The organism is Brevibacillus sp. NRRL NRS-603 (genome assembly GCF_003013445.1).
Lineage (GTDB): Bacteria > Bacillota > Bacilli > Brevibacillales > Brevibacillaceae > Brevibacillus > Brevibacillus formosus.
The window spans coordinates 57,672-115,084 of the sequence record NZ_PXZN01000004.1; the positions used below are offsets into that span (position 1 = coordinate 57,672).

Genomic DNA, 57,413 nt, shown 5'->3' on the forward strand with positions numbered 1-57,413 from the left:
GGATTCAAACCTTGCGTGCTATAAAAGGAAGAGGAGAACATGAACAAGTACCAGTCCAGCATGCTTCATCGGGTCGAAACAGCTTTTGGCACGGCGTGCTTCTGACACTCGCAAATCCTCTGACTGTTCTGTTTTGGGCGGGAGTTTTTGGCTCACTATTGGCATCTGGCACTTTTGTTCATTCAACGGAGTTGTTCTTGTTTGCTACAGGCTGTCTGTTATCGACTTTCTTGTTTCTGGGGCTAGTAGCTTTGTTGGCCGCGTATTTGGCTCGCTTTTTTCGTCCAGGATGGCTCAACGTTTTTCATGGACTCAGTGGTGTCTTTCTAATTGGGTTTGCGACTGTCCTTTACGCAAAAAGCTGTCTGATGCCTCCATACTGGCCTTTTTAAAGGAGTTCGGAATCACTTTATCGAATTTTAATAGAATACAGGAATTGCGATAGAAAATAGTGTTTTCCTCCCACGTGATTTGGGTAATAGATAGGAAGATAGAACCCTTCTTGTGAGAGTACCATAGTACAGGGTGTGAGGAGAACCAGTGATGACGACGGATACGTGCTTGAAATGCGGCAGTCCGATGGGCCGGGGAGAGTACAGTTGCCGGGTTTGCGGAGAAAACGAAATACAAGACTACCAGATGATTCGCAATTACGTGAGAGCTTATCCGAATTCGAATGCGATGCAAATTGCCAACGCAACAGGGATATCTGTTTCAAAAATATTGCGTTATATTAGAAATGGCTCTTTGTCCGTAGTAGACCATCCGCCCCGCAGAGGGCGATCATAAGAAAAGGAGAAAAGCCCACAGGCAGTCACGAATGCATTTCGTGCAGCTTTGTGGGCTTTTTTTACTTTGAAGAAATCTACAACCAGCGTAGACCCTTTGGATAATGATTTTTGAGTTGCCCCTCTGATTGCTTGCCCCAACCGATGGAGAATCCTTCTGCAGTAACCAGGGTCCAGCCGCTTTTACCATCACGCGTGAGCGCTTCTCCTTTTAAGTACCGCAACAGTTCAGGATCGTCCGCGCCATACGAAGCGACACGGGCTGCCTCCGCAGGGGAGAGAGCGAGCGCCAAGGCGTGTGCAGGTTCAAATCTGTTCTTCTTTACGGTTCCCAGGTGCAGACCGACGCGTGCGACCTTGAGCTTGTCCCAATCGAGCTCGGAAGCAGGGGAGTAGTAGAGCTGCTCGCCAAATAAAAGAAAAGCAGATTCATCTTCGAATGGTTTGGAGAGCGCCGGGAGCGCTTCGGCTGCGAACGTACGCCAGGCTGCCAGGGCTTCTTTTCGACCTGCCGGAGCCGATTTTGCCGCACGCTTTTCTTTACGCTTCCCGGAAGGTTCGTGAACATCAGCGGTCTCACTCTTTTGCAGCTTGGCGAGGTAATGGCCTTCTCCCTGTAGACGATGCGGCCATAATCTGGCTGTCTGGGTGAGCTGCTCGTTTTGCGGCGACGCCCACTCGGGTTGACCAGCAGAAAAGCAATCCGCATGTGGCAGCGAGACGATCTCAAATTCTGGGTGACGGCCCAGGAAGTTAACCAGGGACTGCTCATTTTCCAACGGAGCAAATGTGCAGGTGGAGTAGACCAACGTCCCGCCTGGCTTCAGCATAGCAGCGGCTGCTTCGAGAATATCACCTTGCATGACATGGCACTCCGTTACTTTTTCAGGGCTCCAGTCTTCGATTGCTTCGGGTAGCTTGCGGAACATTCCTTCGCCAGAGCATGGAGCATCTACTAAAATTCGGTCAAAAAACTGAGGGAATCGCTCCTGTAAGCGTTCAGGCGTTTCGTTGGTCACGACGGCATTGGTCACGCCGCAGCGCTCCAGATTTTCTGACAAGGCTTTTGCCCGAACAGGATGGATTTCGTTTGCCACAAGCATTCCTTGTCCACGCAAAAACGCTGCAAGCTGTGTCGATTTCCCCCCTGGCGCTGCACACAGGTCGAGGATTCGCTCGCCAGGCTGTGCACCGAGTGCTTCGGCAGCGGACATTGCGCTTGGCTCCTGCAGATAGTACATGCCGGCGGAGTGAAAAGGATGCTTGCCAGGACGATCTGGCTCTTTGTAGCGAAAACCGTTTTCACACCAAGGGACTGCTTCCAGAGCAAACGGCGAGATTTTCAAAAAATCGTCACGTCCCACCTTTAACGGATTGACCCGCAAGCCGTGTGTCACAGGCTGATCGTACGAGGAAACGAATGCCTCATAATCGTGTCCGAGCAAGGTTTGCATGCGCTCGGTAAAAGATGTTGGTAAATTTTTTGTCATAACAGCCTCCGGTGTCAGATTTTGGCCCCATGTGAAAGGAAAAGATAGAATCATGGCGAATCATAGAGAATGAGGTGAGAGCATTATGGAAGGATCCCGTGCAAAACGCTACCGCTCCCGGCGGAGGAATGACTCTGAAGTAAGCCGGTTTTGGATCATGGGGTTGCTGTTCTCACTGCTGGTGCTCGCTTTTGAATTCTTTATCGAAATACCCGCCGATGCAGATTGGCTGATCGATATGGAGATGGCTTTGTTCTCTGCCAGCTTTACATTGCTTGCCTTTTATCTGCTCGGACTCACCTTTGCCTTTTCGCGCCACCAAAAGGCAGGGAAGATCAATCACCAAATCATCATCTACGTATGGTTGGGTGCGATCTTGTTTCACTTGTTCCTGCTCATCAGCAATTTGTCCAATCAGCATGTGTACAAGGCAGGGATCATTCTGTTTTTAGGACCATTGTTTTTAACTGTCTACCATTTTATCACGTACTTGGCAGCTTTGCGCGAGGAGCGTGAAGAGCAGGAGGCAGCTACGACAGCTACACTCGAGCGTACGGCCTACCAGATGATTCTGGAGGGTGGGCGTGTATACAGCGAGCTGAGTCGCCTGAAAACAGAATATCCAGAAGTGGAGCAAATGCTTCGTGCCAACGATTTTCACGATAAACTGGAGCGCTATGCTTTGGAAATGCAGCAGTATTTGCAGGTGAAGCATTTTGAGCGTAAAGACGTGGAGCTCTTGGAGGGTCACTATTATTTCTTGGAAAACTTGCTGAGCTTGGCGAAACAACATCCGGGAATAATCGAGTCCCGCGTATATAGCCGCCGAGGTGACAATTGATGGGTACAAAGGAGAGGGAAGCGGATGTTTTGGAAAAAAGACAAAGGCCCAGCAGAAAAAGAGACAGCAGCGACGACAGTGGCAACTCCCACAACCACAATGGTAGGACAGCAAGAGGCTTGGAAGCATGAGCTTCGCGGTCTTTACGAACAGATGGGTGCGATCCTCGCTTCGAACCAAGCGATGAACGCCGAATCCGATCAAATGGTGCGATTGGTGACGAGGATGAAGCGTGTCGTAGAGAATATCCAGGCTATTAACGAGCGGGATGATGAATCTGCGAGCCAATTGTCGGTTCGAGGAGAGCGCCTGACAGACATCTGTAAACAATCGGTAGCGCGTGCAGATGAAGGCAAGAAGGCCATGACGGACGTTGTGGAAGTCATGAGCCTGCTCGACAAAGAATCGGTCCATACGTCCAAGTCCATGAGCCGCTTGGAAGAGCGTTCTTCGGAAATTACGAGTATCGTCAAGGTGATCAGCGACATTACGAATCAGACCAATCTTCTCGCTCTGAATGCTGCGATAGAAGCGGCACGTGCGGGTGAACAAGGCCGGGGCTTTGCTGTCGTAGCGGATGAAGTACGGAAGCTGGCAGAGATGACAGCGAACTCGACCAAGACGATTGCAGAATTGATTGGCAAGATTCAGGAAGAAATTAAAGAAGCATTGTCCAACAGTGAAAAAAGCAGCAGTGCGATCAAAAATGGACTTTCCATCAGCAAGGATGCCGCACAAAAGACGGATCAGATCGTGAACGCTTTCCAGGTACTGAACGTCGAAGTGGCAGGTGTGTTGGAAATCATCGCGCATCAAAAGCGATTTGCTGACGATGTGTCCCAGCAGGTAAGTGATGCAAAGGGCTTGCTGGACGAGCTGAATGAAGGCATGACCAAGCACGTGAGAGACGCCAACGCGATCGAGCAAATGCTCGCGACGAGCGTAAAGGATGTCAAAAAGTTATTGTGATCATGAGAAAGAAAAATCAGGAGTCCGTATCCAAGCGATGCGGACTTTTTGATATTTGTTACTTCCTTTCACGAAATATTTACATGTTTACGTTTGACTATTCGAAATGGAGTACTATAATCAAAGTAGGTTTCTCCATATCTTTCCTTTTTTCGACAAAATCTTATCAGCATTCGCTATGAATGGGCAAACCCATTGAAAAGTGGGGACGCAAAGCCACGGGCCTAATGTACACGTTACGATGGCAGCCGGGTTGCCAACGAGCAGTGTATGTTGCTGTTTTAGTTTTACGGCTCCTTTCATGCGAAAGGAGCCTATTTACTTAACAAAAGGGAGAGGTTGTAGCATGTCAATCCTGCAAACACTGGACAAGCAGTACATCAATGGGGAGTGGCGCGACGGACTTGGCGCGAAGACATTGCAAGATATCAATCCTTACAACGGGGAAGTCATCGCAGAATTCAAAATGGCAAATCTGGAGGATATCGACGCAGCTTACAAGGCGGCAGCCAACGCGAAAAAAGAGTGGGATGAAGTCAATGCGTATACCAAATCCCGAATGTTGGAGCGTGCTGTTCACTATATCGAAGAGCATGAAGAAGAAATCATTCAGATCATCATTCGTGAACTAGGTGGAACCAGGTTGAAGGCGTTTTTTGAGATCGGGCTCGTGAAGGATATTATTCGGGAGGCGGCTACATTCCCAGTACGCATGGAAGGAAAAATTCTTCCTTCTCCCGTAGACGGAAAGGAAAATCGCTTGTATCGGATTCCTGCAGGAGTTGTCGGCGTCATCAGTCCGTTCAACTTCCCGTTCTATCTGTCGATGAAGTCAGTAGCTCCAGCTCTTGGCGCGGGCAACGGTGTCGTCCTCAAACCGCATGAGCACACGCCAATCACAGGTGGGACTCTCATCGCGAAAATTTTTGAAGAAGTAGGTCTGCCAAAAGGCTTGATCAACGTCGTTGTGACGGATATTGCTGAAATTGGCGATAGTTTTGTCTCCCACCCGATCCCGCGTATCCTTTCGTTTACAGGCTCTAGCCAAGTAGGAAGCCATATCGCGCAAGTGGCAGCGAAGCATTTCAAAAAGGCGATTTTGGAGCTCGGCGGCAATAGTGCCCTGATCGTTTTGGAGGATGCGGATCTCCAGTATGCCGTGAATGCTGCGGTATTCAGCCGCTTTACCCACCAAGGTCAAATTTGCATGTCGGCTAACCGGGTTCTGGTTCACCAGGATGTATACGATAAATTCCTCGAGCTGTATGTGGAAAAAGTATCTGGACTTAAGGTTGGCGACCCGAATGATCCTGACACGGTAATCGGTCCACTCATTAACCAACGGCAAGTCGCCAACCTGATGGCTACGATCGATGAGGCGATACGCGAAGGCGCCGTTCCTGCACTGAAAGGGGAAGTAAAAGGAAACGTGGTCGAGCCGATCGTTTTGACAGGCGTGACCACAGACATGTCGATCGCATCTAAAGAGCTGTTTGGTCCGGCTGTTTGCATTATGTCGTTTGCTTCCGAGGAAGAAGCGATTCGCATGGCGAACGAGACCCCATTTGGATTGTCCGGGGCGATTCATACACGCGATCTGGAGAGAGGTGCCCAGATGGCCAAACGCATTGAGACTGGCATGATTCACATCAACGATGGAACGATCAATGACGAGCCAATTGTGGCTTTTGGCGGTGAAAAGCATTCCGGGTTGGGACGTTTAAACGGTCAATGGAGCTTGGAAGAGTTTACTACGCTGAAATGGATTTCGGTTCAACATAAAAAGCGCCAATTTCCGTACTAATGCCAGCAAATTATAGAGGTGAAGAAGTTATGAACGGATATGAACAATGGAACGAAACAGAAGCTTCCGAAAAGGGGAAAAACGCAGAACTGCTCGAGGCTTTCATGAAGGTTGCACCATACTTGAATGATTTGCTTACCGATGACATTACCATTGGAGTCTACGACACGGAAAAGCTATTGCGCAATGTGCCTGCCCAAACATTTGCCCTGCAAGTCAAGCCTGGTGATCCACTCCAGGAAGGAGATGTGATCACCAACGCGATTCGAAAAAACACCAAGCAGGCGATGATGGTTCCTAAGGAATTATTTGGCTTTCCCCTCGTCGCACGGGCGATTCCCCTGCATGATCACACGGGAAAAGTCATTGGCGGTGTCGGCATTGGTTCGAGTATGGAGCGAGCCAATGAGCTGTATGAAATTGCCGCAAATCTCTCGAGTGTCGTCGAGCAGGTCAGTGCCACCACCCAAGAGATGGCCATGCAGATCGGGAATTTGAACGAGCAAATGAAGGCGATCTCTGAGCAAGCCAATGACGTGAGCCAAAGTACGACTGAGATCGAGCAAATTACGCTTGCCGTGAAAAAAATCGCGGATCAAAGCAACATTTTGGGACTGAATGCGAGCATTGAGGCGGCGCGAGTAGGAGATGCAGGGCGTGGGTTCGCTGTCGTTGCGAATGAGGTTCGCAATATGGCGACAGATTCACGGGCGAATGCGGACAAAATCAAGCAAACCACGGATTCCATCCGGGATTTGATAACCCTGCTGCAAAATTCGATTGAATTGATCAATCAAACGATGGAGAGTCAGGCAGCCGCTACGGAGGAAATTTCTGCGACGATGGTCGAGGTGAGCGGCAATACGCAAAAGCTTGCAGGGCTTGCCCAAGAAGTGTTTGAAATAAAGTAATTCCATACATGTAACGAAAATCCCCTCTCAGGAGTCTAACTTTAGAGAGGGGATTTTTTCCTTTAGTTCTTTTGTTTGGTGGGTAGCGGTTGCTCCAGCATATAGCGATACACCGGGACTTCATCGCCCTTTTCAACGGGCAAGAAGTTAAACGTGACGTAGCTGTCCACTGATTCCGGTTCCAGAGCCAATGCAATGAAGTTCGCGTTTGGCTGGGCCATGCTGAACACGTAACTACCAGCAGGAAAGGTTTTCGTTGTTTCTGTTACATTTGCAGTCACTTGATTGGTGAAATGCCCATTCTCGTAAACCGTATTCACCTGGTTTTCCAAAATGGTGTAGCTCTCTACCGCTATCGTTGTTTCTTTGGATAGCTTGCTTACTGAAACACCAAGCAATTCCAGCTTGGCCGCAACGTCATGGTAGCCTGGAGGCATGAGGTAGGCAGTAGGGCGCTCGCGTTCGAGTATGGGATAGGCATCCGTGGAGCTTACCCAGTCGATGGGGGTAGACACTTTTTTTGCTGTGGCTAGATCGACCACCTCGAGAGACTGACCCGATACTCGCTTATTCTCACTCAGGATGACGAGTTTATCGTTGTCGTTTGCTTTTTTGCCTTTTTCCGTGATTTCTGAGCGTGCCTGGGTCACGGCGGACTTGATAGCTTTGGCGTTGGCCGCTGTTGATTGAATGACAGCAGCGTGAGTCATGGCCTGACTGTATACACGGCGCTCAAAATCGGCGCGTCCGATGCCGATGCCGCGTGTTTCCACCAGAAACGTCAACGTGTTTTTCAATCCTAAGGCATTGCGTCCGATTCTTGTCTCTGTGCTGCCTTCTGTTGCGGTCACTTTTCCGTCCTTGCCTTTTGCCAGCGTATAGTAAGCGTGGTGAGAAAGCTGCTCCTTGTCGAGTGCTTTTTGAACGTCAGGCAAAAGCAGGTTGTCTGACATTTTGCGCAGGCTGGCGGGGATATTCAAGCTTTTCGCAGAGGAGATCAGAACATCGTAGGAAGAGATCGCGCCTTTTTCGCCAACATCGCGAAGCTGGCTGGAAGAGACGCCGTATTCGTGGGCGTCAAGCACCACATCAGGTTGATAGGCATTGATGGCTTGGTGAACCGCTTGCACCTCTGGATATTCTACCTTCATGTAATCGCGGTTGGCATCCAGCTCTGTCGCGATGTAGCGTTTGAACTGGTAGGAGCCATCCGGGTTGATGCGAGGAACAATCGCAACGTTTACTTTATCCAGGAGGTCGGCCCCAAGTTTTCCTTCTGCCAGCCATTTGGCGATTACAAGTGCAGATTCACCAGAGGCGGGTTCATTTCCGTGGATTTGTGCCTGTAGCCAGATGAGAGGCTTCTCTTTGTTTTGTTTGAGCTTGCCGTGGTCTTTGCTGAATAGCAGCAGGGGGATGTCCCGACCTTCCAATGACGTACCGATCGATAGCAGCTGGACGTCCTTGTTGCCTGCAACCAATTTGCTTATGTAAGCCATCATTTCTTCCTGGGACGTAAAAGCCTCTTTTCCTTCTTGGAAGCCGGGTGTCCCAAACTGGATAGTTGGCTTGGGAAACAAGCTCTCAATCTGTGCAGGCTGTACATAGGTTGGCCCTATTCCGTAATAAGGAATGTGGGTCTGTGGTTCAGCTTGGCTGGCATGGATGATTGAGGGGCTGGTGAACAGAGATATTACGAGTGCTGTAGAAACAACGTAGCGTACTTTCTTGTCCATAAATTCCCTCCTGCGAAATAGAAGTAGACACCTATGGTTAATTTATCAGACTATTGTAAAAATAATAATCACTACGAAATGTTCATTTTAAAGTAGGACTTTCGGTTCTCCTTTAATAGAATTGGGGGATGACATGGTCAGAAAAATCAGCAGAATGCTCCTTTTGATGACGGCCATCGCCGTATGTAGCTTCTTTCCGAGCGATATTTCTGCAAATGTATGGGAAAAACCGACAGAAACAGAGAATGTTGAGCAACTGAATGGCGCGATTCACCAAAAACAAGAATTTCGATTCCCAGATGGTGCCACGTATTGGGCCCATAAAATAACAGGTCAGCGCAATATGATGCCCTACATTTTCACCATTCCCATTCAGGGTAACAGCCAGAACATGATGTTCCGCTACCGAGCCTATGATGAGTCGAAGAAACCGTATTGGAAGGTTGTCACGCTTGATCAAGTCCAGACCCTTCCGCTTGCCTCTGGTTTTGTAGAGACGGAGGGCAGGTATATTTGGTTAGGCAAGCCTATTACCTACGTGGATAAAGGCAGAGCAACGATTGAAGAAAAGCCGGCATTGGCGTTGCCAGTCGAAGTAAAACAGACGCCTTCTGGTGTCGAACTCGTGATCAAGTTGCCGATGAAAGCAGGCTTTATCAGCGAAATGTGGGCGCTCGATTCGAGAGATCCGCTCGTTCCTTGGGGAGAAAAAATGTTTGACAGCATCTGGCTTAACTTGGACGTTACGGAAAAGGCAAAATGGCTGTACGATGGGTATTACTATCAAAGTCCTTCTACGTACGAGCCGACTTCGGAGACCTCCTTTTGGCGGATTCCCGAGAATTATGTCCTTCGCTCTTTTTTATATACAGGTGGAAGCAAAGCTGCACGGGATATGGGCTATGTGATGCTGAAAGCGAGCTTGAAGCAGCAGGAGCCTGAGGGATACTGGAAGACGCAGCCGCGCTCCTTGTGGCTAAGTGGCGATTACGGGATACCAGAGGGCTTTTACGATACGAGATTCAACACAGGAGCGGCTGATCTGATGCTGCGGGGCTGTGATCAGTATCAAGAAAAGGACTTTTGCCAATCAGCGAAAAAATATGCTTCTTACTTTCACAATCACGCAGCCAAGAACCGTTTTGTCATCAATGGTGTACAGCAAGGATGGCTGGTTTCTGACTACGCGACAGCAACGAATCCGATGATTCAGACACATGTTTCTTTGAATCATCAGTTGGCGGAGATCAATTTTCTCTACAAAAGCTACATGCAATTTGGCGATCGGACTGACAAAGATTTAGCGGATACGATGCTCTACGGTGTCGTAAACCTCGGATCGCAGTGGATACTCGGAAATGGCGATTTGCATTACGCTTATTTTCCGGACGGGACATTCGGCAGGAAGGATTATCCGTTCTTGACCTACAATGACTTGGTCGAAACACAGCGCTTGTACCGTCAACTGCACGGGATGGATGAGATGACGCTTGCGATGCTGATTGACAGTAAATGGATGTGGATGCAGTTGAATAATGTGCAGTATCGGTAAGTAAAAGAGCTAAATGATAATGAATGTGACCCTCACTAAGATCAAGTTAAAGTGATTTTATTGAGGGTTTTTTGTTTTTGTATACTTTTTGCATTTTGTTGACAACAAAATCCCAAAAATGTGTAATGATGGTGGAGGTGTACGCAGCATGGCATATTCAATATTAATCGCTGAAGATGATCCATCCATATCCGAACTAATCAAAATGACATTAGGCGCCTCGGGCTATGTCTGTAAAGTTTCATCCGACGGTAACACGGCGTTGAACGATCTCGAAGAAAAGGAGTATCACTTGGCGCTCCTTGACATCATGCTGCCTGGAGTTGACGGGTTCACACTGTTGGAATCCTTTAAGAAAAAGAATATCCCGGTCATTTTTGTAACAGCCAAGACAAGCGTTATGGACAAAGTACAAGGTTTGCGTCTTGGTGCTGAGGATTATATTACAAAACCTTTTGATTTGTTGGAGTTGTTGGCACGCGTGGAAGTCGCTCTGAGGAGAAGTCATCAGGTTGTATTGGAGACATTGACCGTAGGCGATGTGACAGTGGATTACCATAGCCGCAAAGTGTACAAAAATAAGCAGCTCGTCACGTTAACCCCGAAGGAATATGAGCTGCTTGAATTTTTGTTGCATAATCCGAATATTGCTTTTTCTCGTGAAAGTTTGCTGAATCAGGTCTGGGGTTATGACTTTTATGGCAGCACCCGAACAATTGATACACATATCTTGAATCTGCGCACAAAATTAGGTTTGTCCGATCATATTCATACGGTGCACAAAATTGGTTATCGAATGGAGCTGTAAGATGCGTGAGAGGATGAAGAAAACTCCTCTGTGGATGCGAATCTATCTCATGGTGTTTGGATTGGTGACAGTGGTCATCGTCTTTGTTTCCTACCGGATCATCGAGGTTTCCATTGAGTACAATCTTCAAAAGGAAATCAGCAGTTCCCTTGAGAACCATAGCATGATCGGGAACTCGCTGAAAATGTATGAAAGTACGATTGATGATTACTATCCGACGTTGCTGAAAGACATTTTGACGAAATCTTTTCAAAATTATGGGCAGTATTTTACTGATCAGAGAAGCCATCTTGCCATAACGGGTGAATCTGGCGAGAAGCATTTTAGCAGTATATCGAATGAAGAAGAAAAGGTAATGAGTCTTGTCCCGCCCAAAGATGGGAGAAGAAGCTATGTGATTCGAAACATAGATGCGCGCACCGTACTGTTTGTTTCGAGCTGGATGAAAATGGATGATCAACTGCTTCGATTGGATTACGCCCATGACATAACGAGTCTGATTGACGACCAGAAGTCACTCTCCTTACAGATCTCTTTTTGGGTATTGGTTGGTTTGATGGTCTTTGCGGTAGGCTTGTATGTCTTGATCAGACAAGCCTTGCGTCCACTCGGCCTGTTAAGCAAACAGGCTCAAGGGATTGCAAAAGGAAGCTATCAGCATCGCATAACGGTTCAGCATGCCGATGAGATTGGCCAGCTCGCGGTTGACTTCAATTATATGGCGGAGGCGATCCAATCCAACATGGAGCTTCTGCAGAGGGGCGTAACGGAAAGAGAGGCGTTTATCGCAAGTCTCGCCCATGAATTCAAAACACCGCTTACATCCATCATGGGCTATGCCAGCTTGCTTCAGAATTATCACCTGGAAGAAAAAGACGTCGAGCAGGCCCTGCGTTTCATTCACTCGGAGAGCAAGCGGCTTGACGGTATGTCCAAAAAGCTGTTGGAGCTTTTCCGCCTTGGAAATGGGGAGCCACCGAACAAGCAGCAAGTCGATGTTTCTTCCCTCATGCAGCAGTTGAAAATCATTTCCCAGTTTACGTTAGACAGTAGGGGGCAAATGCTGGAAATAGCGTATTCTGTCTCTACCGTTACTGTCGATCCGGAGCTTTTTTTGGTGTTGTTAAGCAATTTGGTGGAAAATGCCTCCAAAGCGTCTGAAAACGATACAGTCATACGACTTGCTGTTTATGCAGAAGACTCTTTTGTTGTTTTTTGCGTGGAGGACCATGGCTATGGGGTGCCGGAAGAGCATTTGGCGAATGTGTTTCAACCATTTTTTATGCTGGATAGCTCGAGGGATCGAAAAAAGAACGGACACGGTTTAGGGCTGTCTCTGTGCAAGGCGATTACCACGGCACACCATGGAAGTATTTATATGAAAAGCCGATTAAACGGGGGAACATCGGTTTACACAAAGGTTCCAGTACAAACTTCGACGTAACGGTGGAGGCATCTATTGCGAAATTTCAAGAAAATAAAGATAAAGTCCCATGGCTTCATGCTTAGTCTTGTTGTTATCGGTATACTAGGTGCGGCTGCCTTCTTTTCTCCGGCTGCTTTCGGCCCGGCTGTTCTGGATAGCAAAAAGGATGTCATCATGACGGAAGCTTCTCCACCAGCAAACGTGGAAAACGAAGAAACCACTCTGAAGCAAAATGATGAGAAGAATAAAAACTTCTTTGATCCGTTGACAAAGGAACAGGCGGCTCCCTTTATTCGGATAGCAAGAGAAGCGTTCGTAGCGCAAGGCATGGCCCCCCCTGAAACTGGTTATTGGATCAGCAGCACTGTGACAAAAGGTAGAAATGATGTTGAAATATCCTGGTATCCCAATGGCGTTGTTTTTGGCCAAGAGACTAAGATCAAGGAAAAAGTTTACTACGCCTTGTTTTACAACGCTGATGTGGACAAAGGCGTAGGGAAAATGGTTGAACTTGGGGTTATTTGGAATTATGGTGAATCCAATTGGTATGGCGAAAACGTAGAATAAGAAGCAGAGAGTGTAAGGAGATAGAATTGTGAAAAAACTGCCCCATACAAAAATGAAACTGGGATTATGGCTAAGTATTGGAGTGTTGGGCGTGTTAGCCCTCGCTTTGAGCTACTCCCCGACGACATTTGGCTTGGCTGAAATCAATAAAAACAAGGATGTTATCCAAACGGAAACAACAGCGTCAAGCGCTTTACAACCGAAAGAGGATGAAGAGCAGCAGGAAAAGAAGAAAAACGATAATCCGAGACCCACCAAAGAAAGTTCAGTGAGTTTAAGTCTTAATGACTTTAGTAAAGAACAGCGAGAGCCCTTCGTCAAGTTGGCAACTGATGCATTTATCGCCAATCATATCGACCTTCCTGATAGTAATTACGAGCTTGATATTTTCGGTGACATAAGCGAGGAAACAACGACCGCTGAGATATGGTGGCATCCAAAAGTAAAGGCAGGAGCCGAACGACCTTTCAAAGGACTTCAGGAAAGCTATTTTGTCAATTTGACCGATGTGGATTTTGAAAAAGGGACGGGCACAATTAAAAAGATCGAGATTTGTATACGCAGGGACATCGCATCGTTCAAACCAAATACGATGTTCGCCCCATATATTGACCAAGCAAAAAAAGTTTGGAAAGACAAAAATATCAAAATTCCGCAAAGCGGCTACGATCTGGCGGGATGCTTGCTCATAAAACCCATCACGGAGAAAGAGACGATAGCGCTTGTCGATCTTTACTGGTACCCAATATATACGAGAAGCAATAATGTTTATCAAGCTGTTCATGACAAGCTTTATTACGTGCAATTTTCAGATGTTGATTTAAAAAAAGGAACAGGTACAGTTGAGAACGTAGAAACAGACGAAGAAGAAACGAGAATCGTGCAAGAAAAAGCACCAGAGCCGATTATCAGGCGTGTAAAACTGACACCATCACAGGTAGCCCCTTATATCCAGATGGCAAAAGACGCTTTTCAAGCGAAGCAGGTAAAACTTCCTGAAAGTGGCTATTGGATTAGCAGCACGATTTCGTACTACGATGATCAACCGAAACGCCCACCAGAGGTGGATATACGCTGGTATCCCGACGGCGTTGCTGAAGGGACTGATCATGCTTCTACAAAGGATAGGGTTTATATTGCTTCGTTTGATGACGTTGATTTGGACAAAGGAATAGGTGAATTAATGTACCTTGAAGTTAGGAGAAAAGATCCTTCGTAACAAGCTCCTCCTAGCATGTGGACGAAGAACATGGAGAGTCGCGTAAAGCGGCTCTTTTGTTTTGACAAAACCTTGACAACCTCCCGATTAAACCATGACAATCAGCAGCTATTCTATGGATGACGAGTAGAAACACTCGATCCAAAGTAAAAACCTTGGAGGTAGTACGATGAAAAAGTCCAAAACGAAAAAAACGGCTGCATGGTTAAATCTCTCTGTTATGAGCGCATTGACAGTGACAGCCATGTTCTCCCCTGTAGCTGCCAGCGCCGCACCCAACGATACGAAGAATAACGTTGCAGCCGAGGCAACAGAGGAGGAATTTGATCTCTTGAAATTGACAGATCAACAGGCGGCTCCGTTTCTTGCAAAAGCAAAAGAAGCATTCCAAGCGAAAAACATTTCTCTCCCAGAAAGTGGTTACAAGGCTCGGAATTATGGTAGCCAAAAGAGCAATACCTTGACTGTCGTATGGCGATCTGAAACCAACGTAAAGGACAAGGCGTATGTCGCCGAATTTGAGGACATTGATGCAGTGAAAGGAACAGGGACGGTTAAAACGGTAAAGGTTATTAATCGTCCAGGTTCCTTCGAAGAGGAGCTGACAGAAAAACAAGCTGCTCCGTTTATTGAACAAGCAAAAGAGGCTTTGAAAGCAAAAAATATAACTCTGCCAGCGAGCGGGTACAAGATGTTAAGCAGCAGCCGTACTTATGACGATGTGCTGGAAAGCGTTCAAATTACCTGGCGTCCTGATGCGGGGCAAAAGGAAGGAAAATATTACTCTGTGCAATTTGCAGATGTCGATCTGGAGAAAGGAACGGGGATTATCGATGATGTCTATGTAGACAATTATGATGAACTCATTGCTTTGGAAGAGGAGGATGAAAAGGATAAACAGGAGGACATGGAACAAGAAAAGGACCTCTTGAAACTGACAGATAAACAGGCGGCTCCGTTTCTTGCCAAAGCAAAAGAGGCTTTGCAAGCAGAGAAGATTGAACTTCCGAAAAATGGATATAAGGTGACGCATTTCGGAAGCAAGAAAGACAAGACCTTACAGGTTCTATGGAGTGCGGAAGAACAATCGAAAGGGTATGTTGTCCATTTTGTTGATGTCGATGTCGAGAAAGGCACAGCGACAGTAAAAAATGCAAAAGTGATCAATGAGCTTGGCGTCGTTATGAGAGATCTTCCACAAGAACAAGCTTCCCCTTTTATTGCAAAAGCAAAAGAGGCTATGAAAGCGAAAAATTTTACCCCATCTGAAAGTGCATACGAAATTTCCGCGACGGGTGTAACAGATGACGATGTTTTGCAATATATTGACGTTTACTGGTATCCAAATGGAAATCCGTCTGCGAAATATAAGGTGCACTTTACCAACGTCAATTTGGAGAAAGGAACAGGCACAGTGGAAGATGTTGTTGAATATAAGCGCTAATTGAAGAACCCAGCCGTTTCCCTGTAAGCTTCAGGGAAGCGGCTTCTTAATCAGGTTGCGCTTTTCAAATGAAAGGAGTCTTCTCGTTTTTTTCAAATGTGTTGATGCTCCCAATACAACGTCCCATTCTTTCGTACCACAGGCACTGCATCGATACCGTTGACGTTTTACTGGTATCTCAACGACTTCATTATTGATAAAATCTTTGTATATTTGGAGTTTATTATCAGATTTGTGAAAGTTCCCATTTCCACAATGAAAGCAAATGATAGGGGCAACAATTGTAAAATTGCATTCGTTGACTATTATTCTCACCTTCCGAGATGTGTCGCACAAAGTTGTAGTAGAATAGATAAAAAAGAATAAAAAACAAATAAATTTTATTAGCACGACTCATTTTAACAACGAAATATTGGTTAGTAAACTGCCCAGTTATGGAATAGCAAAGCCTAGACTAGCGGGACAATGTTCGATGTGATTGATCATAAAAAATTGCCGGTTTTCCCTCTCATAGGTGTGACCGGCATACTTAACTAAAGTTGAGAGCATTCTGGTCTATTTCCGCAAAGCAAACAAGGTCAAAAAGCTGACAGCCTCCCGCAGCTCTACGCTTAATCGGCCCGCGATATCTGGCGTAATGCCCTCTTTGTATACCGGCTCTTCGCCCAGCAGTGTGAAGCCATTTTCGCTCGCCAACTGCTTGGCTTCCCAGGGCATCATCGTATTTTGGATCGTCGTCTCTTCATATAGTCTGCGATAGCTATGTGCTCGTGGACCAGCTGTAGGACCGAGGATACCCAAGACGAGAATTCCTCCGGGTGCGAGCACGCGGTGAAGCTCCAAGAGTGCCTTGAGCGGAGATGGTGTGAACTCTACTACGTTAATCGAGAGCACACCAGAGAATGAATCATTGGCAAAAGGAAGCTCGCTGATGTCTCCTGTCTGAAAATGAACAGAGCCTGGCAAGGAAATGACCCGGTCATGAGCAAGACGAATCATTTCCCCGGCAATGTCGATGCCCTCCACTTGATAGCCGTGCTCTGCAAGCTTGCAGCTGGCATAGCCGTCCCCACAGCCTGCATCGAGGACAGGTCCAGAGCCGACAGGTACATGCTTCATAAAAAAGGGAAGGATGGTGCTGCGGCTCCCTTTTTCCCACATGTGCTCACTTCTTTTTCGCCAGTCTTCTGCAAATTGATCCCATTGCTTGGCTGCTTGTTCCGTCCATTGGCTCATTATTGCTCACGCCTTTCTCTTCGATTGAACGATACCGTTATGAAGAAAAACTCCGGTCAAGGCGGCCGGAGCTTTTCATGGAAGTTGTTTTACTTCAAAGGATCATGGTTTAGGGACATGCGGGACCAAATCAGCAATTTTTTTACTCTTTAGCGTATGCATCATTTGCTGCTCGGCGTCAGCCACAACCTGTTGAATCAGACAGGCACTATCATGATGGAAGCTGCATTCAAACAAGGAGGTTGTCCCTTCAATGGCTTGGATAACATCCAGAAACGATATATCATCCTGATTGCGTTTGAGCTTGTATCCGCCATTTGCTCCAGAGACCGAGTGGATCAACCCAGCTTTGACCAGTTTGGTCAGCATTTTGGATAGGTACGTTTGTGAAACGCCCAGCTTTTCTGCCAAAAGCTGAACACTAACGGGTTTATCAGGGGCTTCTGCTACCAGATAGAGCATCGCATGGAGGGCATAGTCTGTTGCCTGTGAATACTTCATAAGACACCTCAATCATGGACTTAATACATCCATCATAAAGTGAATGGGGAGCATGAGCAAGGGGAAGAGTGATTCGCGCTGTCATCCTGCACTTTTGATGCCCATTTTTGGATGGTGCAACTTGACACAAAAATTCTTTAAGGGATATTATAGATACGATAAGTCTACGAATGAGTTATTTGAAATGATCAAAGTACAGGGAGTTATTTTTTGTCTCTATTAAGGATATTAGAGGTCTCCAATGGTCATTTTGATTAACTGTTCAACATAAAAAGGGAGGAAATTAAAATGAGCATTTGCCACACGACAGATACTACGTTTCAACATGATGTAAAAAGCGAGGGCTATACTCTCGTCAATTTTTGGGCACCTTGGTGCGGTCCATGCCGCTTTTTTGGGCCGATACTCGAATCGTTTGACGGGGAGCATAGCAGCGAAGTGCGAGTCCTAAAGGTCAATGTCGATGAACAAACCGAGATTGCTAATCAATATGGCATTATGAGTTTGCCAACGACCATTCTGCTCAAAAACGGGGAATTGATTGACAAAGTCGTAGGAGCTGCCCCTCTAGCGGAACTGAAACAATTTGTTTTCAAACATAGGTAGTGGGAAAACGCAGGTAAGCCATCGGTCAACTTGATCGGTGGCTTTTTGGTATCCAGTGGTTACTCGCATGCGTACTTTAATAAATAAAAGCGTTTGAGCGTTTTCGCGTTGTTCCGTGTTCTTGCAAGGGGAAGCGCTTCCAATGTACTCTCAAGATAACGACAAAATAATCCCAATTCACAAAATAATGTCAATAATTGAACAAGAAAGCGGAGGGGTAGGTAATGAGCAATACCGATTTTTTCCCGATTCAGGACTGGGACTACCTGGAGTTTTATACAGGGAACGCCAAGCAAGCCATGCACTATTTCACAAAAGCGTTTGGATTTGAAGCAGTAGCCTATGCGGGCTTGGAGACAGGCTCTCGGGAAAAGGTTTCCTACGTTTTGAAGCAGAAGCATATGACGTTCGTGATCAGCGGGGCGCTTACGCCTGACAGCCCGATCGCGGATTTTGTGAAAAAGCATGGGGATGGCGTCAAAGACGTTGCCCTGCGCGTAGAGGATTGTGAACAGGCTTACCGGGAGGCCGTTTCTCGCGGAGCCATTCCGATCATGGAACCAACTGAGTATACCGATGAATTCGGGACGGTCAAAAAAGCGATTATCGGTACGTACGGCGAAAACATTCATTCCTTTATTGAACGTAAAAATTACAACGGACCATTCTTCCCGGGCTATAAAGCTTACCAATCTCCAGTCAAAGGAGAGGGTACAGGTATCATCGGCATCGACCACATCGTCGGTAACGTCGAGGTCATGGATGAGTGGGTAGAATATTACCAAAAGGTCATGGGCTTTACAGCTGTACAAAATTTCAGTGAGGACGACATCTCGACGGAGTATTCTGCGCTCATGTCCAAAGTGATGCAAAGTGGAACCGGACGCATTAAGTTCCCGATTAATGAGCCGGCAGAAGGACGCCGCAAGTCGCAGATTCAGGAGTTTTTGGAGTTCTACAAAGGGCCAGGCGTACAGCATATTGCCATCCTGACCAACGATATCATAGACACTGTATCGAAGCTGCGTAATAACGGTGTAGATTTCCTCATGGTGCCAGATGCGTACTACGAAGATTTGAAAGAGCGTGTAGGGGAAATTGATGAAGACATTGAGGCGCTGAGAAAGCTGGGGGTCTTGGTCGACAGAGACGACGAAGGCTATCTCTTGCAGTTGTTCAGCAAGCCGATTGTGGACCGTCCGACGCTGTTCATCGAAATTATCCAGCGTAAAGGAGCGCGCGGCTTCGGGAATGGCAACTTCAAGGCACTGTTCGAGGCATTGGAGCGCGAGCAGGAGCGCAGAGGTAACCTGTAATTCATTGAGGTAACGAGTACGACAAGACCATCTCAGGCTGAAAACGCTGAAGGGATGGTCTTTTTTTGTTCGCGAAGCAGAAAAAATAAAATCTCATGAACCATTTCACCGCCTCTATCATCTATACTAATAGGAACCAAAAAAGGATATAAAAGGAGGTTTATGCAATGTGAGCATCAAGAGGGAAGTTCAGCAGGACATTCAGCTAGCCCAGGACGGCAGCGCAGAAGCTTTTGCCAGAGTCATTCAATTGTACGAGCGTACCTTGTATGGCTTGGCACGAACCTATGTCGGGCGGGACGAGGATTGTGCCGATGTGGTGCAGGATACGGTAATGAAAGCATTCAGAGCCATTCGAACGCTGCGAGAGCCTGCTTATTTCAAAACATGGATGATCCAAATTCTCATAAACGAATGCAAACAGTGGCAGCGAAAAAAGAAACGAAGTCCAACCGTAGAGCTGTCTCCGCTGCAAATCGAGGAGAAAGCGGTACAGGCTCCCTACGAAGCCATTGAACTAACAGAGGCAGTATGGAAGCTGGAGCATGAGCTGCGCATCGTCGTGTGGCTTCACTATTACGAGGATTTGCCGATTAAAGAAGTTGCCATGCGAGTAGGTGTCCCGGAAGGCACAGTGAAATCCCGGCTGCACCGGGCTCGTGTGCTGCTTGCAGAAGAGCTGGAATCCTCCCAGGAAAGGAATGTGGACGATGACCCGACTTTCATGCGGAAGCTGAGTCTGGATGACTTGGTTCCGCTATCAGCCGCATAAGTACACAGATGTCCAAAAGAGAGAGAAAGGGCCGAAATTGCGATGATTCATCGATTGGAACCAAAAGATTATGCAAAAATCAGGAGGTTGCTGTCACCTGATAACGTGAACAATTTGACCATCCATTCGATTATCAATGGGACAAATCGAGGAGCGATTTACGTAGATGATGTGGAGCAGCCCCGGACAGCATTGGTCGATCAAACCGGCGTGATCAGTATTTTCGTGGGGGATGCTGCCAATGAAGCGTTCACAGCGAATCTGGGTGCCTTTATCGAGGGGGAATTGCGCACATATACGACCGAATCATGCGGGGGCACTCATTTTCTGGCAGTTGTCCCAGATGAAGCGTGGGAAAAAGCAGTAACCAAAGCTATCCCGCATCGAGAGATTGAAACGGATTGGGAGTATTACTACCAGTTCAATCCCGAGCAATTCCAGGCGCGAAAGATCAGCTATCGCCCTCTGCCTGAAGGATACACGTTGAAAAGAATCGATGCAGGTGTCATTGAAAACGATCCTGACAACATCTTGATCGAGATTGTGGAGGAATTCTATCATTCGGTGGATGATTTTTTGCAGTGGGGCGTAGGGTTCTGTGTATGTAAAGGAAATACGATTGTGAGTGCTTGCCTGTCTTGCTGTGTCCATGAGCGTGACCATGAAATTAGCGTGGAAACGTATGAGGAAGCCGACATGAACAAAGGCTTTGCTACACTTGCTTGCGCAGCGTACCTGGAGCATTGCATGGAACATGGACTGACACCGCACTGGACCACGCTGGAAACGAATGACGAGTCAGTACGTCTGGGGACAAAGCTAGGATTTGAGCCAAAGAAAAAGTGTAAAATCTTGGAGTTTGAATATTAAAATGATACGGGTATCCATGGGTTGTCGAAATCACTTCGGCAACCTTTTTTACTACGAAAGGAAGAGAAGCAAAAGGGAAATACGATGTGAAGAGTGAATATTTTGATTAGTTATAGAAACGAGATTGAACCATCGGGCAGCGATTGAGAGGGATAAAACAATGAATCTGGCATTAATGGTTCCGCTGACGGAGCGGACGGCTGTTTTGATTGTGGTGGCCTTGCTGTTTACGCGTGTACGTGCATTCCGCAGCATATTGAACCAGCAAGCAACGTGGCGGGAAAAAGCACTGATGGTCGTCATTTTTTCTGCTATTTCCATACTGGGTACATACAATGGCATCTGGTATCAGGATGCGATTGCGAATTCACGCGTGATCGGGACTGTCGTGGCAGGCTTGCTTGCTGGTCCATGGGTAGGGTTGATGACAGGACTGATTGCGGGAATCCATCGCTATTCATTGGGGGGCTTTACAGACTTGGCATGTGCCATCTCGACCATAGGCGAGGGCTTGTTTGCGGGATTAATCTATCAGTTCCTCCGTAACCGCAGCAAAAAAATCGGGTGGACGACAGCACTCTTCGTTGGTTTCTTGGCGGAGTGGCTGCAAATGGGAATTGTTCTGCTCATCGCACGTCCTTACGCTGACGCTTTGGCATTGGTTCAGGCCATTAGTGTACCGATGTCAGTCGTCAACTCGGTTGGAATTGCTATTTTGATCATTATTATTGATTTAGCCAAAAAGGAAGAGGATCGGATTGGGGCGCTCCAAGCTCAGCGAACGCTGCAAGTAGCGGATAAAACACTATCTTACTTGCGTCAAGGGCTGACCTATGATTCTGCCCAAAAGGTAGCGGAGGAAATATTGCGGACGACGCGTGTAGCAGCGGTAGCGATTACCGATACGCGCTCTGTACTTGCGCATGTTGGCGCGGGCTCGTCCCATCATGTAGTAGGAGAAGGCATAACGACCAAGGCGACCCGTGAAGTTTTATCGACCAAAGAGGTAAAGATTGCCCAGACCAAGGAAGAGATTGGATGCAGAGAGACGAATTGTTCCTTGCGCTATGCGATCCTTGTCCCCCTGATGCGAAGACGTGAAGTGGCGGGCGTGCTCAAGCTGTATCAGGATCGCTCTCGCAAACTGTCGGCTGTAGACTTGGAACTCGTACGCGGATTGGGGAACCTGATATCGAGTCAGCTCGAACTGGCTGAGCTCGAGAAGCAGTCCCGCCTGCTGGCAGATGCAGAAATCAAAGCCTTGCATGCCCAGATCAATCCGCATTTCTTGTTTAATGCGCTCAATACGATCGTTTCGTTTATTCGCTTCCGTCCCGAACAGGCCCGTGAGCTGCTGATTCATTTGGGGGAGTACTTCCGTCGTAATTTGCATGACTCTGGCGGATATGTCAGTCTGGCGCGTGAGCTGGAGCATATCGAAGCGTATTTGGCCATCGAACGTGCGAGGTTCGGGGACAAGCTCCATGTAGAGTACGACATCGAGGATGGTGTAGAGCGGTTTACCGTACCAGGTCTGATTTTGCAGCCGCTGGTAGAGAATGCGGTCAAGCACGGGCTGCTGCCTAAGCGCGAAGGGGGAACCGTAGTGATTCGTGCGCGCCGCAAAGAAAAGCAAATCGTCGAATTGACAGTGGCAGATAATGGAGTGGGAATGAATGTGGACCCATTCGAGCCAGCCCTAGATGAGAAGAGTGCAGGGCGGCAATTATCTGGAATCGGTCTTGCCAATGTAAAAAGCCGTCTCCAGTCAATCTACGGAGAACCGTATGGAATCGTGATCGAAAGCAAAAGCGGGAGCGGGACAACATGCACCATACAATTACCGATAGGGGTGAACGTCAGTGCTCAAAGTGTTCATCGTCGATGATGAGACGCCTGCCAGAGAAGAACTGCGGTACTTGCTGGAGCAGTTTTCGGAAGTGTCCGTAGTCGGAGAGGCAGGCAGTGGGGAAGAGGCGTTGGAAGCGGTGCTTCAGACAGAGCCGGATGCGGTCTTTTTGGACATCCATTTGCAGGACAGGGATGGCGTAGATGTGGGGCAGGAGCTTCTGGAATCCATGGTCAATCCACCTGTCATCATCTTTGCAAGTGCGTATGAATTTCATGCGGTTCGAGCATTTGAGGCCGAAGCCGTTGATTATATCGTCAAGCCGTTCAGCGAAGTGCGTCTGGAAAAGACGATGAATCGGGTACGAAAAATGAGGCGGAAAAGTGAGCCTGCATTGGAAGCGTCACCGCTACTGGAGGAAAGGCTACAATCCCTTCTGCAAAATGTGCTGGTCGATACTCAGCCGCGTCGTGTCCCGGTAGAAAAAAACGGCAAGATCATGCTGATTGATCCAAACGAAATCGTCTATGCCACCTTGGAAGGAAGGTATGCGAGCATCTACACAGCAGGTGAGCAATATGCGACCACGTTTACGTTGCAGGAGCTGGAGAGCAGGCTCTCACGCCAGCAGTTCTTTCGGACGCATCGCGCTTTTATCGTCAATTTATCTAAAACGGCTGAGCTTGTCCCTTGGTTCAAAGGCTCAATTCATCTAGTCATGCAAGATCACCGCAAAACAGAAGTGCCTGTTAGCCGCAATGTCGTGAAGGAATTGAAGAAACGATTGGGATTTTAAAGCAAACAGACCAATCCTGTGTCCCGTTTGGGGGAAGGATTGGTCTGCTTTTTTCTGACAGCTTACATGGGATATTCATCGTTTTTCTTACGTGTCACCATGATCCCGCCCAATACGATCAGGATCAAGCCGAGGATGCCGCCTACTTGGGTAGACGCCAGATTCGCGATCAAAAATACGATAGCAAGAACGGTGAGGATGCCAATGGGGATCAAGAGAGCAGGTTTGCGATTGCCGAATATGTACAGCTCGGTAAGCCCCACGGCAGGACCAATCAGGAAGAAGGGCCACGTCGTGCTCATATCCCCCTGAAAAAATAGCTGGCTGAAAAAGAAGAGTGGGGCATAAACGAGCAAGATCCCGCCCGGTACGAGCAATCCAGCGCGATTCGGCTTTGGGTTCATAAAAAAGAAAATATGAAACCCGATTCCCGGGATGAGAAGGAAGACTGGCCATAGCAAGTCCATTGCGAGCGGTACGTTCAGGTAGGTAGCCAGAACAAAAATCGCTCCGATTCCGATAATGATGTAACCCGCGATACGTCGCATGTGCGTATTCTCCTTTTTGATTTCCATACCAATTTATGTATAACTTTAACATATTGTGGCGGAGATTGGATCAGACTCAGGGCGGAGACTTCCTACGTCCCAAAATTGAACGCGCTTACACTCAAACGAGGATGGTGCAGCTTGTGCATGTTTTTGTACGGTTCAACCATTTTTTATGTTGGCAAGTTGTCCGATGTGATACGTTTTTCTAAGGTTCATTGCCTGAATATTTGATAAATAGAAGGAGGCGACTCGGATGAAGAAGTGGTTTCTGTCCCTCTTGATTTGGGGCGGGATAGCCGCATTGGGTGCTGTCGGATTCGGGATGATAGCGCTGTGGCAAGGGGAATCAGTCAACTCGTTCTGGCTACTGACAGCCGCATTTTGCACTTATGCTGTAGCTTATCGTTTTTACAGCAAATTCATAGCCAAAAAACTAATGGCGCTCGATGACAATCGCGCTACTCCGGCAGAAGTGAACAACGACGGCAAAGACTTCGTGCCAACGAACAAATGGGTGTTGTTTGGGCACCATTTCGCTGCGATTGCAGGAGCAGGCCCGCTCGTAGGTCCTACGCTGGCTGCGCAAATGGGATATTTGCCGGGAACGATCTGGATTATCGTCGGGGTCGTGATCGGTGGGGCGGTACAGGACTTTATCATTCTGTTCGGATCGATGCGTCGCAATGGAAAGTCTCTCGGTCAGATTGCCAAGGAAGAGATCGGTCCTGTTGGCGGAGCACTCGCTTTGATTGGGATTATTGCCATTATGATTATCCTGATTGCTGTTTTGGCCATGGTTGTAGTTAACGCTCTTGCTGAATCACCGTGGGCTACCTTCACGATATTCATGACGCTGCCTATCGCGATATTGATGGGATTGTATATGCGCTATATACGACCCGGGCAGGTATTGGAAGGCTCGATTATCGGGCTTGCCTTTTTGTTCTTCTCCCTCTGGCTCGGTCAAATCGTTGCTGCATCGCCAACATGGGGACCAGCCTTTACGTTCTCTAAGGTACAGCTTGCCTGGATGATTATTGTGTACGGCTTTATTGCCTCGGTTCTGCCTGTATGGCTGCTGTTGGCACCGCGTGATTACCTCAGCTCGTTTTTGAAAGTAGGGACGATTGCGGTATTGGCGGTGGGAATCGTGCTGACACTGCCGCCGCTGCAAATGCCAGCACTGACGAAGTTCATCGATGGAACTGGCCCTGTTTTTGCAGGAAATCTGTTCCCCTTCTTGTTTATTACCATCGCGTGCGGAGCTGTATCGGGATTCCATTCTCTTGTATCATCCGGAACGACGCCGAAGATGATCGCGAAGGAATCGCATGCGCCATTGATCGGTTATGGCGGAATGCTGATGGAGTCTGGCGTCGCGGTTATGGCCATGATTGCAGCATGCGTGCTGACTCCTGGTGTCTATTTTGCGATCAACTCACCTGCCGCAGCAATTGGCGTAGATGTGGTCCAGGTTGCGACGACGATAACGGGCTGGGGCTATACCGTAACCCCTGACCACTTAACAACGCTCGCCAACGACATTCAAGAAAAGACGATCCTTTCCCGGACGGGCGGAGCGCCGTCACTAGCAATCGGGATGGCGACAATTTTCTCGGGTGTATTGGGTGGCAAGGCATTAATGGCGTTCTGGTATCACTTTGCGATCTTGTTTGAGGCCGTCTTTATTTTGACGACGATCGATGCGGGAACACGTGTCGGACGATTTATGGTACAAGACATGCTCGGCAACGTTATTCCGAAAATGAAGGAAGTCAACTGGCTGCCAGGTAATCTGATTGGTTCAGGGATCATTACCATCGGATGGGGATACTTCCTGCTCCAAGGTGTCATGGACCCGTTGGGAGGCATTTACACCCTGTGGCCGCTCTTTGGTATCGCCAACCAGATGCTCGCCGCGATTGCATTTACGGTGGGAACGACGATTATTTTCAAAATGGGCAAAGCGGCCTACTCATGGATTACGCTTGTACCAATGGCTTGGCTGACGACAGCTACGCTGACAGCGGGGTGGCAAAAGCTGTTCCATCCTGATCCGAAAATCGGGTTCCTCTCGCATGCAGAAGCATTCCAAAAGGCACTGGATGCCGGTACACTGCCAAACGGAGTAAAAACAGTGGAAGCTGCACAAAAAATGATCTTCAACGACCAGATCGATGCTGTGGTATGTGCAATCTTCATGGTCATTACGATTGGGATCATTCTCGACGGTGCGCGGGTATGGATCAATATTCTCCGCGGCAAGCACTATCCGCTGCAGGAGTCGCCGTACATCAAGTCCAAAGGAAATGTATTTGATGGGAAAGGACATCACGTAGCATGAGGCGCAAGCTAAGAACCATGCGAAAGGCAATGCGCAAAGTGAGCTCTGCTATTAAAACGATTTTCGGAATGCCCGACTATGATCGCTATCTCGCCCATTGGTACGAGACGCATGGGGCACCGGGTATCTTTCCGATGACAGAGCGTGAGTACTACATGTACGCATTGACCGAACGATTTGAAAAAGGCGGCGTAACGCGCTGCTGCTAAAGTGGTCATGTATAAAAGGGTGTCTCCCGGTCAGAAAATGACGAGGGAGACACCCTTTTTCGAGCTGGGTGCAGCAACGACATTTCAGGCACACTCCCCATGGCTAACGTGTGGTGTAACAGCAGGTAAAGTATGGTACACTAAATCATATAGCATGGCCGTTTTTAAACACGAGCTGTCTCATCATAGTCAAATAAAGCGTCGAAGCCTCTCTTTCTAGTAGAAAAGGGCGTGCTTTGCGAAAAAATAAGTCAAGTTTTAGGTGGCGATACGTGTGCAAGCATCAACACTGGCGGCTCTCAAGGAGCTCGCTTTGCAATGCGCCCGTTCAGCGGGTGAGCTGAGTCTGAAGCGAATGAAGGAGCCTTTTACCGTCGAGTATAAAACATCAGCCTCCGATCTTGTTACAGCCGTAGATAAAGAAGTGGAGAATCACGTCATTCAGATGATTCTTGAACGCTTCCCTGATCACGGCATTCTTGGAGAAGAGAGTGCACATGCGGAGGATTACAAGCAGTATGACACGCTTTGGGTCATCGACCCGATTGATGGCACGACCAATTTTGTTCATCAGCAAATCAATTTTTCCGTTTCCATTGCCGTCTACCATAAGGGAGAGGGAATGGTCGGAGCGGTTTACGATCCTTCCAGAGACGAGTTGTTTTATGCGGTAAAAGGGGAAGGGGCTTTTCTTAATGATCGTCCCTTGCAGGTGAATCGAGCAGTGAGCCTGGAACAGGCTTTGTTATGCACGAGCGTATTTTGGAACAAGCGTGCTGAGCAGATCGGCGTCGACTTGATCGTGAAAAAGCTTGCCGGGAAGGTTCGCGGAATGCGTCTCTTAGGAAGCGCCGCTTTGGAGATGGCATATGTGGCTGCTGGAAGACTGGATGGCTACGTCAGTATGCAGCTCAATGCGTGGGATTTTGGGGCAGCTCGCATTATTGTAGAAGAAGCGGGCGGCCGGGTGACGACCATGATGGGGACACCGCTGCCATACGACCAAAAAAGCAGCGTAATGGCTTGCAACCCGACATTTTATGAGGAGCTTCAGCATTACCTGAAATCCGAACAGACCGATACCGATGTGCCTTCACAAAATTAAGTGTCACCAGAACCCGCTGGACCTGCGCATCCAGTGGGTTTTCTTTTGCTGTGCAGATTGGGTTTTCGTTTGGATGTCGGTTGCATATGCTATAAAAGCATAGCCGGAAGACGAGCAGCGACTGTATTTGTTGCGAAGTCGGCTTGTCCGAATAAGGGGGGATAACCCATGACCCTGATTGAGGAAAGTGTAGAGCTGATCCTACAACATCAAGCGAGCACCGGGGCGTATCTCGCTTCACGGGCATTTGTCCACTATCAGTATGCGTGGCTCCGCGATGGCACATTTACGGCCTACGCGATGAACCGTACCGGCAACCATGAGAGTGCCCGCAAGTTTTACCAATGGTGCGATGATGTGATCCGTAAGCATGAGGCAAAGGCTAGAGCAGCCATTACGGCAGTAAAAACAGGATTAGACAACGATAAGGCGGGAAACGACCGCTTTTTGCATACGCGCTATACAGTGGACGGAGAAGAAGTGGCAGGCGAATGGGGCAGCTATCAACTCGATGGCTACGGGACATGGCTGTGGGGGCTGGCTGAGCATGTGCGGATGAGTGGGGAGTATGACTTGATTCATGAGCTGAAGCCATCTATTGAACTGACGATTGACTATGTAGTGGCGTGCTGGCAGCTCCCTAACTTTGATTGCTGGGAAGAGGGGGGAGACCGAATCCACCCAGTGACGCTAGGGGCCATTTATGCCGGGATTAAGGCGATGGAGCCTTATTTGCCCGACCGAGCTTCTGAACTCGCTCAAGAAGGAGAGACCATTCGCCAATTCATACGCGAGCATGGCACAGCCAACGGACGATTGATAAAATCCGTTGGGGATCATTCTGTAGATGCAAGTCTACTCTGGCTGGCACTCCCGTATGGGGTCGTCGACGTGGATGATACGCTTATGATCCGAACTGTGCAGGTCATAGAAGAAGAGCTGCTCGCAGGATACGGAGTACATCGCTACCCGGCCGATACGTATTACGGCGGGGGACAGTGGCTGCTGTTATCCGCATGGTTGGGCTGGTATTACGTGAAAACGGGCAGGCGTGAGGAAGCCGAAAAGATAGCAGCGTGGATTGTTTCCCAGCGGCAAGCGAGCGGACTGCCTGAACAAGTACAGGAGCATTTGCTTTCACCGTCTCATTATGAGTCGTGGGTGGAGAGGGCAGGTCAGCCCGCTGTGCCGCTCCTTTGGTCGCATGCGATGTTTCTCGTGCTGGCGGCAGAGCTCGGCATTCCGTACTAGCCAGGAAGAGGGTCTTCCTGGTTTTTCTTATTGCTGACATCAATTGACACCATTTGATGCTATGCTCAGCTCAGGACTCTGTTGGAATACTCGCAAGCAGCTTGGCTATCACAGACAGGGTTTCTTTTGCAAATGGCTTGTCCGTGAAGGAGGGGAGAGCTTCATAGGACAAAATCAGAGCAACCGCTTCCTCTGTCGTGAGGGCAAGGGGCGCTTGCAAGGGAGCGCCTGCCTCGCTGAGCATAGAGACAGTCTGTGATTTGCACTTTGAGGATGCCTGCGCACAAATGAGATGCCCGGTTCTGTTTCTCCGGAGGAGACTGAGTCAAAGCTCGATGTGAAGCTCTCTCTGATCCAAATGGTTACGAGACATCCGCAAAGCAAAACGGTAGTCATTCCAAGCTCCAAGCATATTGATTCCGATCGATACGCCTATAGCGACAAGCATGGAAATACTGGCGTTTCTAAAAGGGTTGGTGTTTGAATGTGCTTCTGGATAACCGAGGCTTCATCGTTGCGAGCAGGACACCGACAAGCGTCACAACGCCACCAGCCATCGTCACAAGCGTAGGACCTTCACCCAGCCACACCCAAGCAATCAGAAAAGCGAGCACTGGCGTCATGTAAAGGGAGGTAGTAGCCTCCGATGTTCCAACGACAGAAGTCACATAGGCGAGGGACAAATAAGCAACAACACTAGGGAAAATGCCCAAATACACAACACTGAGTGTCACATCCCAAGGCGCTTGAGCTATCGCTGTGCCAAGTCCGGGCAGAAAGAAGAGCATGCAGAAGGTACCTGCCCATAAGGTGTAGGCGGTAAACGCAAGAACGCCGTATTTTTCTACGAATGGCTTCTGAAACGCAAAGTAAATGCTTTCGCTACTGGCTGCCAATAAAATCAAGAATATTCCGTCTGTTATTTGGAGGGTCTCTCCTGTGCCAATCGTACAGATGGCGACTCCTAGAAAACTGATCAGTGCACCGAACCAGCCTCTCACACCGAAATGCTCCCGGAAGAATAGGAGAGCGAGGAGAGCCGAAAAGATCGGCGTCGTCGTGACCAAAAGGCTGGCTACACCTGCACTTACGCTCATCTCCCCGTAGTTGAGCGCTGTATGGTAAACGGCGAAACCCAAGCCCCCAAGCATAAGGATAGCTGGGACATCCTTTAACTCCGGCAGACGGATACGGAAAAAGAGTGCGAGTATCCCAAGAAAAAGAGAGCCGATAAGAAAGCGAAGCAGCGAGAGATACTCCGGCGAGTAGGCTTGCAGCCCAACGCGAATACCGGCAAAGGCCGAGGCCCATAACAAGATGCTGATGGCATGTGCAGCGAAAATACGACTTCTGACATGATGAAACAAGATAACTTCCCTCCTTTGTATGAAAAACCAACCAGCTATTCACTGCTTCTTCTTTCTTTTTCATGGTAATCAAGAAGTGGTAAAATATCTGCAACCACTTGGCTATCAAAAAAACCAACCACTTTTACCTATAAAGATGAGGAAGACGAAGGGGATCGATCAGGTTGCACAGAGAGAAGCGCTTGCCGAAATATCGGAAAATTATTGATTTTATCAAAGGAAAAATTTCGACAGGAGAATGGCCGATTGGCAGCAAAATCCCCAGCCAACGCGACTTGGCACAATCGTTCGAAGTCAATCGGAGCACGGTCATTGCGGCATTGGAGGAGCTAACAGCAGACGGGTTGATCGAGGGAAAGCTGGGGATGGGCACTGTCGTTGTCAATAATACCTGGACGCTGTTGGCTACGACACCACCTCCGGATTGGAGTGAGTATGTCCGATCTGGATTGCACAAGCCAAGCATGACGGCGGTTCAAGAAATCAATAAGCGTGAATTCCAGGCAGACCTGATTCAGCTGAGCAAAGGAGAGCTCTCCCCTGACATGTTTCCAGTCGATACGATGAAGCAAGTCATGGAGCGGGTAACGAGGAACCTTAGCGGATTTGGATATGAAGAGCCGAGAGGGTACCTTCCCCTGCGCCAAGCGGTCAGTGATTATGTCGGACGACAAGGAATTACAGCTTCGCCGTCTTCTGTCTTAATCGTGTCTGGTGCCTTGCAGGCGCTCCAGCTCATTTCGGTCGGGTTATTGCATCGAGGTTCAACTGTGTTTTTGGAACAGCCTTCGTATCTCAATTCCTTGCATGTGTTCCAGTCGGCGGGGATGGAGCTTGCGGGGTTGCCGATGGATCGTCAGGGGATGATTGCACAGGCGATCTATGCGAGGCGAAAACAGGAGCATGGTGCGATTCTATACACCAATCCTTGCTTTCATAATCCAACAGGCATCCTGATGACAGAAAAACGCCGGCTGGAGCTGCTGCGGGTATGTGAAGAAGAGCGTCTGCCGATTATCGAGGATGACATTTACCGCGAGCTGTGGACGAAAGAGCCTCCGCCGCTGCCGCTCAAAGCAAGAGATAAACACGGACATGTCCTGTACATCGGGAGCCTGTCCAAGACACTGACCCCCGGCTTGCGGATTGGATGGGTAGTGGGGCCTGAGCCAGTTATCGAACGCCTGGCCGATATCAAGATGCAGACGGATTACGGTGTCAGCTCTCTATCGCAACGTGTGGCGGAGGAGTGGCTGGCGAGTGGCTTGTATGAGAGGCATATGCACAAGGTCAGAGAGCAGCTCATTACAAGACGAGCGGCTGCCATCCGGGCACTTACGAAGCACATGAGTGAGCTCGCGACGTGGGAAGTACCTGACGGAGGATATTTCATCTGGCTGAAAATGAATGGAAAGCTCTCGACGATGGAGCTCTTTACAGCAGCCAAACGCCAGGGCATTCTGCTGAATCCGGGCAACATTTACGGGGAGACGCAAGAAGGGTATGTGCGGCTCTCGTATGGGTACGCTTCGATCGCCGATTTTGAATCTGGCATTGAGAGGCTTGGTCAAATCGTCCGCGATCATAGATAAAAGAAGAGGAAAGGTGGAGGCGGTAAACAATGGAGTATATAGAGATCACGAAAAAGAATTATAGAAACGGAGCACATATGCTGTGCATTAGGTGCAAAACAATACGAACATTCAGTAGCTGAGAAGAAGAAGTGGCTGACAGAGCGAATGGATGAAGGTTTGGTTTTTTATCGCTTGGATGAGCGAGCAAAAGTGTTTATTGAGTACTTGCCTGCGGAAATGGCATGGGTTCCAATTGAAGCGCCCAATTATATGTATATTAACTGTTTGTGGGTCTCTGGCAGATATAAAGAGAACGGGCATGCGAAGCAATTGTTGCATCATTGCAAGGAAGATGCCAACAAACGTGGTATGGACGGAATCGTTCATATCGTAGGGAAGAACAAGTACCCGTATTTGAGTGAGAGACGCTTTTTTGAACATATGGGATTTGAGCTGACAGACCAAGCAGAACCATATTTTCAATTAGTGGCATGGAAATGGAATGAACAAGCTGCTATGCCGTCCTTTAAGAAAACAGAAACGACTTCTTCAAAGGAGAAGGGCGTCACCATTTATTACACCGCGCAGTGTCCATTTGCTGTTGGTATTTTGGAAGAGTTAAGAAAAGTAGCGGAAGCGAAAGGTGTCCCCTTTCATGCTTACAGGCTAACAACGAGGGAAGCGGCACAGAACGCGCCTGTCATATGGACGACCTTTGGCTTGTTTTATCAAGGTGAATTTATTACCCATGAAATCATGAGCGCCAACAAATTTGAAAAATGGCTAACAGAGCTTCTCACACACCAAAAGCCCCGCCAACCCTAATAGGCGAGGGCTTTGTGCGTATGTGGCTACTTGCTCGTTGGCGTGAAATCCATGCCTTTTACATATTGCTGGCTGTGAACGGCGAACTCTGCCGTGAGTGGGGAGATCGACTGCCAGTTGCGCACTGCGAGCACCACTTCCCTTGTAATCGGAGGAGAAAGAGGGATCGCTACGACCTTGGGGATGACAGGTGGCATGTACAGCTCAGGCATGATGGTGACGCCGATATACTCCTGCACCATGGTCAAAATCGTATACACCTCACGCACTTCAAACGTAACTGTTGGGGTGATGTGATTCTCCTGCAGCATTTTTCGGATGCAGCCATCCTTTGGCATGCATTCGGTACTAGCCAGGAAGATGGTCTTCCTGGTTTTTCTTATTGCTGACAACGATTGATACCATTAGTTTCATACTTCTTAAGGCACTCCTTAGCTCTTTATAGACACATCTTTTTCCAAAGTTACTTCATGAAATGATTTCATACGTAGTTGTAAAAATGGGGTGAACAATAATGTAAAAGCCGAAGCTAACAATCCAATGCCACCCGCAAATAAAGCGAACCGTAAACCCATTGTGCCCCCTATCATCCCTCCAATTAACGAACCAAGCGGTAAAGACCCCCACGAGATAAATCGAAACGTAGCATTCACGCGACCTTGCAGGGCATCGGGTACAATTACTTGACGTAAACTGATGGTACTAATGCTAAACATGGAGACACCCATTCCAAAAAGAAGCTGTCCCGTCATCATAATCAACGCCATACTTAATTCTGATCCTACTGCTAATGGAGCAAGCAAACCGCCACTTGCTGCGACCGTAGCGGACCCCACAATTGTTGGACCTACCCCAAAACGACGTACAGCCCTTTGGGCAAGCAGAGAGCCAAATAGGTACCCTACTCCTAGCGTTCCATAAATGATGCCAAGAATGCTTGCGCTGATTTTGAGTTCTTGCGATGCATATAGAACATAAACACTAAAAATAACATTCCAGGAAAGGTTAAAGACTGTTGAGCAGCGCACCACTCCCCACAGCAACGGTTTTGTGTAAACTGTATGCAGCCCTTCTTTTATTTCCAGCCACATGTTTTTTTGCTTTTTCGCATCTGTCACGACTGTCTCCAACTTCCGAATCCGGGCTATGTACACTGCGGATACAAAAAAGGATGCCGCCGTGAACAATATTGCAAAGGGAGCGGTGATTAACTGTTCCAGTCCACCTGATAAACCCGGCCCGGCAATTTGTGCGGTAGATTTACTTGTCTCTAGTTTGCTGTTCCCATCAACAAGCTGCTCCTTGCTCACAATGGAAGGCAGAAAGGATGTATAGGCAACATCAAAAAAGACAGTACAGATACCCACTAGGAAGGCTATCAAATACAGAACTGTCATATTCAGAAATCCAGTTAAGGCTGTCAGCGGCACAATGAGCAGTAATGCACCCCTGAAAAAGTTAGCGGCGACAAGAATTGGTCGCCGGGGAAATCTGTCTATCCATACACCAGCGAGCAAACCGAAAAGGATAAATGGTGCATACTCGGCAAATCCAAGCAATCCCATTTGCATGGGACTGGCCCCTAAATAAAGAGCTGCCACTAAAGGCATTCCTAATAATGCAACCTGAGTCCCAAACTGTGATGCCGTTTGCCCAATCTAGAGCCTGCGAAAATCTGTGTTAGTTAACAATCCTTCTACCTTGTTACTCATGTTCGTTCCCCCATTTTTCGTTACAACTAATTGCCATTTTTAGTATAGGGGAATGTACGTTTCAAGATCTTGCGCTTTCATTATCAACCTCAAGACCCATACATTCTGAAGTTCGTCAGTTCCTGATTTGAACATTCTCAAGCTGTAGTTTTTTAGCTGATTCGGTTATTGAATTTTTATTACACCTACGTTATATTTCACATATGAAATATTGAAGGTAAGGAGTCTCTCTATGCATACATTATCGAATGTCGAATTCATGCTCCTGCAAATGATCGCGGAACATCGTCAAGCTTCCGGATACGATATTATGAAGTTAGTCGAACAGCGAGGTTATAAAGAATGGGCGAATATCGGTACAACCTCGATATATACAGGATTGAAGAAACTTAGCGATAAAGGATGGATCTCACCCGAGACATCCGACGAGAAATCCGGCAAGGGGCCAGCGCCGACCCGGTTTGCCCTCACCGAAGTGGGTATACGTAAGCTGAGAAATGAAATTCTTGATAGTCTGTCGTCTACACGGGAACGGGACAACCGCTTCGATCTCGGTTTGGCCGCTTTGCCCCATATCGGGAAGGAAGAGGCTGTCATTGCTTTACGGAAACGACTGGATTTTCTTGAACAAGCCTCGATAAAAATAAGACAGAAGTACGAATCACAAGGCGGAGCTAGCTTGCCGCTGAACGTAAGGGCGTTGTTTTTGCATCCATTCAGCTTAATCGAGAGCGAGCAAGCGTTCGTTAGACGTTTCATACATGAATTATTGGAGGAGGCAAGTAGCCATGGTCAAATTTATTGAAGGTTTTATCCCTTATCAAGGCGAACATTGCGAAACAACCGCCATGGGCAATTTAATGCAATATGCGGGAGTCCACCTGTCTGAGCCGATGTTGTTCGGACTCGGGCAAGGTCTTGGATTCATATACTGGGATTCGAAGGGAATGGACTTCCCCTTCATCGGAGGAAGGATAAAACCGGATAAACTGACCGCTTATCTCGCCGAACGACTCGGCTTGAACGTCAGATATCAAGAAACCTCGTCCGTCAATAAGGCGTGGCAGAACGTCCGAAACAGCATCGAACACGGCATTCCGGTTGGGCTTAAATTAGATGCCTATTACTTGGATTATTTTACGAACAAAGTGCACTTCGCCGGTCACTATGCGGTACTTTACGGTATAGATGACGAATACGCCTACTTAGCGGACACCAGACAACAGGGTGGACTAGTGAAGACGAGTTTGACAAGCTTGGCCGCTGCCAGAAATGCAAAGGGACCCATGAGCTCCCGGAATCGTTCCTTTACGATCGAGCCAAACGACGCATTGCTTCCGCTTGTTTCTGCTATGCACGAATCCTTGACCATGAATGCGCATGACTATCTGAACCCGCCTATTCAGAATATTGGCAATAGAGGCGTTGTTAAAATGAGCAATGAAATCTTGAAGTGGCCTTCTCGCAGCAACAATTTCGAACATGATTTATGTCTTACCGCGACGCTAATGGAGCGGGCGGGAACTGGCGGCGCTTTATTTCGGAATCTGTATAGGGATTATTTGAGAGAATGTGCTGATCGGCTGGAGGACCCGAGGATCGAACAAGCCCACTCTATGTTTACAGAGATCGCTCCAATGTGGGTTAGCGTGTCTGCTTCAATCGACCATGCAGGAAGAACAGGTGAGCACCAAGAGCTCGTGCACGCGTCTAAGCTGTTGCTCGAGATTGCGGATAAAGAACGCGCAGCCATGGAGCTATTGTTGTGATAGCCTTATTTCATACCAGTAAATATGCTTTAATGATCGCGTATAATAGCTCGATTTCAAAAAAGGAGGAATCCGAAAGTTGAAGTTCTATCGCTATGTGTTAAGTATCCCACCTTTGGATTGGGAGTGTTGCTTTCTTAGCATTGAGGAGTATAAGCAGAGCTTTGCGAATAAGTATCATCAGAATATAGAGTACTACAAGCGAGTTATCGGGGATTGTCAACAGCATCTCGTTGATATCGACAACCTTGCTGCTGTGGCTTATAAAGATCTGTGTGCAAGCGTTCATTCTGCTGAGCTGCGTTGTCCAGCCATGATTTTCTCCATGCCAAGTGGTGATCATCGGGGTTCAGCTATGTTTTGTATCATGTACAAGCTTGAAGAGGACGGGGATACGTTTATTTACTCTCCTGTGCCACTTGTTCATCTAGAGCAAGATCGAGCAGGTGAAATTGAGCTTTAATGGTTTGTATCCAGAGGTGGCTTGAATGCTAATCAACTGTGTGCCGATAACATGATTGTAACGGCTCAACCGAAAGGGGCTGCCCTCGCTATAGATAAAAGCAGAGGAAAAGTGGGGATAGTAAAAAATGGGGTATATAGAAATCACGAAAAAGAATATAGAAACGCAGCACATATGCTGTGCATTAGGTGCAAAGCAATACGAGAATGCAGTAGCCGAGAAGAAGAAGTGGCTGACAGAGCGCATGGATGAAGGCTTGGTTTTTTATCGCTTAAATGAGCGGGCAAAAGTGTTTATTGAATACTTGCCTGCGGACATGGCATGGGTGCCTATTGAAGCACCCAATTATATGTATATCAACTGCTTGTGGGTGTCTGGCAAATATAAAGAAAACGGGCATGCGAAACAGTTGTTGCATTATTGCAAGGAAGATGCCGTCAAACGTGGCATGGACGGAATCGTTCATATCGTAGGGAAGAACAAGTACCCATATTTGAGTGAGAGACGCTTTTTTGAACATATGGGATTTGAGTTGGCAGACCAAGCAGAACCGTATTTTCAATTAGTGGCATGGAAATGGAATGAACAAGCTGCTACGCCGTCCTTTAAGAAAACAGAAACGACTTCTTCAAAGGAGAAGGGCGTCACCATTTATTACACCGCGCAGTGTCCATTTGCTGTTGGTATTTTGGAAGAGTTGAGAAAAGTAGCGGAAGCGAAAGGTGTCCCCTTTCATGCGTACAGGCTGACAACGAGGGAAGAGGCACAGAACGCGCCTGTCATATGGACGACCTTTGGCTTGTTTTATCAAGGTGAATTTATTACCCATGAAATCATGAGCGCCAACAAATTTGAAAAATGGCTAACAGAGCTTCTCACACACCAAAAGCCCCGCCAACCCCAATAGGCGAGGGCTTTGTTTATATGGCTACTTGCTCGTGGGCGTGAAATCCATGCCTTTTACATATTGCTGGCTGTGAACGGCGAACTCTGCCGTGAGTGGGGAGATCGACTGCCAGTTGCGCACTGCGAGCACCACTTCCCTTGTAATCGGAGGAGACAGAGGGATCGCTACGACTTTGGGGATGACAGGTGGCATGTACAGCTCAGGCATGATGGTGACGCCGATATACTCCTGCACCATGGTCAAAATCGTATACACCTCACGCACTTCAAACGTAACTGTTGGGTTGATGTGATTCTCTTGCAGCATTTTTCGGATGCAGCCATCCTTTGGCATGATAAAACAGCGCTCTGCGATTTCGGAAAAACGAAGGGTCTGACTGTCCTTCAACGGATGGGTATCTGGCAAAATGACCATCATTTCGTCTTGCAAGAGCGGCAACGTTTGCATTTCCTTATCAGGCATAACGGTAAAAGCAATGTCGACAACCGAGCTGTGCAGCCAGTTGCTAATCTCATCACTATCGCCTTCCAAAAGCAGGATGTCCACGGCCGGAAACCGCTTGCGAAAGCTGCCCAAAAGTCCGGGCAAGAAGCGTGAAGCAACGCTGGGAATCGAGGCAATACGCAGGGTGCCGGACGTAATCCCGCGGGCCACGTTTGCTTCCTCCGTCATGCAGGATGTGATGTTCAATATGTCGCGAGCGTGCGTAAGCATTCGTTCTCCGATGCTCGTCGGAGTGATCCCGCTGCGACTTCGCTGAAAAAGGCTGACGCCTAGCTCTTTTTCCAGGGACTGAATCATCTGCGAGACGGCGGATTGCGTAAAGCCGATTTCTTCTGCTGCCCGCGTGAAGCTTCCAGCTTTTGCTGCGGCGACAAACACTTGTAGTTGGGTAAGCGTCATGTCTCCTCGTTCCTTTCATTAGTTTTCTCTAATGAAAAATATTATAAATCATTGTTTTACTAATGGAAAAGAGCTTCGTATAGTAAAAGACATCACCACTAAGCACATACGAGGAGGAACATAGATGCATCCCGAATGGCAGCGAATTGCAAATGAATTTATCGAGGCGACCTCTTACCGGGTGGGCGAGCTGGAAAAAGGCTGGGCCTCTCGCTACGATTTTTCCAAAAGACCGGCGACGTATTTACAGTATGAAGAGGTGTTTGCCCGTATTGAATTGGGCAAGCCGCAGTTTCCAGCGTCAGTCGATTTGTGGGAGGTCCTCGCGAATCGAAGATCCAAGCGTAATTTCTTGAAGCAGCCCATGACGCTTAACGAATTGAATCTCTTGCTGTGGGGTACACAGGGCATCACAGATGATATGGGAGACTATCAATTACGCACGACGCCGTCTGCCGGGGCCCTGTATCCGATTGAGACGTACCTGATGATCAACAACGTGGAGGGACTCGAGAAAGGCCTGTATCACCTGGATGTACAGAATTGGTGCTTGGAGGGATTGAAGAGAGAAGACACGTCTGAGATCGCCTATATGCTCACAGAAGAACAAGAGGTGACGAGACGGGCTGCTGTCAATTTCGTTTGGACAGCGATGGTGGATCGCACGAAAGACAAATACAAAGAACGTGCGTACCGCTATATTTGGTGGGATTCCGGGCACGTGGCGCAGAACCTGCATTTGGTAGCAAACGGACTGGGGCTTGGGGTAACGACGATTGGTCACTGGATGGATCATGACATGAACGAATATTTAGGCATCGATGGCACGTCCCATTTGTCTGTCCTGATGGCATCAGTGGGCAAAATCGCAGGCGGACATTGGCTGACGGACCGTCGACCGGAATAAGCACGTAAAAAGGATGGGCATAAATAGCCGCATCCTTTTTTTCATTTATGATGGCGTGCCAAGTGAGATGTCATGTGCAGAAAGTGTATCGCGAAGAACGGTTGCCATGAGTTGGTAGCCGAGGACATGCGGATGAAGTCCGTCGTCAGCCAATTCCTTGCGCAGTGTGATGCCATCTGCGTCCGTCATGCGGGAGTGATAATCGACATAGAGACAGTTTGTTTGTTCAGCAATAGCTTGAAAACGTTTATTGATAATGATGACGAGCTCGTTTCGCTCACAGTTGCGTGCGTATCGGTCCATACATGTAGGCAAGAGGGAACAAAGAATGGGCTGAATGCCTTGCTCGAGAGCTGCTTGCACCATTGCTTCTACATCACTGGTCACCTGCTGGCAAATCTCTTGGGGTGTCAGTCGGTCGGAAGGCAAGAATGTATCCAACGCCCATGTATTGTTAATCCCGATCATCATTACCACGTAACGTGGCTTCAATTGAAGGACATCCGCGGCAAAACGTCTGCGGGCCTGCTCGGTTGTGTCACCGCCGATTCCACGATTCACGATCGTCTGACCCGACCGGCTAAAAAAGGTAGCGAGATCCCACCAATGCGTGATGGAATCGCCGAAAAAAACAAAATCGACTGGCTGCTGGTGGAAAAGCAGCGCTTCATTATGAAAGTCGAACTCGTTGCGTCGCCTGTCTGCTGGCGCATCGATACTGAAAAATCCGGGCTTAATGAGAGCCGGGCGCTGTCCGTCCAAGCTACATCCCTCCTCGTCCAAAAGTTTACCATATCCCTGTCAGTATGGTGTGCAGTTTCGTTTACTTCTTACTTGATTTTGACGAGTGTACACGATAACATATGTTCTGAATAAGACTGATAACCATTATCAAAGTGTGGAAGTCTAAGAGAAGAGGGTGACCGTTGTGTCCATTGCCAAAATCATTCGAGAGCGCCGCTCTATTAAAAAAGACTATAAACCAGATGCTGTGTCCGAAGAACTTGTTCTGGAGCTGTTGAATGACGCAGTGTACGCGCCGAACCATGGGATTCGGGAGCCATGGAGATTTATGTTTGTACCTTCAGAGAAAAAAGAAGCGTTTGTAGAGAAGCTAATTACCTGCTATCCTCCAGAAGCCCATCAGGCGCGCAGAGACATGTACAACCAGCCAGCAGCCTATTTGGTCGTCATCATGAAGGAAGATCCGCGCCAAAAACAATGGGAAGAAGATTTCAGTGCGACGGCTGCTCTCATCCAAAACTTCCAGCTGCTCGCATGGGAGCGTGGTCTAGGCGTCGTCTGGAAAACAAACGCGCACAACTGGGACCCGAAGGCACACGCCATCTTGGGTGTTGCGCCAGGAGAGAAAATCGTCGGTTTCCTGCACCTCGGTTTTTTCGATCAGGAAAATGTCCCAGCAGCACGCACACGCACACCTGCCGAAGAAAAGTTCACTCGGTTCGAATAAACGAAAAAAACGAGACCATTCGAAGGTCTCGTTTTTTTGCAATTACTTTGCGGCTGCTTCCTGGACTACGACTTTTACCATGCTCGAAATGATCCCCAGATGGATGGACTCGTGCATGACGGCAAAGTTAAAGACTTCTCCAACCGTCGTAAACTGGAAGGGACCCATTGTAATGGGGGCAGGCAAAGCTGCCTCTAACTCGTCAGGGGTGACGGAGGACAACAGTTCTAGCTGTACAGACAAATAGTGAATCAGCTCATCTTTCGAGGGAGGTGCGGTCGTCCAGTCAGAAGGCTTTGTTCCCGTCTGAAAAAGCGTAGCGTAAGAAGCGGGCAGGTCAGATTGGAAAGGCAAGCCGATGGACAGGAAATGCTGAAAACAAAAGACGATATGCCCGATATTCCAGCGAAGTGTATTTGAAAAAGCGGGGGATTGAACATCCAATAGCTCCTCAGGAATCATGGGAATCTGCTGCAGGCCAATTTGACGAACGGATGTGGCAGTAGTGATCATGCTTTGAGACATGAGACAAACCTCCCTATCATTTTCCTATGATTGACAGCGCTCTTACCGTCAACTAAAGTGTACGTCGTAGGGGAAAACGCAACAATCATGCTTTTCCGATTAGAATGATTAGTAAAAATGATAATGGGTGTATGGGGTGAAGCAATGGAGCTCAGGCAATTGGAGTATTTTATGGCAATATGTGAAGAAATGCATTTTTCCCGGGCCTCAGAAAAGCTGTGTACCTCGCAGTCCAATCTCAGCCAGCAAATCAAGTTTTTAGAGAGTGAGCTGGGTGTCCCGCTGTTTGATCGCTTGGGCAAGAGAATCACGCTGACAGAAGCAGGAAAGGTATTGCTGGAACAGAGTCGGCATGTTTTTTCCCATATCAACTACGCACGAGAAGCGATTGCAGCCATGAAAAACAACGAAGGGGGCACGCTCACGATCGGTGTCCTGCCTGGCGATGCCGATTTGTTGTTTGATGCTCTTCTTGTAGAATTCCACCGCTTGTATCCGAAAACATCCTTATCCGTCATAGAGTCTACAAGAATCGTGGAGCAAATCACATCCGGCGAGATTGATTTGGGCGTGACTGTGTTACCTGAGCCGGATGAGAGAATCACTGTCATTCCGCTATTTCATGAAGAGTTCGCGCTTGCCGTTCATCGCGCACATCCACTCGCCAAGGAAAAGGCAATCAATTTTGGGCAGCTTCAAGATGTGAAAATGGTAATGTTTCCGCCGGATCATCAAGCAAGACAGCTCATCAATCGCTATTGCATACAGGAAGGCTTTCGTTTGCAGCCTCATATCGAAACAACTACACTCCAGTCTCAATTGAGTCTTGTAAAAAAGGGGATCGGGGGCTGTATCCTACCTAGCTTGTTGCTGCAAAACGTAAACGACGACGAGATTGCGATCATCAATCTCTTGCATCCGACACCCAGCCAAGACATCTGTCTGGTTTATCGCAAGGACAAATATATGGGGTTCGCCGCTCGTACCTTCATTGATACGCTACAAGCGTATATTCAATCGGCTATCGACAACGCCCAAGCCTTCGCTACGAACCAAAATCGCTCGTAGGATTTTCCTTTCTCTGGTAAAATGCATATCATGACGAACTTTATGATCTGGTCGATGGGAGGAAGTTCACATGCATCCAAAAAAAGTCCCCCGTTAATCCCGAGGTCCTCCATTCATGTATTTGTGTCAGCTCACCTCACAATATTTCAAGGGAGATGTACGTAAATGAACATGAATGGACCTGTAAAAATTTCTCGAAGTGAACGATTTCAAACCTGCCAAGAAATTGCTGCGAGATTGCACGAAGTGTACAAAGAAAAGGTTCTCGCCATTGGGGTGTATGGTTCCATTTCTCGCGGGACAGACGGCCCATATTCGGATATTGAGATGTTTTGTGTACTGGAAGAATCAGGGGAAGAAATAGAATTTAGCTACGAATGGTCGGCTGGACCTTGGAAGGCTGAAGTGAATGTGTGCAGTGCAGATGTTTTACTGAACACCGCCGCTACTGTCGAGGATGATTGGCCACTGACACATGGCCCATTCTTTTCTCCGCTGAGTCTATATGATCCGAAGGGCTTTTTTGAAAGGCTCAAAAAAGCAGCCGAATCACCATCGCAGGAAGATTTCACAGAGGGTATCAACGGTATTCTCGTAGGGGAAATGTACGAGTTTATTGGCAAATTGCGAAACGTAAATCTAAACGGCCCACATACCTATCTGCCCTACTTGGCCATGCAGTTTGCCCAATACGGTGCAATGTTGATCGGGCTGCATAACCGAAAGCTTTACTCGACAGGGGCCAAGGTTTTGCCAGAAGCGCTGGAATTGCCGCATCGTCCGGTTGGATTCGATCAGGTAGCCAGATTGGTAATGGCCGGGGATTTGACTGATCCAGCAAAAATCGTTACTGCTTGCGAAGCATTCTGGGATGGTCTCCAGGAGTGGGCTGCACAGCATCAGTATGTGATTCATTCAGAGCGAATTCCTTTTTAATGGATAAAAAACAAATGAGACCCCTTGCATGCAGGGGTCTCGACTTACCAAGAAAGCCTTGCTTCCTAGCGAGGCTTTTATCTTTGGGCTTACTCAACTTTTCCGCTCAAATGCTCATGAATGAGCTTCCATTCATTTGTCTCTGTTTTCGTAAAAATATTCGTGGCTCTGCCACTTCCCGTGACGAATTCCCCGTTGTAATAGCCTTGATATTGATACGTATATATACAGGTAGCAGAATTTTGATCGACAGTAATCCACTGGACATCCGTAGCTGCGTAGACTTCGTCTTTGATCAAATGCCATGCATTTTCAAAGTAGGCGCGAATCTCACTCATGGATGTACAAGTCTTGTCGGAAAACCAGTAAATGGCATTTGGATGAAGCACTTTTTCTACATTGGCAAAGCAATGTGTATTGGTAGCGTCAATATATTGCGCTAACGCCTGTTTATACCCTTCCACGAGTATCCCTCTCTCCGCTAAAATGGTCTATTTATCCATATTTTATAGGTTTGCGGCAAAGAAAAAAAGCCCGCCCGATGTAGAAGGGGGCTATTCGGGCGGAAATGGAGGACGTAATGTCCATCGTAGGGTCTGACACATTCATGATAGTTGTCTGATGTTAAGGAAGAGTAGAGAGAACATGAAACATTTGTTAATTTTAGGTTTGGTATAGAGGCGGAGGGCAAGCACCCGTTTTTTCTTTTTAATCGTTGGGATAGACAGGCATCCATACAGGAGAGATGCGGTTGTCATAAGCTGAATGGAGTACCGATCCTTGCCAGCAGATCGGTGCTTCCATCTGATCCCAATGAGAGGAGAGGAAGATTATGGGTTGCAATCGCGGTGGCTTTTTTGGGGGCGGTTTCCTTTGGATTCTCATCATCATTTTTCTCGTAATTGCCTTCCTTGATGATTAAGGCTTCATAGTAGAGAAAAGACTCTGTGCTCTTATACAAGAGACAGAGTCTTTTTTTCTGATCCCTACTTCAAATGCTGCAAAAACTGACGTGTGCGTTCTTCGCGCGGCTTTGCGAACAAATGGGAAGGTGTATCTCGTTCCACGATGATGCCTTGGTCCATGAAAATAACCTCGTCGGCAACTTCCCGGGCGAACCCCATCTCGTGCGTGACCACGATCATCGTCATTCCTTCCTGCGCAAGCTCCTTCATCACCTTCAACACTTCGCCAACGAGCTCCGGGTCGAGAGCGGAGGTAGGCTCGTCAAATAGCATGACTTGCGGGTCCATCGCCAGTGCCCGAGCAATCCCTACACGCTGCTGTTGTCCGCCAGACAACTGTGCAGGGTAATGATCCAGCTTGTCACCGAGCCCTACTTTTGTCAGGAGAGCAGCGGCTTTCGCACGTGCTTTTTCTTTGTCTTCTTTTTTGACAGTGACAGGCCCCTCCATCACATTTTCAACGGCTGTCATGTGCGGGAACAGATTGTAGTTTTGGAACACCATCCCGGTTTGCTTTCGCAGCTTCGGAATACTCGTTCTCTCTACCTTTTTGGAAAAATCCAGCTTGACATCACCGATCTGGACGCTGCCGCTGGTCGGAACCTCAAGTGCATTCAGGCAGCGAAGCAAGGTTGTTTTCCCGGAGCCAGAAGGGCCGATGATAACGACTACCTTTCCTTTTTCCACCGAGAGGGAAATGCCTTTGAGCACATGTAAGGTGTTAAATTGTTTATGCACATCCGTGATCGTAATCATACGTTTTTCACCTGCTTTTTAGACATAACGGTCCAGCTTGTTTTCGATGCGATCCTGGATAATGGAGAGTACAAAGCAAATCACCCAGTAAATAAGGGCTGCTTCCACGTAAACGAGCAGCGGCTCATATGTCGCAGCGACGACTTCTTGGGCTTTGCGAAACATCTCCGGTACCAGGACGACCGAAGCCAGCGAAGTATCCTTGACCAAACTAATAAACGAGTTGGACAAAGGAGGAATGGAGACGCGAGCTGCCTGAGGGAGTACGACTCTGCGCAGTGCTTGCCAGTAGGTCATCCCCAGAGAGTAAGCTGCTTCCCATTGTCCTTTGTGAATGGACAAGATTGCGGCACGTACGACCTCGGAGGAGTAGGCGCCGACGCTGAGAGAGAAGCCGATGATTGCCGACGGTATCGGATCGATCATCAAGCCGATGCTCGGCAAGCCATAAAAAATGATGAACAATTGGACCAATAACGGAGTACCGCGAATGATCGATACATAAAAGCGGGCGATGGCAATCAGCGGCTTAATGCCGGATAGTCGTGCCAGCGCAGTGAGAACGGCAAGGATCAGACCAATGAAAAAGGCAGCGATGGCGATTGTTAAAGAATAGAGCAAGGCTCCTTTCAACAGAGGAAGAAAGGAGCTTTGCGCGATATCGATCCATCGGTTCAGGCGTTCTGGGTTTTCAAAGAAGCTATTTAGAGACATCTGCACCAAACCATTTCTCTGATATTTTTGCGAGGGTGCCATCTTTCGCCATGTCATCCAGTGCTTTGTTGAATGCATCAACCAGCTCTGTGCTGCCCTTGCGGAAGAGGAAGCCGTTTTTCGCTACGTTCGGATCTTTTGCGATGATTTTGATAGGAACATCAGGCTTTTGCTTCATGAAGTCCAACAGGGAAATTCCATCGTTGATCGTTATGTCTACACGCTTGGAAACAAGCAGGTCAATCGCTTGGTTAAAGCCTTCCACACCGACGATTTCCGCTCCGTTTTTCTTCGCGATATCGGTGAGGTTGCTCGTCAATGTTTGCGCTGCTTTCAGCCCTTTAATATCCTCGAAGCCTTTTACGGTCGTGTTGTCTTTATGGGTGACAAGGACCGCTGTGGATACAGTATATGGATTGGAGAAATCGTATTTTTCCTGACGATCAGGGCGAATGCCCACCTGATTCGCTACGACATCAAAGCGCTTGGAGTCAAGTCCAGCGAACATCGCATCCCATTGTGTTTCTTGAAACACAGGCTCTACACCGATGCGCTTCGCTACCTCTGTCACGACCTCCACATCATAGCCCGTCAGCTTGCCAGACTGATCGTGGAACGTAAACGGCGCGTATGTGCCCTCGGTTCCGATCAGAATTTTACCGTTAGCTTTTACTTTTTCCAACAAGTTTTGTTCTGTTTTCTCTTCTGTTGGGGCAGGAGCGGCGGCATTATTTTGCGGTGGCTGTCCCGTTGAAGACGACCCGCAACCTGCCAATGCGACTAACAGAGTGGAAGCGAGAAGGGAAAATAATAGTTTTTTCATAAATTAACCCCCACTAAACCGATGTGAATTTGAATAGGAACATACTAAAAGGGACAGACAATTTTGTCAACGAGTTTTCCGCGATAAAGGTTTTCTTCATGAGTAAGTATTACTTCGTGATATCCTCGCCGAACCATTTGACGGAAATTTTGGAAAGGGTGCCGTCCTGTTGCATCTCATCGAGCACCTTGTTAATCGCGTCAGTCAGTTCTGTGCTTCCTTTACGGAACATGAAAGCGGTTGGTTGGCCCTCAGTATTTTTTGCCACGACTTTGATTGGCGTATCCGGCTTTTGCTTCAGGAAATCAAGCACCGACAAATTATCATTAATCACGACGTCCACGCGTTTTTGCGCGATCAGGTCAATCGCTTGATTGAAGTTGTCTACACCGACAATTTCTGCTTCATGGGAGCGTGCGAGATCAGCGTAGTTGCTGGTCATGGATTGTCCGGCTTTCAAGCCTTTAATATCTTTGAAATCTTTGACAGTTTCGTTGTCCTTGTGCGTGACCAAAACCGCGCGAGAAATCGTATATGGCTTGGAGAAATCGTACTTTTCCTGACGATCAGGACGGATTCCTACCTGATTGGCAATGACGTCAAAGCGCTTGGAGTCGAGTCCCGCAAACATGGCATCCCACTGGGTTTCTTGGAACACAGGCTCTACACCGAGTCGCTTGGCAACTTCCGTGACAACCTCCACATCATAGCCGGTCAATTTGCCCGACTGATCATGGTACGTAAACGGAGAGTATGTACCTTCCGTACCAACGACGAGTTTCTTCTCGGCTTTTACTTTTTCCAGCAAATTTTGCGAAGCTGCTTGATCAGCAGACGGAGTCGTATTATTCGGCTGAGAAGGAGAACCGGAAGTGCTGCAGCCAACCATTCCCAGTAGCAGACAAGATAGTAAGGTAGACAGAATGACTTTTTTCATGTTGTAATCCCCTTTATGTTAATCGGATTTCATGGATTCATAGTAGTGGTCGTTCATGGCTTTGTCAATGTTTAAATTGTTAAAACCTATTTGATTACTATGGATTGAGGTCTATACAGCTGCCGTGAGGAGAAGAATATTTCCAGTCTAGGCTCCAGGCTCCGTCCTGCTGAGGGAGGGGACTGCCCGCTCCGAAGGGATTTGCGGGGAAACGCAAAAGTGGTAGCCGCTTCGACGTAGGGGCACGTTGCGTTTCTTTTGCCCGCAAATCCCTTCTCCGCTAAGTAGGACTCCACAAGTCGCTACGTCTGGAAATATTCTTCTCTGTCGTAACTGCTGACATTCCTTCGTTCTTTCAAAGCTTTAAAAAGCGGAGTAAACACGGACAGCTCGTAGAGGAAACAGGAGAAAAAAGCGAAGATCTTTGGTACACCGACCGAGACGGAATGCAAAAAGCGAAACACGCCTTTAAGCGTCCACCTCTGAATCACAGCCTGGAATGACCACTTTGGACGCGGTTTCGCTTTTTGCATGGAGGCGGGCAGTGAATCCCACAGCGGGTGGGACAAGAAGCTGAGCGTTTTCTCCTGTTTCCTCCCACCACAACAGTAACGTTTACACTTGTTATCTCTTTTAAGGATTCTCTATTCCTGCGGTAGCTATGTGCATGAGACGAAAACTTGGCGCATAAGTAGTGGTTGAGGTTCCTCGTCAAGAAGCGTACAATTAGTACGAATTGAAAGGCCTACAAGCAATGACGTGCTTGTTCTTCATAAGAGAGCGCACCGACAAAAGGAGTCAATCAACATGTTAAACGACTGGCGTATGTATACAGATGGAAGTGGAATGGAACAAAAGCATGTAGCTTGGCATGAAGTGCTGAAGGAAATCGCCCAATTGGATGGGGTAACGCGGACATTGGTTCACGCAGCGTATGGAGACCATGTCGATTTGGTTGTAGCAGGCGGGAACAACGGCAAAGTATTGGTGCAATGGAAAGAACACGAGCCGGCGGAGCAGCACTTTGTCCTTGCGGCAGACAAGCAATCGGCGGTGATGTCCACGATCGTCATCGAGGGTAGTGAGGTTGCCTTTCCCCTTTCCTGGTGTGTTCCGCTTGAGCAGGTTGTTCCTTTGTGCGGCGATTTGCTACGAACGTGTGAAAAAGGGGAGCCGACCGAACTCGAATGGCTTCCGGTAGAAATGTAGGCAGGAGGGCAGCATGGAACTACAAACGTTGCAGCAGTCCATCCTCATCATGGCCGTCATCATTGGGATCGGTAGCTTAATCGGCTACCGGCAACCCTTGACTGCGGACTCTCGCCAACTCGTCATCACGATTATTGTAAACGTTGCCATGCCGTGCATTATTTTAGACGGGATTTTTCAGACAACCATTGATCAACAAATTTTATACCAAATTTTTGCAATATTCTTCATTTCGATTATCCTAAACTGCCTGGGCATTTTCATCGGCTGGTTAGGTGCACGCGCACTACCGCTTCCTGTGAAAAAACGTCGGGAGATTGCACTCCTGTCTGGCTTGGGGAATACAGGCTTCATCGGTTTGCCGCTTTGTGCGGCATTGTTTGGGCCAAAAGGGGCGCTCTTGGCTGCTATTTTCGATGCAGGTGTAGATGTTGTGCTATGGACAGTGGGTGTGATGATGCTCCAGGAAAAAGGAAGCTTTTCCTTGAAAGGGCTCAAAACACTCATCAACATTCCGATGATTGCGATCGTATTTGGACTCGGTTCTGCTATCATCGGGTTTGTGCCGCCTCAGCCTGTGAAGCAGCTGTTTGGAACGCTGTCCAAGCTCGCCTCTCCATTAGCCATGATGTACATTGGTATGCTCTTGCCTATGTTTTTGCGCAACAAACCGCAAGTATCCTTGAAGCTTTTGAGTATGCCACTCGCGTTTAAATTAGTTGTTTTTCCGCTGATGACGGCGTTTCTTTTGTCCGTTTTTTCAATCGACAGCGATATCGTCAGCGTATCCCTTGTGCAAGTAGCAATGCCCACCCTGACATTGGCCTCGATCCTGTTCGGGCGCTATGCGGCGGATGAGGAGATGGGTGCCATGACGACGGTTTGTTCCACCTTGCTGGCGCTCTTGTCCATCCCGGTTATTCTCGTCATGGGAAATTGGCTCTTGCACTAATCTCTCGCGAATCTCAGTCATAGTGAAACGAATCAGAGGAAACCTATGTCTAACAAGTAATGAATGATGAAAATGATGATTAGGGATGGAGGAACAACAATGAAAGGCAAATCGATTCTGGCTGTTGCCCTGACACTCCAAATAGTGGCGGCTTACCCAGTGCAGGCAGGGGCTAGCACAGCACAAACAGCGACAACTGCGGTACTGGTAAACGGAGAACAATCCTCCTTGGCAAAAGCACCGCTTCTCGTCCAGCAGCGCACCTATGTATCTGCCGAGGATGCGAGCCGGATTTTAGAAGGCACTTGGAAACAGGATGCAACGAATGGAGAAATGAAGCTGGCAAAAGGGACGCTGACGTTTGAACTCGCTACAGGAAAAGTAGCGTTGAATGGCAAGTGGCTGCAAGATGGGCAGGGCGCAATCGTGCGTGACAAGCAAGTGTATGTGCCATTGAGATGGATGGCGGAGCAGGCCGGACATCAAATCACGTGGAATGCCGAGAAAAAGGCGGTGGAAATTGTGATGGCTGGGGAAGAGAGTGTTTTTACGCTAGTCGATGCCGATAAGCTGACAGAACAGGAACGTGCGTTTATTGACTCGGTAAAAGAACAGCAAGGCATTCACAAGCAGGGGGATCTTTACGTCATCGCACGTGGGCCCTCACCGAATCCTGGCTACGGACTGCAAGTAACCAAAGTCGAGCAGAGCTTGGAGCAGGTTTTTGTATATGTCAAACAAACACTGCCTGATCCAGGTAAAATGTACCCGCAAGTGATTTCCTATCCGTATTTGGCGGCAAAAGTAAAGCTGCCACCTTACACGACGATTTCCTTTCTGGATGCAGAGACGAAGAAGCCGCTGTTTGACGCAGAGGGCAACGGAAGTCGATAAGAAACGGCGTACAGGGCCTGCTAGTGGGGAGCACGTAGCAGGCCCTCTTGTTTTTGTGTGACTCCTGATGTAAGATATGGTTGTGATTTCCTATCCCTTGAGAAATGGAGGTGTGTGTACGTGTTCGGAACTCTGCAAGCATGGTTTGTGGTAGAAACTTCTAGTATGACGCATGATTTTGCATTCAACGGGACCAGTCTGTCCTTTTTTGCGCATACAACTGAACGGAGTTTCCATAGGCGTACCATGCATCGATCAGGGGCGGTTTGTTCTTGTCAATAATGGGTAACTGACGTAAGGTCGGTCCCTTTTACGATGCCGCAGGTAATGGCCTGCGGCTTTTTTGCGTCCACTCGCACGTACGGTGTGGTCTCAAAACTGTGCCGGGGCCACCAGGGAATCCATTATTTTGAACCGTTACCAACATTCCGAGGAGGAAACAATCATGATTATTGTCGCGACACAGCAATTGCAGAAATCGTACGGAGCAGATCCGGTATTACAAGATATCACATTGGAAATCAAGGCAGGAGAACGTGTCGGGATTGTCGGACCGAATGGAGCAGGCAAAACCACGTTGTTCAAGCTGCTGGCAGGTATCGAAAGCCCCGATTCTGGTGAGCTTTTTCGGGCAAAAGGAACGATATGGGCGTACCTGCCGCAAACGCCGCAGTATCCGGCTGAGTGGACGGGGGCGGATGTTGTAGCCAGCGCTTTTACGGATGTTATCAGGCTCCAGGAGCAGATGCGCGAGCTCGAGCAGCAGATGGGATTGCTTTACGAAAATGAACAAGAGCTAAACCGCCTCATGCTGCGCTATCAAAAGCTGCAGGATGAATTTGAACAACTGGATGGCTATCAGTGGGAGACGAAAATGACTCAGGTGACACAGGGCTTGGGAGTTAGTTCTGAGCTGTTAGCGACACCATTTGCCCAGCTCAGCGGTGGGGAAAAGACGAAGGCTGGACTTGCAAAGCTGCTCTGCCAACAAAGCGATGTTCTGCTTCTGGATGAGCCGACCAACCATTTGGATGTGGAGTCGATGGAGTGGCTAGAGGAGTTTTTAAAAAATTATCAGGGCACGATCCTGATCATCTCCCATGACCGTTATTTTTTGGATGCGGTCGTCACGTCTGTCTATCATGTAGACGGAGGAGAAGCCGAATTTTATATTGGCAATTACAGTGCGTTCGCCACGGAGCGTGAAGAGCGCTTGCTGCGCCAGTTTGCCGCTTATCAGGAACAGCAGAAGCAAATCAAGAAAATGAAAGAAACGATCAAACGGCTCAAGGAGTGGGGCAATCGCTCCAATCCGCCGAACGAGGCTTTTCACCGAAGGGCAAAAAGCATGGAAAAAGCGCTGGCGCGGATTGAGCGTATCGAGCGACCGAAAATGGAAGCGGATCGCATGGGCTTGCAATTTATGAAAACCGACCGAAGCGGGCAAGATGTGCTGAAAGCGACGGGGGTACAGAAAACATTTGGCGGAAAACAATTGTTTGCGGACGCCAGCTTTTTATTGCGCTACGGGGAGCGAAAAGCGCTGCTTGGACCAAATGGCTGCGGTAAATCTACGCTGATTCGCATGCTGCTGGGAGAGGTTGAGCCAGATGCAGGTACTCTCAAAATTGGCAGCAGCGTAAAGGTAGGCTACTTGTCTCAGCAAGCTTTGGAAGGGGACCAAAACCAGCGGCTGATTGACGTTTTTCGTGAAGTAGCCAGAGTGACAGAGCCGGAAGCACGACACTTGTTGGCACGGTTTATGTTTTACGGCGAACAAGTTTTCAAGCGCATCGGGCAGTTGAGCGGCGGAGAGCGGATGCGACTGCGCTTGGCCCAAATGATGCATCAGGAAATCAACCTGCTCATTCTGGACGAACCGACCAACCATCTGGATATTGAAGCGCGAGAAACATTGGAGGAAGCATTGGCAGATTTTCACGGGTCGTTGTTCATCATCTCGCATGATCGCTATTTCCTGCAAAAGATGGTGGATGGTGTATTTTGGGTAGAAAATAAGCGGCTGGTTCACGATGTGGGTTCCTATGAGGAAGCAAGGGAAAAGCAAAAACAGCGGATCGCTGCTCGTGCCAGTAAGCCGGAGGAAATAAAGCAAAAGCAGCCAACAGTCAAGCAAGTACAAGAGACGGCCGCGACGAATGCGACTGCCAAACGTCCGAATCCATACAAGCTGGCAGAGCTTGAACAAAAAATAGCATCATTGGAAGGGAAAAAAGGTGAACTGACGGCCTTGCTGCAAAGTGAAGGGTCCGATTACGAGCAGTTAGTAGCTTGGCAACAAGCGATCGATCAGGTGCAGCAGGAGATAGAGGTAACCTTTTCGGCGTGGATGGAGCTACAGGAACAGTAGGTTGCCATAAAAAGAGCACCGTCAGCAAAGTGTTGATGCTGGCGGTGCTTCCTTTTTGTATGGCTTACGATTGCGCTTGTGTGCTTGGTTCTGGCAGGCGACGATAGCTGCTGACGAACCAGAGGAGGAGCAATACCATCAAGACTCCTCCGAGGAAGAATGGACCGCTGTGGGAGACTTGGTAAACCGCTCCACCAGCTAATGGACCCAAGATGCGTCCAAGGCTGTCCATTGAGCTGATTGCTCCACTCGTCACGCCTTGGCCTTGCGTCGTCCTTTGAGTGATCATTGCTGTGGCTGTCGCTCTGATCATTCCTTGTCCCGCTCCGAATAATGAAAGGATCAGCGCCAGCACCCAAAAGCTACCCGACAGCGGAATGGCGAAAAATCCAATGCCGTAAAGAATCATCCCAATGACGAGGACACTTGCTTCCCCTAGCTGCTTGACCATTCTTCCGATCAGCCCGCCTTGTACAGCGGCAGCGATCAAGCCCATGACGAGAAACATATAGCCGAGGTCTTTGGAGGTAAAACCGTACAAATCACTTATGTACAGGGCAAAGGTCGTTTCCAGTCCGGAAAAAGCAAAGGAGACGGTGAACAAAATACCGTACAGCAAGGACATGGAACCGAACAAAGAGACAAGCGGATTTTGTCGCTGTTCTTTTTGCAGATTCGCCCGTTTTTCTTTCGGCAAGCTCTCTGGCAAGGCAAACAGGATCAGGAAAAACGTAAGCAACGCCACAATACCCGAAGCGTAGAAGGGAACGGCAAAGCCGAATTCACTGAGCAGTCCACCAATTACCGGACCGAAGACAAAGCTAAGTCCAATCCCGGCGCCAATGACCCCCATCCCTTTTGCCCGTTCTTCTGAAGGGAAGAGATCCGCTACCATAGCTGTTACGGTTGGCAATGCGGCAGCCGAGACGATTCCACCCAAAATGCGATACAGGAGCATTTCATTATAACTGTCAGCGAGTCCAAACAGGATAAAGGTAATGGAAAAGCCGAACAGCCCGAATGAGATGAGTGGCTTTCGCCCGATTCTGTCTGAAAGTGCTCCCCAAATCGGTGCAAACACCAGCTGCATAATATTGTAGCTGGCAAAAAGCATGCCGATTTGAAACGAAGTCGCACCCAATTTCTCCGCGAAAAAGGGAAGAATGGGGATAATGATGCCAAAACCGAGCATGATGAAAAAAGCAATAAAGAACAAGAGGGCAAGGTGCTTCTTATTCACTACAAGTCTACCTCTTTTCGCACAAAAATCTATTCAAGCGGATTGTTTGCTTTTTCCACCTTACGTGAAGGAAAAGGCGAAGTCAAGCCAGCAACGTGGGCAGTTATAGCGAGACGTGCTATAATAGAAAAGAAATAAGAATGGCTACTTATATTGTCAAGTATATATCCATGAGGTGTTTGTTACATGTCTACTGCGATGCTTTACTACCTGGCCTGGCATGAAGATGATTGGCTGGATGAAGTGCTCGATCGTTTTCCTGAGATCAATGCCATTGTGCCTTCAGTCAAAACGTTTGAGCTGCTGGCTAAACAAAGAGAGTCCGGAGAAGTTGAGCGAGCTGTCCTCGTTCTGAACGCGGCTGTCGAACAAGAGAGATGCAAGGAGTTTTTACGCCTGTGTCAAGAACACCCGCAGCTGTCCGCGGACCCTTTGTATATCGTCGGATTGAAACCGGAAGAGGAGGAGGCGTGGCAAGAAGCGTATCCACACGCGAAGATCATCGTCATTACCGGCTTTGCTGTCGAGTTTGATTACGATGCCGTCCTCGCAAGGATGGAAATCGATCTGGAGGGAGCTCATTGAAAATAAACCCGAATGAATTCGATTTGAAGGCGTTTCTGCACCGTTTCGGATTGGTTATTTATACAGGTGATCCTGAAGGGGATTTGCTGTTGATAGAAGATGAAATTCGGGAGCTATATGAGCTGAATGTCATTGACAAGGAAGAGTTCATTGAAGCCATGTCAGCGCTGCGCAGCAAGCGTAAGGCTGAGGGAAGAGAATAGAGAGAGAACGTGTTTGCCAAGCCGTGTGTAAGCGGTAGTTGGTGAACACGTTTTTTTGTTTTGGAATCTCGAATTCTATTTTGTAAGAAATTCTTCAGAAATACTTATCCTTTTCTTAAGGATTTCTGTCTTCTTTTGAAAGGTTTACCCGTTAGGATAGAGTGCAGAGAGAAAGGAGGCGGCACAGGTGGAGTTTACAGGGTATTACGAGCTATTCTGGGAGATGGTTACAGGCATGCTGGGAAAATTCATTCCTGATGAGATTACAGTCATGACCATGGGGGCGCAGATTGCCAATACAGGAGCGGATTTTTTTACAGCATTTACTGTCATATACCCCGTTTTTTTTACCGTTTCTTGCGCGGGGTACTTGCTGGGCGCGAAGGCATTTGGCTCGATGACCCGGAAGTCGGGCTTGGGTGACTTGCTGTCGGCATTGCGCGGGTCAATGGGCTGGCTGCTTGCTTTTGGTATCTTTCTTCCGATTATTCGTCATATCGTGCCGATCCTTGCTGGTGCCAGCCGAATGCCGTTTCGGCAGTTCCTTCTATACTTTTTACCAAGCAGTATTGTTTGGACCTTGCACTACTTTGTGGCAGGCTATTGGTTCTCTGATCAACTGGAAATATTGGTTGCGGGCGTTTATCAATATAGCAAAATTACGTTGATGATTGTTTGTTTCGCAGGGTGTTCGTTCCTCTTGATTCGCCAGTTGCAGCGTTTTGGTGGAATGAAAGAACCTCGAACGAATAAGCAACCACCTGTTTCGTAATCGATATGAATTCCTGAGCTTCGGCGTCTACTATCCGCGAGCTTTTCGGATGGCAGAGAAAAATTAGTTTACATTTGGTAATGACGGGATAAATCACCAAATACGGCGATGGGCAATGAAAAAAAGCAACCAACTGCCAAAGCGAGCACAAGGCGTTTGGCGGATTGGTTGCTTTTATGATTTCTTCCACTCGAATGCAGGCTCCCAGCCAAAGCTGTCAAACCACTGCTTTCGTCTAAAGTTCGAGAGAGCCTGTCTCACATAAGGAATGACATTCGGGGGTAATTTATCCATGTCCACCCATACGAGCTCATCGCATTTATTCGGCTCGGCATTGATAATTTGTCCGCGCCATTTTGTAGCAGCGACAAAAAAATCGATGCGCTCATCATTGGAGCGACGATGCATGACACCTACCATCTCCAAGCTCGCTGGATCGATGTCAATTCCGCATTCTTCTTTGGCCTCGCGGATCGCGGCTGTCTTTACTTCTTCATTCCCGTCCAGATGTCCAGCGGGAACACTGTAATTGCCGTCTTCGTAGCCGGTATTGTAGCGGCGTAATAACAAGACTTGCGCCTCCTTTACCAGGAAAAGGTGAACGGCTACCTGCATCGCGAAGCGGTCTTTCTGCATGCGAATTCCCCTCTATTTAATGATATTCTTCCGGGCGATGATTCTCGGCAGCCTGTCTCCGGCGCTCCAGTCTGTTCTTTTTCAAAATAGGCGAACTCGTCATGGCTAAAAGCAGCATGCCAATCCCAGCAACACCTAAAACGATCCCGATAGTAAGATACAGCCAATCCATTGAAAAAGACCTCCTTAATTCATGCAAAGCGAACATGATTATGAATGGGAACTATGCTATAATGGCACAGTGTGTTTTTACCAGATTCTCGGTAGTAATTTCTAGAAAACGCAGGGAGGATTTTGCGAGATGACTCAGCATACGTCTGTTGATCAGCTATCCATTAATACCATCCGCACGCTGGCGATTGATGCCATCGAGAAGGCCAATTCCGGTCACCCGGGAATGCCGATGGGTGCAGCCCCTATGGCACATGTACTGTGGAGCCGCTTTATGAAAGTAAATCCGAGCAATCCAAAATGGATTGACCGTGACCGTTTTGTCCTCTCAGCAGGACATGGCTCTATGCTATTATACTCGATGTTGCATCTGATGAAATACGATGTTTCACTGGAAGACTTACATAACTTCCGTCAATGGGGCAGCAAAACGCCTGGTCACCCTGAGTTTGGGCACACGGCGGGTGTTGACGCGACAACAGGTCCATTGGGACAAGGGATCGCGATGGCTGTCGGTATGGCGATGGCTGAAAAGCACATGGCAGCTGTTTACAACCGCGACAATTTTGACATCGTTGACCATTACACATACGTAATCTGCGGCGACGGTGACCTGATGGAGGGTGTATCCAGCGAAGCTTCTTCCCTGGCTGCTCACCTGAAACTAGGTAAAATGATCGTGCTCTACGATTCGAACGATATCTCTCTGGATGGCGAGCTTTCCCGTTCCTTCTCTGAAAACGTAGCGGGTCGCTACCAAGCGTATGGTTGGCAATACATTCGCGTAGAAGATGGCA

At 48.1% G+C, this 57,413-nt stretch carries 59 protein-coding genes, 1 pseudogene and 1 riboswitch (2 of these 61 cut by a window edge); of the genes and pseudogenes, 40 read left to right on the plus strand and 20 right to left on the minus strand.

What is annotated here, in order from left to right; genetic code table 11:
• Window positions 1-392: the 3' portion of a LysE family translocator gene (locus C7R94_RS01130; protein ID WP_106778110.1), read on the plus strand. Its footprint begins 247 nt before the window's first position; 392 of the gene's 639 nt are visible here — the last part of the coding sequence; its start codon lies off the left edge, out of view; it ends in the stop codon at window positions 390-392.
• Between the two features lie 151 nt (window positions 393-543).
• On the plus strand, window positions 544-789 hold the full coding sequence (locus tag C7R94_RS01135) for a hypothetical protein (protein ID WP_106778111.1): 246 nt from the start codon (window positions 544-546) through the stop codon (window positions 787-789).
• Window positions 790-865: 76 nt separating this feature from the next.
• Here the strand turns inward: C7R94_RS01135 and C7R94_RS01140 are convergent, their stop codons facing one another.
• Window positions 866-2,278 (minus strand): RsmB/NOP family class I SAM-dependent RNA methyltransferase, encoded by a 1,413-nt coding sequence (locus C7R94_RS01140; protein WP_106778112.1) that lies wholly within the window; start codon window positions 2,276-2,278, stop codon window positions 866-868.
• 85 nt (window positions 2,279-2,363) lie between these two features.
• Here C7R94_RS01140 and C7R94_RS01145 point away from each other — a divergent pair, with 85 nt between their 5' ends.
• The 4 genes from C7R94_RS01145 to C7R94_RS01160 all read left to right on the plus strand — a co-directional run bounded on the left by C7R94_RS01145 (window position 2,364) and on the right by C7R94_RS01160 (window position 6,803).
• Window positions 2,364-3,119: a hypothetical protein gene (locus C7R94_RS01145; RefSeq protein ID WP_047071642.1), complete on the plus strand. Its 756-nt coding sequence runs from the start codon at window positions 2,364-2,366 to the stop codon at window positions 3,117-3,119.
• A 24-nt stretch (window positions 3,120-3,143) separates the two neighbouring features.
• Entirely contained in the window at window positions 3,144-4,088 is a 945-nt protein-coding gene (locus tag C7R94_RS01150; protein WP_106778113.1) for a methyl-accepting chemotaxis protein, read from the plus strand.
• Between the two features lie 175 nt (window positions 4,089-4,263).
• Window positions 4,264-4,349: riboswitch (cyclic di-GMP riboswitch) on the plus strand.
• An 85-nt stretch (window positions 4,350-4,434) separates the two neighbouring features.
• Window positions 4,435-5,892 (plus strand): benzaldehyde dehydrogenase, encoded by a 1,458-nt coding sequence (yfmT, locus tag C7R94_RS01155; protein WP_106778114.1) that lies wholly within the window; start codon window positions 4,435-4,437, stop codon window positions 5,890-5,892.
• A 29-nt stretch (window positions 5,893-5,921) separates the two neighbouring features.
• Window positions 5,922-6,803, plus strand: a complete 882-nt coding sequence (locus C7R94_RS01160; RefSeq protein WP_106778115.1) for a methyl-accepting chemotaxis protein — start codon at window positions 5,922-5,924, stop codon at window positions 6,801-6,803.
• A 62-nt stretch (window positions 6,804-6,865) separates the two neighbouring features.
• Here C7R94_RS01160 and C7R94_RS01165 read toward each other — a convergent pair whose 3' ends face one another.
• Window positions 6,866-8,539 (minus strand): M14 family metallopeptidase, encoded by a 1,674-nt coding sequence (locus tag C7R94_RS01165; protein ID WP_106778116.1) that lies wholly within the window; start codon window positions 8,537-8,539, stop codon window positions 6,866-6,868.
• A gap of 133 nt (window positions 8,540-8,672) precedes the next feature.
• Between C7R94_RS01165 and C7R94_RS01170 the strand changes: the two genes are divergently transcribed.
• The 6 genes from C7R94_RS01170 to C7R94_RS01195 all read left to right on the plus strand — a co-directional run bounded on the left by C7R94_RS01170 (window position 8,673) and on the right by C7R94_RS01195 (window position 15,555).
• Entirely contained in the window at window positions 8,673-10,091 is a 1,419-nt protein-coding gene (locus C7R94_RS01170; protein ID WP_106778117.1) for a hypothetical protein, read from the plus strand.
• A 148-nt stretch (window positions 10,092-10,239) separates the two neighbouring features.
• A complete protein-coding gene (locus C7R94_RS01175) occupies window positions 10,240-10,899 on the plus strand; it encodes a response regulator transcription factor (protein WP_106778118.1) in 660 nt (219 codons plus the stop codon).
• A gap of 13 nt (window positions 10,900-10,912) precedes the next feature.
• A complete protein-coding gene (locus tag C7R94_RS01180) occupies window positions 10,913-12,343 on the plus strand; it encodes a sensor histidine kinase (protein WP_233220440.1) in 1,431 nt (476 codons plus the stop codon).
• Between the two features lie 15 nt (window positions 12,344-12,358).
• Entirely contained in the window at window positions 12,359-12,892 is a 534-nt protein-coding gene (locus tag C7R94_RS01185) for a hypothetical protein (protein ID WP_106778120.1), read from the plus strand.
• A 28-nt stretch (window positions 12,893-12,920) separates the two neighbouring features.
• Window positions 12,921-14,111, plus strand: a complete 1,191-nt coding sequence (locus tag C7R94_RS01190) for a hypothetical protein (protein WP_106778121.1) — start codon at window positions 12,921-12,923, stop codon at window positions 14,109-14,111.
• A gap of 169 nt (window positions 14,112-14,280) precedes the next feature.
• Window positions 14,281-15,555 carry a hypothetical protein gene (locus C7R94_RS01195; protein ID WP_106778122.1) on the plus strand — a complete coding sequence of 425 codons (1,275 nt, stop codon included), beginning with the start codon at window positions 14,281-14,283 and terminating at the stop codon, window positions 15,553-15,555.
• A 555-nt stretch (window positions 15,556-16,110) separates the two neighbouring features.
• Here C7R94_RS01195 and C7R94_RS01200 read toward each other — a convergent pair.
• Window positions 16,111-16,791, minus strand: coding sequence for a class I SAM-dependent methyltransferase (locus C7R94_RS01200; protein ID WP_197240674.1), 681 nt, complete (start codon window positions 16,789-16,791; stop codon window positions 16,111-16,113).
• 102 nt (window positions 16,792-16,893) lie between these two features.
• Window positions 16,894-17,292 carry an RrF2 family transcriptional regulator gene (locus C7R94_RS01205; protein WP_106778124.1) on the minus strand — a complete coding sequence of 133 codons (399 nt, stop codon included), beginning with the start codon at window positions 17,290-17,292 and terminating at the stop codon, window positions 16,894-16,896.
• Between the two features lie 288 nt (window positions 17,293-17,580).
• Here C7R94_RS01205 and trxA point away from each other — a divergent pair, with 288 nt between their 5' ends.
• The 6 genes from trxA to C7R94_RS01235 all read left to right on the plus strand — a co-directional run bounded on the left by trxA (window position 17,581) and on the right by C7R94_RS01235 (window position 23,501).
• A complete protein-coding gene (trxA, locus tag C7R94_RS01210) occupies window positions 17,581-17,898 on the plus strand; it encodes a thioredoxin (protein WP_017250634.1) in 318 nt (105 codons plus the stop codon).
• A gap of 224 nt (window positions 17,899-18,122) precedes the next feature.
• Complete coding sequence (hppD, locus tag C7R94_RS01215) at window positions 18,123-19,214, plus strand: 4-hydroxyphenylpyruvate dioxygenase (RefSeq protein ID WP_106778125.1); 1,092 nt, start codon at window positions 18,123-18,125, stop codon at window positions 19,212-19,214.
• Window positions 19,215-19,383: 169 nt separating this feature from the next.
• Window positions 19,384-19,986, plus strand: coding sequence for an RNA polymerase sigma factor (locus C7R94_RS01220; RefSeq protein WP_106778126.1), 603 nt, complete (start codon window positions 19,384-19,386; stop codon window positions 19,984-19,986).
• Window positions 19,987-20,028: 42 nt separating this feature from the next.
• A complete protein-coding gene (locus tag C7R94_RS01225) occupies window positions 20,029-20,856 on the plus strand; it encodes a GNAT family N-acetyltransferase (protein ID WP_106778127.1) in 828 nt (275 codons plus the stop codon).
• Between the two features lie 160 nt (window positions 20,857-21,016).
• Complete coding sequence (locus tag C7R94_RS01230) at window positions 21,017-22,744, plus strand: sensor histidine kinase (RefSeq protein WP_106778128.1); 1,728 nt, start codon at window positions 21,017-21,019, stop codon at window positions 22,742-22,744.
• The gene (locus tag C7R94_RS01235; RefSeq protein ID WP_047071676.1) at window positions 22,719-23,501 is read left to right on the plus strand and encodes a LytR/AlgR family response regulator transcription factor; all 783 of its coding nucleotides are present in this window, start codon (window positions 22,719-22,721) and stop codon (window positions 23,499-23,501) included. The genes C7R94_RS01230 and C7R94_RS01235 overlap by 26 nt, the downstream gene beginning before the upstream one ends.
• 62 nt (window positions 23,502-23,563) lie before the next feature.
• On the opposite strand, the gene C7R94_RS01240 is transcribed toward C7R94_RS01235, so the two are convergent.
• On the minus strand, window positions 23,564-24,049 hold the full coding sequence (locus tag C7R94_RS01240; protein ID WP_106778129.1) for a hypothetical protein: 486 nt from the start codon (window positions 24,047-24,049) through the stop codon (window positions 23,564-23,566).
• 256 nt (window positions 24,050-24,305) lie between these two features.
• Between C7R94_RS01240 and C7R94_RS01245 the strand changes: the two genes are divergently transcribed.
• The 4 genes from C7R94_RS01245 (at window position 24,306) to C7R94_RS01260 (ending at window position 28,961) form a co-directional block, all read left to right on the plus strand.
• A complete protein-coding gene (locus C7R94_RS01245; RefSeq protein ID WP_106778130.1) occupies window positions 24,306-26,396 on the plus strand; it encodes a carbon starvation CstA family protein in 2,091 nt (696 codons plus the stop codon).
• Window positions 26,393-26,605: a CstA-like transporter-associated (seleno)protein gene (locus tag C7R94_RS01250; protein WP_047071681.1), complete on the plus strand. Its 213-nt coding sequence runs from the start codon at window positions 26,393-26,395 to the stop codon at window positions 26,603-26,605. Before C7R94_RS01245 ends, C7R94_RS01250 begins: the two co-directional genes overlap by 4 nt.
• Window positions 26,606-26,879: 274 nt before the next feature.
• A complete protein-coding gene (locus C7R94_RS01255; protein WP_106778131.1) occupies window positions 26,880-27,710 on the plus strand; it encodes an inositol monophosphatase family protein in 831 nt (276 codons plus the stop codon).
• Between the two features lie 168 nt (window positions 27,711-27,878).
• Window positions 27,879-28,961 carry a glycoside hydrolase family 15 protein gene (locus tag C7R94_RS01260; protein ID WP_106778132.1) on the plus strand — a complete coding sequence of 361 codons (1,083 nt, stop codon included), beginning with the start codon at window positions 27,879-27,881 and terminating at the stop codon, window positions 28,959-28,961.
• A gap of 70 nt (window positions 28,962-29,031) precedes the next feature.
• Here C7R94_RS01260 and C7R94_RS29950 read toward each other — a convergent pair whose 3' ends face one another.
• Together C7R94_RS29950 and C7R94_RS01270 are read right to left on the minus strand one after the other, a co-directional pair.
• Window positions 29,032-29,181, minus strand: a complete 150-nt coding sequence (locus C7R94_RS29950) for a hypothetical protein (protein WP_158264644.1) — start codon at window positions 29,179-29,181, stop codon at window positions 29,032-29,034.
• Window positions 29,182-29,425: 244 nt separating this feature from the next.
• Window positions 29,426-30,328, minus strand: a complete 903-nt coding sequence (locus C7R94_RS01270) for a DMT family transporter (RefSeq protein ID WP_106778134.1) — start codon at window positions 30,326-30,328, stop codon at window positions 29,426-29,428.
• A gap of 164 nt (window positions 30,329-30,492) precedes the next feature.
• Between C7R94_RS01270 and C7R94_RS01275 the strand changes: the two genes are divergently transcribed.
• Complete coding sequence (locus tag C7R94_RS01275; protein ID WP_106778135.1) at window positions 30,493-31,920, plus strand: aminotransferase-like domain-containing protein; 1,428 nt, start codon at window positions 30,493-30,495, stop codon at window positions 31,918-31,920.
• A 29-nt stretch (window positions 31,921-31,949) separates the two neighbouring features.
• Window positions 31,950-32,727: pseudogene (locus tag C7R94_RS01280) on the plus strand (GNAT family N-acetyltransferase).
• A gap of 26 nt (window positions 32,728-32,753) precedes the next feature.
• On the opposite strand, the gene C7R94_RS01285 reads toward C7R94_RS01280, so the two are convergent.
• On the minus strand, window positions 32,754-33,038 hold the full coding sequence (locus C7R94_RS01285) for a LysR family transcriptional regulator substrate-binding protein (RefSeq protein ID WP_233220441.1): 285 nt from the start codon (window positions 33,036-33,038) through the stop codon (window positions 32,754-32,756).
• Window positions 33,039-33,158: 120 nt separating this feature from the next.
• Window positions 33,159-34,385, minus strand: coding sequence for an MFS transporter (locus tag C7R94_RS01290; protein ID WP_255576532.1), 1,227 nt, complete (start codon window positions 34,383-34,385; stop codon window positions 33,159-33,161).
• 286 nt (window positions 34,386-34,671) lie between these two features.
• Between C7R94_RS01290 and C7R94_RS01295 the strand changes: the two genes are divergently transcribed.
• The 4 genes from C7R94_RS01295 (at window position 34,672) to C7R94_RS01310 (ending at window position 37,578) form a co-directional block, all read left to right on the plus strand.
• On the plus strand, window positions 34,672-35,244 hold the full coding sequence (locus tag C7R94_RS01295) for a PadR family transcriptional regulator (protein ID WP_048034144.1): 573 nt from the start codon (window positions 34,672-34,674) through the stop codon (window positions 35,242-35,244).
• Entirely contained in the window at window positions 35,228-36,208 is a 981-nt protein-coding gene (locus tag C7R94_RS01300) for a BtrH N-terminal domain-containing protein (protein ID WP_233220443.1), read from the plus strand. The genes C7R94_RS01295 and C7R94_RS01300 overlap by 17 nt, the downstream gene beginning before the upstream one ends.
• Before the next feature lie 79 nt (window positions 36,209-36,287).
• Window positions 36,288-36,671 (plus strand): hypothetical protein, encoded by a 384-nt coding sequence (locus C7R94_RS01305; protein WP_106778137.1) that lies wholly within the window; start codon window positions 36,288-36,290, stop codon window positions 36,669-36,671.
• A 127-nt stretch (window positions 36,672-36,798) separates the two neighbouring features.
• Entirely contained in the window at window positions 36,799-37,578 is a 780-nt protein-coding gene (locus C7R94_RS01310; protein ID WP_106778138.1) for a GNAT family N-acetyltransferase, read from the plus strand.
• 21 nt (window positions 37,579-37,599) lie between these two features.
• On the opposite strand, the gene C7R94_RS01315 is transcribed toward C7R94_RS01310, so the two are convergent.
• On the minus strand, window positions 37,600-38,481 hold the full coding sequence (locus C7R94_RS01315; protein WP_106778139.1) for a LysR family transcriptional regulator: 882 nt from the start codon (window positions 38,479-38,481) through the stop codon (window positions 37,600-37,602).
• A gap of 124 nt (window positions 38,482-38,605) precedes the next feature.
• Between C7R94_RS01315 and C7R94_RS01320 the strand changes: the two genes are divergently transcribed.
• Complete coding sequence (locus C7R94_RS01320; protein ID WP_047071695.1) at window positions 38,606-39,388, plus strand: SagB/ThcOx family dehydrogenase; 783 nt, start codon at window positions 38,606-38,608, stop codon at window positions 39,386-39,388.
• Window positions 39,389-39,433: 45 nt separating this feature from the next.
• On the opposite strand, the gene C7R94_RS01325 is transcribed toward C7R94_RS01320, so the two are convergent.
• Window positions 39,434-40,150 carry a GDSL-type esterase/lipase family protein gene (locus C7R94_RS01325; RefSeq protein WP_106778140.1) on the minus strand — a complete coding sequence of 239 codons (717 nt, stop codon included), beginning with the start codon at window positions 40,148-40,150 and terminating at the stop codon, window positions 39,434-39,436.
• 157 nt (window positions 40,151-40,307) lie between these two features.
• Here C7R94_RS01325 and C7R94_RS01330 point away from each other — a divergent pair, with 157 nt between their 5' ends.
• Window positions 40,308-40,859, plus strand: coding sequence for a nitroreductase family protein (locus tag C7R94_RS01330; RefSeq protein ID WP_174769363.1), 552 nt, complete (start codon window positions 40,308-40,310; stop codon window positions 40,857-40,859).
• A gap of 42 nt (window positions 40,860-40,901) precedes the next feature.
• Here C7R94_RS01330 and C7R94_RS01335 read toward each other — a convergent pair whose 3' ends face one another.
• Window positions 40,902-41,384, minus strand: a complete 483-nt coding sequence (locus tag C7R94_RS01335; RefSeq protein ID WP_106778141.1) for a DinB family protein — start codon at window positions 41,382-41,384, stop codon at window positions 40,902-40,904.
• Between the two features lie 144 nt (window positions 41,385-41,528).
• Here C7R94_RS01335 and C7R94_RS01340 point away from each other — a divergent pair, with 144 nt between their 5' ends.
• On the plus strand, window positions 41,529-42,452 hold the full coding sequence (locus C7R94_RS01340; protein ID WP_106778142.1) for a LysR family transcriptional regulator: 924 nt from the start codon (window positions 41,529-41,531) through the stop codon (window positions 42,450-42,452).
• A 165-nt stretch (window positions 42,453-42,617) separates the two neighbouring features.
• A complete protein-coding gene (locus C7R94_RS01345; protein ID WP_106778143.1) occupies window positions 42,618-43,388 on the plus strand; it encodes an ANT(4')-I family aminoglycoside nucleotidyltransferase in 771 nt (256 codons plus the stop codon).
• 89 nt (window positions 43,389-43,477) lie between these two features.
• Here C7R94_RS01345 and C7R94_RS01350 read toward each other — a convergent pair whose 3' ends face one another.
• The 5 genes from C7R94_RS01350 to C7R94_RS01370 all read right to left on the minus strand — a co-directional run bounded on the left by C7R94_RS01350 (window position 43,478) and on the right by C7R94_RS01370 (window position 47,583).
• A complete protein-coding gene (locus C7R94_RS01350; protein WP_106778144.1) occupies window positions 43,478-43,852 on the minus strand; it encodes a YybH family protein in 375 nt (124 codons plus the stop codon).
• A gap of 522 nt (window positions 43,853-44,374) precedes the next feature.
• Window positions 44,375-45,109 carry an amino acid ABC transporter ATP-binding protein gene (locus tag C7R94_RS01355; RefSeq protein ID WP_106778145.1) on the minus strand — a complete coding sequence of 245 codons (735 nt, stop codon included), beginning with the start codon at window positions 45,107-45,109 and terminating at the stop codon, window positions 44,375-44,377.
• An 18-nt stretch (window positions 45,110-45,127) separates the two neighbouring features.
• On the minus strand, window positions 45,128-45,823 hold the full coding sequence (locus C7R94_RS01360) for an amino acid ABC transporter permease (RefSeq protein ID WP_106778146.1): 696 nt from the start codon (window positions 45,821-45,823) through the stop codon (window positions 45,128-45,130).
• Window positions 45,810-46,646, minus strand: a complete 837-nt coding sequence (locus C7R94_RS01365) for an amino acid ABC transporter substrate-binding protein (RefSeq protein WP_106778147.1) — start codon at window positions 46,644-46,646, stop codon at window positions 45,810-45,812. Before C7R94_RS01365 ends, C7R94_RS01360 begins: the two co-directional genes overlap by 14 nt.
• A 109-nt stretch (window positions 46,647-46,755) precedes the next feature.
• The gene (locus C7R94_RS01370; protein WP_106778148.1) at window positions 46,756-47,583 is read right to left on the minus strand and encodes an amino acid ABC transporter substrate-binding protein; all 828 of its coding nucleotides are present in this window, start codon (window positions 47,581-47,583) and stop codon (window positions 46,756-46,758) included.
• Between the two features lie 807 nt (window positions 47,584-48,390).
• Between C7R94_RS01370 and C7R94_RS01380 the strand changes: the two genes are divergently transcribed.
• From C7R94_RS01380 to abc-f, 4 genes are all read left to right on the plus strand, one after another.
• Window positions 48,391-48,792: a hypothetical protein gene (locus C7R94_RS01380; protein ID WP_106778150.1), complete on the plus strand. Its 402-nt coding sequence runs from the start codon at window positions 48,391-48,393 to the stop codon at window positions 48,790-48,792.
• Between the two features lie 13 nt (window positions 48,793-48,805).
• Window positions 48,806-49,744 carry an AEC family transporter gene (locus C7R94_RS01385; protein ID WP_106778151.1) on the plus strand — a complete coding sequence of 313 codons (939 nt, stop codon included), beginning with the start codon at window positions 48,806-48,808 and terminating at the stop codon, window positions 49,742-49,744.
• A gap of 99 nt (window positions 49,745-49,843) precedes the next feature.
• On the plus strand, window positions 49,844-50,638 hold the full coding sequence (locus C7R94_RS01390) for a stalk domain-containing protein (RefSeq protein WP_106778152.1): 795 nt from the start codon (window positions 49,844-49,846) through the stop codon (window positions 50,636-50,638).
• A 445-nt stretch (window positions 50,639-51,083) separates the two neighbouring features.
• Window positions 51,084-53,009, plus strand: a complete 1,926-nt coding sequence (abc-f, locus tag C7R94_RS01395) for a ribosomal protection-like ABC-F family protein (RefSeq protein WP_106778153.1) — start codon at window positions 51,084-51,086, stop codon at window positions 53,007-53,009.
• Between the two features lie 64 nt (window positions 53,010-53,073).
• On the opposite strand, the gene C7R94_RS01400 is transcribed toward abc-f, so the two are convergent.
• Window positions 53,074-54,249 carry an MFS transporter gene (locus C7R94_RS01400; RefSeq protein ID WP_106778154.1) on the minus strand — a complete coding sequence of 392 codons (1,176 nt, stop codon included), beginning with the start codon at window positions 54,247-54,249 and terminating at the stop codon, window positions 53,074-53,076.
• 186 nt (window positions 54,250-54,435) lie between these two features.
• Here C7R94_RS01400 and C7R94_RS01405 point away from each other — a divergent pair, with 186 nt between their 5' ends.
• From C7R94_RS01405 to C7R94_RS01415, 3 genes are all read left to right on the plus strand, one after another.
• On the plus strand, window positions 54,436-54,834 hold the full coding sequence (locus C7R94_RS01405) for a hypothetical protein (RefSeq protein WP_016743052.1): 399 nt from the start codon (window positions 54,436-54,438) through the stop codon (window positions 54,832-54,834).
• Window positions 54,831-55,037, plus strand: a complete 207-nt coding sequence (locus tag C7R94_RS01410) for a YqgQ family protein (RefSeq protein WP_015892550.1) — start codon at window positions 54,831-54,833, stop codon at window positions 55,035-55,037. Before C7R94_RS01405 ends, C7R94_RS01410 begins: the two co-directional genes overlap by 4 nt.
• 187 nt (window positions 55,038-55,224) lie before the next feature.
• On the plus strand, window positions 55,225-55,809 hold the full coding sequence (locus C7R94_RS01415) for a DedA family protein (protein WP_106778155.1): 585 nt from the start codon (window positions 55,225-55,227) through the stop codon (window positions 55,807-55,809).
• 174 nt (window positions 55,810-55,983) lie between these two features.
• On the opposite strand, the gene C7R94_RS01420 is transcribed toward C7R94_RS01415, so the two are convergent.
• The gene (locus C7R94_RS01420) at window positions 55,984-56,445 is read right to left on the minus strand and encodes an NUDIX hydrolase (RefSeq protein WP_106778156.1); all 462 of its coding nucleotides are present in this window, start codon (window positions 56,443-56,445) and stop codon (window positions 55,984-55,986) included.
• 16 nt (window positions 56,446-56,461) lie between these two features.
• Window positions 56,462-56,617 carry a hypothetical protein gene (locus tag C7R94_RS01425; protein WP_233220444.1) on the minus strand — a complete coding sequence of 52 codons (156 nt, stop codon included), beginning with the start codon at window positions 56,615-56,617 and terminating at the stop codon, window positions 56,462-56,464.
• Window positions 56,618-56,746: 129 nt separating this feature from the next.
• On the opposite strand from C7R94_RS01425, the gene tkt reads away from it, so the two are divergent.
• Window positions 56,747-57,413, plus strand: partial view of a transketolase gene (tkt, locus tag C7R94_RS01430; protein ID WP_106778158.1) — the start only. It continues 1,340 nt past the right edge of the window; 667 of the gene's 2,007 nt are visible here — the first part of the coding sequence; it begins with the start codon at window positions 56,747-56,749; its stop codon lies beyond the right edge, outside the window.

Coding starts and splice junctions, on each gene's coding strand:
- C7R94_RS01250 (WP_047071681.1), top strand. CDS start 26,393: ATGAGGCGCAAGCTAAGAACCATGCGAAAGGCAATGCGCAAAGTGAGC.
- C7R94_RS01360 (WP_106778146.1), bottom strand. CDS start 45,823: ATGTCTCTAAATAGCTTCTTTGAAAACCCAGAACGCCTGAACCGATGG.
- C7R94_RS01205 (WP_106778124.1), bottom strand. CDS start 17,292: ATGAAGTATTCACAGGCAACAGACTATGCCCTCCATGCGATGCTCTAT.
- yfmT (WP_106778114.1), top strand. CDS start 4,435: ATGTCAATCCTGCAAACACTGGACAAGCAGTACATCAATGGGGAGTGG.
- C7R94_RS01385 (WP_106778151.1), top strand. CDS start 48,806: ATGGAACTACAAACGTTGCAGCAGTCCATCCTCATCATGGCCGTCATC.
- C7R94_RS01260 (WP_106778132.1), top strand. CDS start 27,879: ATGACCCTGATTGAGGAAAGTGTAGAGCTGATCCTACAACATCAAGCG.
- C7R94_RS01390 (WP_106778152.1), top strand. CDS start 49,844: ATGAAAGGCAAATCGATTCTGGCTGTTGCCCTGACACTCCAAATAGTG.
- hppD (WP_106778125.1), top strand. CDS start 18,123: ATGAGCAATACCGATTTTTTCCCGATTCAGGACTGGGACTACCTGGAG.
- C7R94_RS01200 (WP_197240674.1), bottom strand. CDS start 16,791: ATGAGCCAATGGACGGAACAAGCAGCCAAGCAATGGGATCAATTTGCA.
- C7R94_RS01355 (WP_106778145.1), bottom strand. CDS start 45,109: ATGATTACGATCACGGATGTGCATAAACAATTTAACACCTTACATGTG.
- C7R94_RS01240 (WP_106778129.1), bottom strand. CDS start 24,049: ATGCGACGTATCGCGGGTTACATCATTATCGGAATCGGAGCGATTTTT.
- C7R94_RS01175 (WP_106778118.1), top strand. CDS start 10,240: ATGGCATATTCAATATTAATCGCTGAAGATGATCCATCCATATCCGAA.
- C7R94_RS01225 (WP_106778127.1), top strand. CDS start 20,029: ATGATTCATCGATTGGAACCAAAAGATTATGCAAAAATCAGGAGGTTG.
- C7R94_RS01365 (WP_106778147.1), bottom strand. CDS start 46,646: ATGAAAAAACTATTATTTTCCCTTCTCGCTTCCACTCTGTTAGTCGCA.
- abc-f (WP_106778153.1), top strand. CDS start 51,084: ATGATTATTGTCGCGACACAGCAATTGCAGAAATCGTACGGAGCAGAT.
- C7R94_RS01160 (WP_106778115.1), top strand. CDS start 5,922: ATGAACGGATATGAACAATGGAACGAAACAGAAGCTTCCGAAAAGGGG.
- C7R94_RS01340 (WP_106778142.1), top strand. CDS start 41,529: ATGGAGCTCAGGCAATTGGAGTATTTTATGGCAATATGTGAAGAAATG.
- trxA (WP_017250634.1), top strand. CDS start 17,581: ATGAGCATTTGCCACACGACAGATACTACGTTTCAACATGATGTAAAA.
- C7R94_RS01335 (WP_106778141.1), bottom strand. CDS start 41,384: ATGTCTCAAAGCATGATCACTACTGCCACATCCGTTCGTCAAATTGGC.
- C7R94_RS01310 (WP_106778138.1), top strand. CDS start 36,799: ATGGGGTATATAGAAATCACGAAAAAGAATATAGAAACGCAGCACATA.
- C7R94_RS01195 (WP_106778122.1), top strand. CDS start 14,281: ATGAAAAAGTCCAAAACGAAAAAAACGGCTGCATGGTTAAATCTCTCT.
- C7R94_RS01150 (WP_106778113.1), top strand. CDS start 3,144: ATGTTTTGGAAAAAAGACAAAGGCCCAGCAGAAAAAGAGACAGCAGCG.
- C7R94_RS01405 (WP_016743052.1), top strand. CDS start 54,436: ATGTCTACTGCGATGCTTTACTACCTGGCCTGGCATGAAGATGATTGG.
- C7R94_RS01145 (WP_047071642.1), top strand. CDS start 2,364: ATGGAAGGATCCCGTGCAAAACGCTACCGCTCCCGGCGGAGGAATGAC.
- C7R94_RS01135 (WP_106778111.1), top strand. CDS start 544: ATGACGACGGATACGTGCTTGAAATGCGGCAGTCCGATGGGCCGGGGA.
- C7R94_RS01180 (WP_233220440.1), top strand. CDS start 10,913: ATGAAGAAAACTCCTCTGTGGATGCGAATCTATCTCATGGTGTTTGGA.
- C7R94_RS01165 (WP_106778116.1), bottom strand. CDS start 8,539: ATGGACAAGAAAGTACGCTACGTTGTTTCTACAGCACTCGTAATATCT.
- C7R94_RS01140 (WP_106778112.1), bottom strand. CDS start 2,278: ATGACAAAAAATTTACCAACATCTTTTACCGAGCGCATGCAAACCTTG.
- C7R94_RS01300 (WP_233220443.1), top strand. CDS start 35,228: ATGGTCAAATTTATTGAAGGTTTTATCCCTTATCAAGGCGAACATTGC.
- C7R94_RS01345 (WP_106778143.1), top strand. CDS start 42,618: ATGAACATGAATGGACCTGTAAAAATTTCTCGAAGTGAACGATTTCAA.
- C7R94_RS01420 (WP_106778156.1), bottom strand. CDS start 56,445: ATGCAGAAAGACCGCTTCGCGATGCAGGTAGCCGTTCACCTTTTCCTG.
- C7R94_RS01230 (WP_106778128.1), top strand. CDS start 21,017: ATGAATCTGGCATTAATGGTTCCGCTGACGGAGCGGACGGCTGTTTTG.
- C7R94_RS01315 (WP_106778139.1), bottom strand. CDS start 38,481: ATGACGCTTACCCAACTACAAGTGTTTGTCGCCGCAGCAAAAGCTGGA.
- C7R94_RS01370 (WP_106778148.1), bottom strand. CDS start 47,583: ATGAAAAAAGTCATTCTGTCTACCTTACTATCTTGTCTGCTACTGGGA.
- C7R94_RS01245 (WP_106778130.1), top strand. CDS start 24,306: ATGAAGAAGTGGTTTCTGTCCCTCTTGATTTGGGGCGGGATAGCCGCA.
- C7R94_RS01380 (WP_106778150.1), top strand. CDS start 48,391: ATGTTAAACGACTGGCGTATGTATACAGATGGAAGTGGAATGGAACAA.
- C7R94_RS01295 (WP_048034144.1), top strand. CDS start 34,672: ATGCATACATTATCGAATGTCGAATTCATGCTCCTGCAAATGATCGCG.
- C7R94_RS01425 (WP_233220444.1), bottom strand. CDS start 56,617: ATGGATTGGCTGTATCTTACTATCGGGATCGTTTTAGGTGTTGCTGGG.
- C7R94_RS01320 (WP_047071695.1), top strand. CDS start 38,606: ATGCATCCCGAATGGCAGCGAATTGCAAATGAATTTATCGAGGCGACC.
- C7R94_RS01285 (WP_233220441.1), bottom strand. CDS start 33,038: ATGCTGCAGGAGAATCACATCACCCCAACAGTTACGTTTGAAGTGCGT.
- C7R94_RS01170 (WP_106778117.1), top strand. CDS start 8,673: ATGGTCAGAAAAATCAGCAGAATGCTCCTTTTGATGACGGCCATCGCC.